51 protein-coding genes and 1 pseudogene (2 of these 52 running past the window's edge) are annotated in these 57,523 nt (G+C 65.2%); 29 read left to right on the forward strand and 23 right to left on the reverse strand.

Annotated features, from left to right (window positions below):
* From AC1AYN_RS02890 to AC1AYN_RS02905, 4 genes are all read right to left on the reverse strand, one after another.
* Positions 1-484: the 5' portion of a hypothetical protein gene (locus AC1AYN_RS02890; RefSeq protein WP_476531937.1), read on the reverse strand. The gene continues 260 nt to the left of window position 1, outside the view; 484 of the gene's 744 nt are visible here — the first part of the coding sequence; the start codon lies at positions 482-484; its stop codon lies off the left edge, out of view.
* A gap of 13 nt (positions 485-497) precedes the next feature.
* The gene (locus AC1AYN_RS02895; protein ID WP_476501827.1) at positions 498-1,169 is read right to left on the reverse strand and encodes an O-methyltransferase; all 672 of its coding nucleotides are present in this window, start codon (positions 1,167-1,169) and stop codon (positions 498-500) included.
* Positions 1,170-1,283: 114 nt separating this feature from the next.
* Positions 1,284-2,234 carry a succinate dehydrogenase/fumarate reductase iron-sulfur subunit gene (locus AC1AYN_RS02900; RefSeq protein ID WP_476531938.1) on the reverse strand — a complete coding sequence of 317 codons (951 nt, stop codon included), beginning with the start codon at positions 2,232-2,234 and terminating at the stop codon, positions 1,284-1,286.
* 72 nt (positions 2,235-2,306) lie between these two features.
* Positions 2,307-4,238: an FAD-binding protein gene (locus AC1AYN_RS02905; protein WP_476531940.1), complete on the reverse strand. Its 1,932-nt coding sequence runs from the start codon at positions 4,236-4,238 to the stop codon at positions 2,307-2,309.
* Positions 4,239-4,438: 200 nt separating this feature from the next.
* On the opposite strand from AC1AYN_RS02905, the gene AC1AYN_RS02910 reads away from it, so the two are divergent.
* The 3 genes from AC1AYN_RS02910 (at position 4,439) to AC1AYN_RS02920 (ending at position 8,001) form a co-directional block, all read left to right on the forward strand.
* Positions 4,439-4,882 (forward strand): YraN family protein, encoded by a 444-nt coding sequence (locus AC1AYN_RS02910; protein WP_476532319.1) that lies wholly within the window; start codon positions 4,439-4,441, stop codon positions 4,880-4,882.
* Complete coding sequence (locus tag AC1AYN_RS02915) at positions 4,882-6,432, forward strand: YifB family Mg chelatase-like AAA ATPase (RefSeq protein WP_476531942.1); 1,551 nt, start codon at positions 4,882-4,884, stop codon at positions 6,430-6,432. Before AC1AYN_RS02910 ends, AC1AYN_RS02915 begins: the two co-directional genes overlap by 1 nt.
* A gap of 108 nt (positions 6,433-6,540) precedes the next feature.
* Positions 6,541-8,001, forward strand: a complete 1,461-nt coding sequence (locus AC1AYN_RS02920) for a DNA-processing protein DprA (protein ID WP_476531944.1) — start codon at positions 6,541-6,543, stop codon at positions 7,999-8,001.
* Between the two features lie 65 nt (positions 8,002-8,066).
* Here the strand turns inward: AC1AYN_RS02920 and AC1AYN_RS02925 are convergent, their stop codons facing one another.
* Entirely contained in the window at positions 8,067-8,408 is a 342-nt protein-coding gene (locus AC1AYN_RS02925; protein WP_476531946.1) for an MGMT family protein, read from the reverse strand.
* A gap of 204 nt (positions 8,409-8,612) precedes the next feature.
* On the opposite strand from AC1AYN_RS02925, the gene AC1AYN_RS02930 reads away from it, so the two are divergent.
* From AC1AYN_RS02930 to AC1AYN_RS02940, 3 genes are read left to right on the forward strand one after another with little or no spacing between them, the layout of a single operon-like run.
* Positions 8,613-9,320 (forward strand): response regulator transcription factor, encoded by a 708-nt coding sequence (locus AC1AYN_RS02930; RefSeq protein ID WP_476501821.1) that lies wholly within the window; start codon positions 8,613-8,615, stop codon positions 9,318-9,320.
* Entirely contained in the window at positions 9,317-10,657 is a 1,341-nt protein-coding gene (locus tag AC1AYN_RS02935) for a hypothetical protein (RefSeq protein ID WP_476531948.1), read from the forward strand. Before AC1AYN_RS02930 ends, AC1AYN_RS02935 begins: the two co-directional genes overlap by 4 nt.
* Positions 10,654-11,238, forward strand: a complete 585-nt coding sequence (locus tag AC1AYN_RS02940) for a hypothetical protein (RefSeq protein WP_476531950.1) — start codon at positions 10,654-10,656, stop codon at positions 11,236-11,238. The genes AC1AYN_RS02935 and AC1AYN_RS02940 overlap by 4 nt, the downstream gene beginning before the upstream one ends.
* A 40-nt stretch (positions 11,239-11,278) precedes the next feature.
* On the opposite strand, the gene AC1AYN_RS02945 is transcribed toward AC1AYN_RS02940, so the two are convergent.
* The gene (locus AC1AYN_RS02945) at positions 11,279-11,956 is read right to left on the reverse strand and encodes a hypothetical protein (RefSeq protein WP_476501818.1); all 678 of its coding nucleotides are present in this window, start codon (positions 11,954-11,956) and stop codon (positions 11,279-11,281) included.
* Between the two features lie 251 nt (positions 11,957-12,207).
* On the opposite strand from AC1AYN_RS02945, the gene AC1AYN_RS02950 reads away from it, so the two are divergent.
* Positions 12,208-12,933: a hypothetical protein gene (locus tag AC1AYN_RS02950; RefSeq protein WP_476531952.1), complete on the forward strand. Its 726-nt coding sequence runs from the start codon at positions 12,208-12,210 to the stop codon at positions 12,931-12,933.
* An 89-nt stretch (positions 12,934-13,022) separates the two neighbouring features.
* Here AC1AYN_RS02950 and AC1AYN_RS02955 read toward each other — a convergent pair whose 3' ends face one another.
* Positions 13,023-13,895 carry a pyridoxamine kinase gene (locus AC1AYN_RS02955; protein WP_476501816.1) on the reverse strand — a complete coding sequence of 291 codons (873 nt, stop codon included), beginning with the start codon at positions 13,893-13,895 and terminating at the stop codon, positions 13,023-13,025.
* A gap of 368 nt (positions 13,896-14,263) precedes the next feature.
* On the opposite strand from AC1AYN_RS02955, the gene AC1AYN_RS02960 reads away from it, so the two are divergent.
* From AC1AYN_RS02960 to AC1AYN_RS02970, 3 genes are all read left to right on the forward strand, one after another.
* Positions 14,264-15,577 (forward strand): O-acetylhomoserine aminocarboxypropyltransferase/cysteine synthase family protein, encoded by a 1,314-nt coding sequence (locus AC1AYN_RS02960; RefSeq protein WP_476531953.1) that lies wholly within the window; start codon positions 14,264-14,266, stop codon positions 15,575-15,577.
* Positions 15,578-15,830: 253 nt separating this feature from the next.
* A complete protein-coding gene (locus AC1AYN_RS02965) occupies positions 15,831-16,703 on the forward strand; it encodes an ABC transporter ATP-binding protein (RefSeq protein ID WP_476531955.1) in 873 nt (290 codons plus the stop codon).
* 31 nt (positions 16,704-16,734) lie between these two features.
* On the forward strand, positions 16,735-19,398 hold the full coding sequence (locus AC1AYN_RS02970; protein ID WP_476531957.1) for an ABC transporter permease: 2,664 nt from the start codon (positions 16,735-16,737) through the stop codon (positions 19,396-19,398).
* A 92-nt stretch (positions 19,399-19,490) separates the two neighbouring features.
* Here the strand turns inward: AC1AYN_RS02970 and AC1AYN_RS02975 are convergent, their stop codons facing one another.
* The gene (locus tag AC1AYN_RS02975; protein ID WP_476531959.1) at positions 19,491-20,282 is read right to left on the reverse strand and encodes a response regulator; all 792 of its coding nucleotides are present in this window, start codon (positions 20,280-20,282) and stop codon (positions 19,491-19,493) included.
* A 74-nt stretch (positions 20,283-20,356) separates the two neighbouring features.
* The gene (locus AC1AYN_RS02980) at positions 20,357-22,789 is read right to left on the reverse strand and encodes a sensor histidine kinase (RefSeq protein ID WP_476531961.1); all 2,433 of its coding nucleotides are present in this window, start codon (positions 22,787-22,789) and stop codon (positions 20,357-20,359) included.
* A 637-nt stretch (positions 22,790-23,426) separates the two neighbouring features.
* On the opposite strand from AC1AYN_RS02980, the gene AC1AYN_RS02985 reads away from it, so the two are divergent.
* Both AC1AYN_RS02985 and proC read left to right on the forward strand, forming a co-directional pair.
* Positions 23,427-24,923: an alpha/beta fold hydrolase gene (locus tag AC1AYN_RS02985; protein WP_476531963.1), complete on the forward strand. Its 1,497-nt coding sequence runs from the start codon at positions 23,427-23,429 to the stop codon at positions 24,921-24,923.
* 73 nt (positions 24,924-24,996) lie between these two features.
* Positions 24,997-25,821, forward strand: coding sequence for a pyrroline-5-carboxylate reductase (gene proC, locus AC1AYN_RS02990; RefSeq protein ID WP_476531965.1), 825 nt, complete (start codon positions 24,997-24,999; stop codon positions 25,819-25,821).
* 28 nt (positions 25,822-25,849) lie between these two features.
* Here proC and AC1AYN_RS02995 read toward each other — a convergent pair whose 3' ends face one another.
* Together AC1AYN_RS02995 and AC1AYN_RS03000 are read right to left on the reverse strand one after the other, a co-directional pair.
* Positions 25,850-26,221 carry a hypothetical protein gene (locus AC1AYN_RS02995; protein ID WP_476531967.1) on the reverse strand — a complete coding sequence of 124 codons (372 nt, stop codon included), beginning with the start codon at positions 26,219-26,221 and terminating at the stop codon, positions 25,850-25,852.
* A 64-nt stretch (positions 26,222-26,285) separates the two neighbouring features.
* A complete protein-coding gene (locus AC1AYN_RS03000; protein ID WP_476531969.1) occupies positions 26,286-26,903 on the reverse strand; it encodes a helix-turn-helix domain-containing protein in 618 nt (205 codons plus the stop codon).
* A 148-nt stretch (positions 26,904-27,051) separates the two neighbouring features.
* Here AC1AYN_RS03000 and AC1AYN_RS03005 point away from each other — a divergent pair, with 148 nt between their 5' ends.
* Together AC1AYN_RS03005 and AC1AYN_RS03010 are read left to right on the forward strand one after the other, a co-directional pair.
* Positions 27,052-28,566 carry an MFS transporter gene (locus AC1AYN_RS03005; RefSeq protein WP_476531971.1) on the forward strand — a complete coding sequence of 505 codons (1,515 nt, stop codon included), beginning with the start codon at positions 27,052-27,054 and terminating at the stop codon, positions 28,564-28,566.
* A 592-nt stretch (positions 28,567-29,158) separates the two neighbouring features.
* Positions 29,159-29,947, forward strand: coding sequence for an Ltp family lipoprotein (locus AC1AYN_RS03010; protein WP_476531973.1), 789 nt, complete (start codon positions 29,159-29,161; stop codon positions 29,945-29,947).
* A 61-nt stretch (positions 29,948-30,008) separates the two neighbouring features.
* On the opposite strand, the gene AC1AYN_RS03015 is transcribed toward AC1AYN_RS03010, so the two are convergent.
* From AC1AYN_RS03015 to AC1AYN_RS03025, 3 genes and pseudogenes are all read right to left on the reverse strand, one after another.
* Entirely contained in the window at positions 30,009-30,182 is a 174-nt protein-coding gene (locus AC1AYN_RS03015; RefSeq protein ID WP_476531974.1) for a hypothetical protein, read from the reverse strand.
* A gap of 337 nt (positions 30,183-30,519) precedes the next feature.
* Positions 30,520-31,050 (reverse strand): flavodoxin, encoded by a 531-nt coding sequence (locus tag AC1AYN_RS03020; RefSeq protein ID WP_476531976.1) that lies wholly within the window; start codon positions 31,048-31,050, stop codon positions 30,520-30,522.
* 14 nt (positions 31,051-31,064) lie between these two features.
* Positions 31,065-32,121 (reverse strand): annotated as a pseudogene (locus tag AC1AYN_RS03025) (zinc-dependent alcohol dehydrogenase family protein).
* A gap of 93 nt (positions 32,122-32,214) precedes the next feature.
* Between AC1AYN_RS03025 and AC1AYN_RS03030 the strand changes: the two are divergent.
* The gene (locus AC1AYN_RS03030) at positions 32,215-32,535 is read left to right on the forward strand and encodes a hypothetical protein (RefSeq protein WP_476531978.1); all 321 of its coding nucleotides are present in this window, start codon (positions 32,215-32,217) and stop codon (positions 32,533-32,535) included.
* Between the two features lie 182 nt (positions 32,536-32,717).
* Here AC1AYN_RS03030 and AC1AYN_RS03035 read toward each other — a convergent pair whose 3' ends face one another.
* From AC1AYN_RS03035 to ychF, 4 genes are all read right to left on the reverse strand, one after another.
* The gene (locus AC1AYN_RS03035; protein WP_476501805.1) at positions 32,718-33,029 is read right to left on the reverse strand and encodes a DUF2442 domain-containing protein; all 312 of its coding nucleotides are present in this window, start codon (positions 33,027-33,029) and stop codon (positions 32,718-32,720) included.
* A gap of 15 nt (positions 33,030-33,044) precedes the next feature.
* Entirely contained in the window at positions 33,045-33,311 is a 267-nt protein-coding gene (locus tag AC1AYN_RS03040) for a DUF4160 domain-containing protein (RefSeq protein ID WP_476531980.1), read from the reverse strand.
* Positions 33,312-33,925: 614 nt separating this feature from the next.
* On the reverse strand, positions 33,926-34,585 hold the full coding sequence (locus AC1AYN_RS03045) for a GNAT family N-acetyltransferase (RefSeq protein WP_476531982.1): 660 nt from the start codon (positions 34,583-34,585) through the stop codon (positions 33,926-33,928).
* Positions 34,586-34,791: 206 nt separating this feature from the next.
* Positions 34,792-35,889, reverse strand: coding sequence for a redox-regulated ATPase YchF (gene ychF, locus AC1AYN_RS03050; RefSeq protein ID WP_476531984.1), 1,098 nt, complete (start codon positions 35,887-35,889; stop codon positions 34,792-34,794).
* Between the two features lie 452 nt (positions 35,890-36,341).
* Here ychF and AC1AYN_RS03055 point away from each other — a divergent pair, with 452 nt between their 5' ends.
* From AC1AYN_RS03055 to AC1AYN_RS03120, 14 genes are all read left to right on the forward strand, one after another.
* Positions 36,342-37,004, forward strand: coding sequence for an amino acid ABC transporter permease (locus tag AC1AYN_RS03055; RefSeq protein WP_476531986.1), 663 nt, complete (start codon positions 36,342-36,344; stop codon positions 37,002-37,004).
* Entirely contained in the window at positions 36,991-37,716 is a 726-nt protein-coding gene (locus AC1AYN_RS03060) for an amino acid ABC transporter permease (protein ID WP_476531988.1), read from the forward strand. The genes AC1AYN_RS03055 and AC1AYN_RS03060 overlap by 14 nt, the downstream gene beginning before the upstream one ends.
* Complete coding sequence (locus AC1AYN_RS03065; protein WP_476531990.1) at positions 37,709-38,494, forward strand: amino acid ABC transporter ATP-binding protein; 786 nt, start codon at positions 37,709-37,711, stop codon at positions 38,492-38,494. The genes AC1AYN_RS03060 and AC1AYN_RS03065 overlap by 8 nt, the downstream gene beginning before the upstream one ends.
* A 61-nt stretch (positions 38,495-38,555) precedes the next feature.
* Entirely contained in the window at positions 38,556-39,410 is an 855-nt protein-coding gene (locus AC1AYN_RS03070; RefSeq protein ID WP_476501792.1) for a transporter substrate-binding domain-containing protein, read from the forward strand.
* A gap of 166 nt (positions 39,411-39,576) precedes the next feature.
* Positions 39,577-40,062, forward strand: coding sequence for a D-aminoacyl-tRNA deacylase (gene dtd / locus AC1AYN_RS03075; RefSeq protein ID WP_476531992.1), 486 nt, complete (start codon positions 39,577-39,579; stop codon positions 40,060-40,062).
* Positions 40,063-40,124: 62 nt separating this feature from the next.
* On the forward strand, positions 40,125-40,427 hold the full coding sequence (locus AC1AYN_RS03080; protein WP_476531994.1) for a hypothetical protein: 303 nt from the start codon (positions 40,125-40,127) through the stop codon (positions 40,425-40,427).
* Between the two features lie 15 nt (positions 40,428-40,442).
* Positions 40,443-41,126, forward strand: coding sequence for an HAD family hydrolase (locus AC1AYN_RS03085; RefSeq protein WP_476531996.1), 684 nt, complete (start codon positions 40,443-40,445; stop codon positions 41,124-41,126).
* A gap of 140 nt (positions 41,127-41,266) precedes the next feature.
* Positions 41,267-42,310, forward strand: a complete 1,044-nt coding sequence (locus tag AC1AYN_RS03090; RefSeq protein WP_476531998.1) for a zinc-dependent alcohol dehydrogenase family protein — start codon at positions 41,267-41,269, stop codon at positions 42,308-42,310.
* Between the two features lie 142 nt (positions 42,311-42,452).
* The gene (locus AC1AYN_RS03095; RefSeq protein ID WP_476531999.1) at positions 42,453-43,022 is read left to right on the forward strand and encodes a helix-turn-helix transcriptional regulator; all 570 of its coding nucleotides are present in this window, start codon (positions 42,453-42,455) and stop codon (positions 43,020-43,022) included.
* A 538-nt stretch (positions 43,023-43,560) separates the two neighbouring features.
* Complete coding sequence (locus tag AC1AYN_RS03100) at positions 43,561-44,709, forward strand: hypothetical protein (protein WP_476532001.1); 1,149 nt, start codon at positions 43,561-43,563, stop codon at positions 44,707-44,709.
* A complete protein-coding gene (locus AC1AYN_RS03105) occupies positions 44,702-46,201 on the forward strand; it encodes a hypothetical protein (RefSeq protein WP_476532002.1) in 1,500 nt (499 codons plus the stop codon). Before AC1AYN_RS03100 ends, AC1AYN_RS03105 begins: the two co-directional genes overlap by 8 nt.
* 37 nt (positions 46,202-46,238) lie before the next feature.
* Positions 46,239-46,688 carry a helix-turn-helix domain-containing protein gene (locus tag AC1AYN_RS03110; protein ID WP_476532003.1) on the forward strand — a complete coding sequence of 150 codons (450 nt, stop codon included), beginning with the start codon at positions 46,239-46,241 and terminating at the stop codon, positions 46,686-46,688.
* Between the two features lie 29 nt (positions 46,689-46,717).
* On the forward strand, positions 46,718-48,436 hold the full coding sequence (locus AC1AYN_RS03115; RefSeq protein ID WP_476532005.1) for a serine/threonine protein kinase: 1,719 nt from the start codon (positions 46,718-46,720) through the stop codon (positions 48,434-48,436).
* Positions 48,437-48,496: 60 nt separating this feature from the next.
* Positions 48,497-51,058 carry an excinuclease ABC subunit UvrA gene (locus tag AC1AYN_RS03120; RefSeq protein WP_476532007.1) on the forward strand — a complete coding sequence of 854 codons (2,562 nt, stop codon included), beginning with the start codon at positions 48,497-48,499 and terminating at the stop codon, positions 51,056-51,058.
* Between the two features lie 27 nt (positions 51,059-51,085).
* Here AC1AYN_RS03120 and AC1AYN_RS03125 read toward each other — a convergent pair whose 3' ends face one another.
* The 5 genes from AC1AYN_RS03125 to AC1AYN_RS03145 all read right to left on the reverse strand — a co-directional run.
* Entirely contained in the window at positions 51,086-51,358 is a 273-nt protein-coding gene (locus AC1AYN_RS03125) for a DUF4160 domain-containing protein (RefSeq protein ID WP_214314902.1), read from the reverse strand.
* Positions 51,351-51,584 (reverse strand): hypothetical protein, encoded by a 234-nt coding sequence (locus tag AC1AYN_RS03130; RefSeq protein WP_476532010.1) that lies wholly within the window; start codon positions 51,582-51,584, stop codon positions 51,351-51,353. Before AC1AYN_RS03130 ends, AC1AYN_RS03125 begins: the two co-directional genes overlap by 8 nt.
* 187 nt (positions 51,585-51,771) lie before the next feature.
* Entirely contained in the window at positions 51,772-52,932 is a 1,161-nt protein-coding gene (locus AC1AYN_RS03135) for a restriction endonuclease subunit S (protein ID WP_476532012.1), read from the reverse strand.
* On the reverse strand, positions 52,925-54,550 hold the full coding sequence (locus tag AC1AYN_RS03140) for an HsdM family class I SAM-dependent methyltransferase (RefSeq protein ID WP_476532014.1): 1,626 nt from the start codon (positions 54,548-54,550) through the stop codon (positions 52,925-52,927). Before AC1AYN_RS03140 ends, AC1AYN_RS03135 begins: the two co-directional genes overlap by 8 nt.
* Positions 54,547-57,523, reverse strand: partial view of a type I restriction endonuclease subunit R gene (locus AC1AYN_RS03145; protein WP_476532016.1) — the 3' portion only. It continues 77 nt past the right edge of the window; the window shows 2,977 of its 3,054 coding nt (coding positions 78-3,054); the start codon falls outside the window, past its right edge; the stop codon is at positions 54,547-54,549. Before AC1AYN_RS03145 ends, AC1AYN_RS03140 begins: the two co-directional genes overlap by 4 nt.

A 57,523-nucleotide genomic window follows, 5' to 3' on the forward strand; every position in this document is an offset into this window, starting at 1 on the left:
CGATTCTCGTCATGACGATGTCGGCGGGCCGGCCGGGGTCGATGCCGCTTCGGCAGCAGGCCGAGAAGATCAGGATGCCGGCCGCGAAACACGATATGGTCACGGGGATGACGATGTACCAGTGTTCGCCGATCCACGGGAGCGCGGTCAGATACGCGAGGTTGAAGCGTGCCGGTGCCGACCATAGGTACAAGAGCAGCAGCATCGTCAGCCATCTGACGACACCGGCCGACAGACCGATCGATGTGGGCGACGATCCGACCGGCTCGCCATGCCTCGTCCGGATGCTCTCCGGCAGGTTCTCCCAATCCCAGATTCGATGCCGGTTGGCCGCATCGGGGAACAGGTCCGGCATATACAGGCGCAGATCACGCGGATCCGAATAATCCATCAGCCAGTCCCTGCCATGCATGCGGATCCTGTACCAGCGGACGTCGAGCCGTTCGGCCGAGTCCACGGGCCAATGATCGTATCCGTCTGTCATGGGACGTGCCGCGTCACAGCTTCGAGGCGATGAGCAGGCCGGTGCCGGTGGGGGTGAGGACGGTGCGGAAGCGTTCGTCGGATTCGACCGTGTCGAGCATGGCGCGCATCGCCGTCGCCTTCTCGCTGCGATCGGCAGGGTCGAGCACGCCGCCCGAGTTCATGCCGTCGTAGAAGGCGAGCATGTCGGTGAACACGATGACGCCGTGGGCGCGCAGCAGTCGCGGCGCCTGCTCGAACGACGCCGCGTAGTTGACGGCGTCGCCGGCCACGACGATCATGTCGTAGTCGCCCGCGTTGAGACGGGGCAGGAACACGCCCGCCTGCGCGTTCACCGCGCGCAGCTTCGTCGCCGTGGAATCCTGCACCACGTCGAACGCCTTGCGGATCACGCCGATGCCCTTCGCCGAGGAATCGACGGCGGTGAGCTGGCCCGTGCCGTCGAGGCCGCGCACCAGCTCCAACGTCTCCATCACCGAACCGGTGCCCACCACGATCACGGATTTCGCGCCGGTCAGATGGGCCAGCATGGACAGGGCCTCCGACTGGGCGGCCGAGCCCTGCGGCATGCCCGCCTTCTCGGTGGCGGCCCGGATCTGGGCCATCGCCGGCGTCTGTCGGGAAAGCGCGTGATCCTCCACGAACCCCCACGCCTGCGCGAGATTCGTGTACTGCGTCCTATCCATGAACCTGTCCTTTATCGTCCTCTGAAGTCATCGTGTGGAATCGCCGTCATGAACCATCATGGACCATGACGGGCCGGCCGGCGGCCGCCTTCCACGGGGCCGTACCGCTCGGGGTCAGCGCTCGCGCACCTTGGCGACGATCTGCCACATCTCCTCGCCGACGTCGATGCCGCGCGGGCATTGGCGCGTGCAGGCACGCACCGACTGGCACGCGGCCACGCCGTCCGCCGTGTCGATCGCGTCGAGACGATCCATCGTGATCGTGTCGCGCGAATCGTTGACGAAACGACTCGCCCAGATGAGCGCCGCCGGGCCGATGAACGCGTCGCCGCCGGCGAACACGGGGCAGGAGCCCTCGCACACGCCGCAGGCGATGCAGTTGCTCAGCTGCTCGTACTTCGCGAGCTCGTCCGGGTGCTGCAGGTATTCGAACACGTCCACCTTGCCCTCATGCGTGGTGGCGAGCACGCCGTCCGCCTCGAGATACGGCTTGAGCTTCCTGATCTGGTCGAGCATCGGATCGATGTCGGCGATGAGGTCGCGTTCGACGGGGAAACCGGGCAGCGGGCCGAGTTCGATGACGCCGAGGTTGCCGGATTCGGGAAGAACCGTTCCGTCCGTCACGGCCGTATCCATCGCGTCGTCGCCGGTGCGGCGGAATCCGTCGTCGTCCGTCACGGCCACGCCGTTCGCCGGCCTCACCCAATCCTTGAGCGTGGCCGTGCACAGCAGGTTCGGCGTGCCGTTGATCGCCACCGCGTCCGAACCGCACATGCCGTGGCCGCACGAGTAGCGGAAGGCGAGCGTCGGGTCGACGGTGCGTTTGATGGCCAGCAGGCAGTCGAGCACCGTGTCCTCGGGGCGGGCGGGGATCGTGTACTCCTGCACCCACTGGCGGCCACGGGGGCGACGCCGTGCCGGGGCCGCCGACCCGCCGCCGAACGGCGAGCTCTTGCGCGTGCGCGCGAACGGGCTGCCGCCGCGCGCACGGTCGCGTTCGCGTTCGGGGCGCGGCGTGAAACGGTTCACCTTCAACGTCACCGTCGTCACGTTCGAATTCGTCATGCGCGCGCCTCCTCAATCGGTCTCAAAACAACTCTCCATTGTGACATAAGCCGTGGCCGGACAGGCCGTGACTCAGTATTCACGTTTCTTCGGCGGCACGTCGACGATGTGCACCGGCTGCCATGAGACACGGCCCGAGACGTCGGTCATCGAATGGGCGAGGAAGCGTTCGTCGTCGCGTTCGGGGAAATCATTGCGCTTGAGCGAGCCACGCGACTCGTGGCGGGCGTCGGATGCGGCGAGCACGACGCGCGCCAGTCCGATGAGATGACGCACCTCCCAGATGGCGGTGACCTCCTGGTTGAACGCGGCCGTCTTGTCGTGCGCGGCGAGCGCCCCGGCGCGCGGGGCGAGCTCGCCGTCGATCGCGCGCAGCGCGGCTTCGAGACCCGCGGCGTCGCAGCGCACGGCGGCGGCGCGTTCCATCACCTGGCCGAGGTCGGCCATGAGACGGTACGGGTTGTCGTCGGCGTCGCCCGAGGCGTCCGTGCCGTCTCCGGTGCCGGCTTCGTCCGTGCGCGGCGTGAGCAGGTCCTTCAGCTCGCCTTCGCGCGCGGCCGAGGCGGCGTCCACGGCGGCGGCGATCGTGTCGTCCGTCTCCTGCACGTCCGGGTCGTCCGCGGCCATCGGATCGTCGACCGGATGTTCGGCGATGCGCGCGGCCAGCGTGCGGCCGGCGCGCGTGCCGAACAGGCAGGCGTCGAGCAGCGAGTTGCCGCCGAGACGGTTCGCGCCGTGCACGGACACGCACGAGCATTCGCCGGCCGCGAACAGGCCGTCGACCACGGCGCGCGCGCCGGCCGTGCCGTCGGAGCCGTCGGCGTCGCCCGCGTTCCAGCGATACACTTCGCCGTCCACGGTGATCGGGATGCCGCCCATCGTGTAGTGGGCGGTCGGCTTGATCGGCACGAACGACTTCGACGGGTCGATGTCCGCGTACTTCTCGATGGTCTCGACCACCTGCGGCAGCACGGCGCGCATATGCTCCGGGTCGATGCCCGTCATGTCCAGCCAGACGCAGTCCTTCGGACCGTCCGGATCCTTCGGGTCGGCGACGCCGCGGCCCGCGTCGATCTCCGCCATGATGGAACGGGAGACCACGTCGCGCGCGGCCAGATCGGCGTGGCCGGGCGCATAGCGTTCCATGAACGCCTCGCCGTCCGCGTTGCGCAGCACGCCGCCTTCGGCGCGCGCCGCCTCGGACAGGAGGATGCCCGTATGCGCGAGGCCGGTCGGATGGAACTGCACGAACTCGACGTCCTCCAGCTGCAGGCCGGCGGCGAGCGCCAGCGCCATGCCGTCGCCGGTCAGGTCCCATGAGTTCGACGTGGTGTGGAACAGGCGTCCCGCGCCGCCGGTCGCGAACAGCACGTTGTGCGCCTTGACCGCGTGGATTTTGCCCGTATGCGTGTCGAGGGCGACGACGCCGGCCGCCTTCGCGCCGTCATCGGCCAGCACGAGGTCGGTCACGTACCATTCCTCGGCGAACGTGACGCCGGCGGCCACGCACTGCTGCCACAAGGCGTGCAGGATCTGGTGGCCGATGCGGTCGGCCGCGTAGGCGGCGCGCTTGACCGGGGCGCCGCCGAATTCGCGCGTGTGCCCGCCGAAGCGGCGCTGCGCGATGTGGCCGTCTTCGGTGCGGGAGAAGGCGACGCCGCCGCGTTCCAGGTTGATGACCGTCTCGGGCGCGTATTCGGCGAGCAGGCGCGCCGCGTCCTGGTCGACCAGCCAGTCGCCGCCCTTGATGGTGTCGTAGTAGTGCCAATGCCAGTCGTCGGCCTCGATGTTGCCGAGCGAGGCGGCGATGCCGCCTTCGGCGGATCCGGTGTGCGAGCGCAACGGCTGAAGCTTCGAGACCACCAGGATCTTCGGGTCGACGCCGTCCTCCCTCATCCGCGCGATCTCGGGGGAGCGGAGCGCTCCCAACGCGGCGGACAGGCCGGCCGCGCCCGCGCCGACGATCACCGCATCGTACATTTCTTCCAACTGCTTCGGACTCATATCACACCATTGTTCCATAAGGGCGGACTTAGACGGCCTTTTTTGTCAAGGCTCCTGCCGAATGGTGGATAACCCGTCCGCCATCCACACGCCGTCCACAACACGCCCGGCGGTGGGGGCTCTTTCCACAATTCCCGGCGGGACGGCCGCGGAACCGCATGGACGGGCACAGTGGACGCATGGATACCACAGCATTGCAGATGGCGCCGCCGGAGGCCCTGACGTCCGGTATTCCCGTCCTCGAACCGCTTGACCGGATCGCCGAACGGCTCAAGGACGGCACACTCGCCACGCGCGCGTTGGGCGCGCTCGGCGAGGACTACGCCGCGGCATGGCTCGCGGAACGCGGATGGACGGTCGTCGACCGCAACTGGCGATGCCGTTACGGCGAGCTCGACATCGTCGCCCTGTCGCCGGAACGGCGGGTCGTGTTCGTCGAGGTGAAGACGCGGCGCAACATGAAGCATGGGCTGCCGCAGGAGGCGGTCACCTATACGAAGCAGGCGAACCTGCGCCGGGCGGGCGTGCAGTGGCTGCTCGAGCCGGGGCATCGGATCGGCCACACGGGCGTGCGCTTCGACGTGGTCACCGTGGTCGTGCGCGGCGGCCGTCCGCTCGTCCACCATATCCCGGGGGCGTTCTGATGGCGATCGGCAACGCGCTGTCGGTTGGGCTGATCGGATTGAAGGCGTTCATCATCACCATGCAGGCGTTCATCAGCCCGGGCCTGCCGTACTTCTCGATCATCGGACTGCCGGACGCATCGCTGTCCGAAGCGCGGGAACGCGTCAAATCCGCCTGCCAGGCGACCGGATTCCATTGGCCGGAGACGCGCGTGACCGTGAACCTGAGCCCGGCGAGCATGCCGAAACGCGGCTCGTCGCACGATCTGGCCATCGCGGCCGCCGTGCTCGGCGCCGCCGGCGCGATCCCGCACGAATGCCTCATCGACTCGGTCGTCATGGGCGAGGTGAACCTCGACGGCACGGTGCTGCCAATCAACGGCGTGCTGCCGATCCTCCTGCACGCGCGCGAGCGCGGCGTCAGGCAGGTGATCCTGCCCGTCGGCAACCTCGAGGAGGCGCATCTGATCGACGGGGTGGACGTGCTCGGCGTGCGTCACGTGGGCGAGCTCATCGAACTCATGGGCGGCACCGCGCGTTACCGGCTGCCGGACGAGACCGCGGTCGGCGGCGGAGCCGGGGAGACGGGCTCGTCGCAGGACGGCGAGCCGGCGTGGACGAGGATCGGCGACATGGCCGACGTGGTCGGGCAGGAGCAGGCGAAATGGGCGTTGGAGGTGGCGGCAGCCGGCGGACACCACATGATCATGGTCGGGCCGCCCGGGTCGGGCAAGACGATGCTCGCCTCACGCATGCCCGGCATCATGTGCCCGCTGACCGACGCCGAACAGTTGGAGGTGGCGTCCATCCGCTCCCTGTGCGGCACGCTCAACGCCTATGGCATCAGCGACGTGCCGCCGTTCGAGGCTCCGCACCATACGTCCTCCACGGCGGCGCTGGTGGGCGGCGGCAGCGGATTGGCCGAACCCGGGGCGATCACGCGCGCCCACCGCGGCGTCCTGTTCATGGACGAGGCGCCCGAATTCTCGGCGCGCGCGTTGCAGACGTTGAGGGAGCCGTTGGAATCCGGGTACGTGGCGTTGTCCCGTTCCAAAGGCACCGCCTACTATCCCGCCGCGTTCCAGCTCGTCATGGCGGCGAACGGCTGCCCGTGCGGCATGAGCTACGGCACGGGGGAGCGCTGCGTGTGCACGCACAAGGAACGGCAACGCTACTTCGGCAGGCTCTCCGGGCCGATCCTCGACCGCATCGACATCCAGGTGGAGGTGCCGCCCGTGCCGCGCATCATCGGCGGGGAACGCTACGAGACCGGGCCGACCAGCGCGCGGATACGGCGTCGCGTCGTCCAGGCGCGTCGCGTCGCCGCCGAACGCTACCGGGCTCACGGGTGGACCTGCAACGCGCAGGCGTCCGGCACGTGGATGCGCGAGCACGTCTCCCCGCAGGCGCTCGAACCGGTCAACCGCGCGCTGGAGACGCAACGGCTGAGCCTGAGGGGCGCGGACCGGGCGCTGCGCCTCGCCTGGACGCTCGCCGACCTGGCCGGACGGACGTCCCCCGGCCGCGAGGAGACCCTGCAGGGCATCGCGCTGCGCACGCGGCTGATATGAGCGTTCCCGCGCGGGGCGCATACGGAAAGGAGCCGGCAATGGACGGCATCGCAACGCAACCGACGGATTACACGGATTCCATGGAAACCATGGGATCAATGGAAGGACATGGCCATGGAGACATCACATTCCTTGACGACACGGCGCTATCCGCCGCCCGACCGGGAAACGCTGGCGCGTGCCACGCTCACCTACTGCCTCGACGGGGCGGACGCGATCATGTACGCCACCATCAAAGGGGCGGGCAGCGGGACGGAGGCGCTGAGGCTCATCATCGGGTCGAGACCCGGCAACGCCGGCGCGGCGGCGGGGATGGCGAGGAGCGGACTCGACCACGTGTTCGCCGTCGGCCTGGCCAGATGGGGCGGTAGGGTCACGCCGCAGGGCATGCGCGCGTTCCACAAGGCGCTCGCCGGATGGCATGCGCGCCTCGACACCCTGCCCACCCTTGACTGGGAGCATCTCGCCGGTTGGTTCACGATGGACGGCGCGCAATGGGTCATCGGCCCGGCCAGCCCGTACTGGCCGCAGCAGCTGCAGGATCTGTCCACACGCCGCGACTGGGCGTCGCCCCTCTGCCTGTGGGGCGTCGGCGACGTGCGCGCGCTCACCAGCTGCGCGAAACCGGTCGCCGTCGTCGGTTCGCGCGGCGCCACCGACTACGGGCGCACCGTGGCGCGCGAGACTGCGACACGCGTCGCGGCGGCCGGCCATCTCATCGTCTCCGGTGGGGCGCTCGGCACCGACGCGGCCGCCCATTGGGGTGCGCTCGCCGCCATGGACGGCGTCGGCGACGCGAGCGGCGTCGGACGCACCGTCGCCGTGTTCGCGGGCGGGCTCAACCACATTGGCCCCTCCACGAACCTGCCGCTGTTCGAACGGATGGTCGGACAGGGTGGTGCGCTCATCAGCGAACTCTGCCCGGGCACCATCCCCGAAGCACGGCGGTTCCTGCTGCGCAACCGGATCATCGCGGCGCTCGCCTCCACCGTCGTCGTCGCGCAGGCGAGACTGAGATCGGGGGCGCTCAGCACCGCCAACTGGGCGAACGACCTCAACCGGGAGGTGATCGCCGTGCCCGGCCCCATCACCATGCCGCACAACGCCGGATGCAACCGTATCATCGCCGACCATCAGGCCATGCTGCTCGCCTCCGTCGAGGAGATCGACGAGCTCGTCCACCCGGCGCACAAGCCCGAGCTGGGGGAGGAGCCGTGGCGGATATCGGGAACGACAGGGGACGACGGCACGGACGGAGACGGGAACGACGACAGGACGCCCGGACCCGCGGGCGATGCGGGAGAGGAAACCGCAGCCGACGGCGACACGGCCGCGGAACGGGAGGATGCGCTCGCCGCATCGCAACAGGCCGTACTGACGGCCATCCGCTCATGCCGGCGACGGCACGCGCCCGTCACGTGCGACGCGCTGCTGGCGCGTCTTCGTGAGGATGATCCGGACACCGGCATGCCGCGGCTGCTCGCCGACCTGGGCGAACTGGAGGCGCGCGGCCTCATCCGCCGCGAACAGGGGGAGGTGCGACTGGTCCGAGGAACGGCGGGAACGTGACGGGCATGGCCTCGGCGTGAGGTGTTGAAAGACCGCAGGCAGTGCCGGACGACCTGTCCCGGCGTCTACTCCCGCCACTGGCATCGGTCGAGGTCGACCCGCCAGCCCGGGTCGCCCGCCGGCTTCGCCGCCGGCGGGACGAACACGACGCCCTCCTCCTCGAGCAGGGCGCGCTGCTCGTCCGGGCCGCCGAACGCGAAGCCGGGCGCGAGCGAACCGTCGCGGAACACGACGCGATGGCAGGGAATCACGCCCGGCTCCGGATTGACATGCAGCGCATAGCCGACCATGCGCGCGTTGCGAGGCGCGCCCGCCAACGCCGCCACCTGCCCGTACGTGGCGACCATGCCGCGCGGGATGCGGCGCACCACCGCGTACACGCGCTCATTGAACGAAACGGAACCCATGCCCTCCAGTCTACGGCCGGTGAGGCATCGCCGCCGGTGAAGCATCGCAGAGGTCGGGCCGCGACAGGACGAAACACGACCAGCCGTCATCCGACGGACGACGACAATGCCGTCGCCGCGGCGCGTCCGGTGCTACCGTGAAAACAAGGGCCGGAACGTCGCGCACCGACGCGCGACCGGAAGAAGCCCGGGGAGGGAAGCACCATGAACGCCGACGACCGGGCGACAGCCGCACCCGCGCACGACGCGCGTCCCATCGTCACCATCGGACTGCTCGACAACGACCCGTTCGCGCTCGCCTTCCTTGAACGCACGATCACCGAACTCATGGGCGAGGCGCGCGTCATCTGGAAGACCACATCCGGACGCGACGCGCTCGCCCGATGCCTCGCCCCGGACACCGCGCCGAACGTGCTCCTGACGGACATGAGCATGGACGAACTGTCCGGTCCCGCCGTCTGCCGCGCCATCCGCGTGAAGACCGCGCGCGTCGCCATCCTCGCCGTCACCTCGTTCTCGCTCGCCGTCTACGCGTCCAAAGCCGCCGAAGCCGGCGCGCAGGGCATCGTGCCCAAAGCCGTCGAAACGCCGATCGTCGAGGCGATCCGCACGCTCGCCGCCGGCGGCACATGGCCGTCCGGCGCGACGGACGCCACGTTCGAGACGGCCGCCGCCGCGCACGCTCGCCTCGCCGGAAGCCGCATGCCACGCCGCTTCCTCCTGTCGGACCGGGAGGCCGAAGCCATGAACCTGTGCTCGCGCGGCCTCGACACGATCCGGATCGCCGCCGACATGCAGGTGGGCGTCTCCACCGCCAAAACCTACCTGACGCGCGCCATCCACAAGCTCGGCGTCTCCACACGCGGCCAGGCCGTCGCCCTGTGGACCGGCTCGGCGGAAGACGAACGATGAACGCCGTGCCGGAGAGGGACGCGGACCCCGGCGGCGTGCCGTCCCGTCCGTTCCATTGGCTGCGCGCGCATTGGTTCCGCATCGCCATCGCCGCGTTCACCCTCGCCGCCACGCTGATCGAATGGGCGGCGATCCCGCCGGTCTACCCGTTGAACTTCCTGTTCTCCGGGATCTCCGTCGTCGCCATCGTGCTCTCGCCGTTCCTCCCGCGGATCTCGGGTTGGCTCATCATCGCGACCGTGGTGGCGCGGCTGTTCGTCCTCGACCTGTCCGGGCCGAACCCGCTGTGGGCCGCGTATCTGGCGCTCGCGGTCATCGGATACGACAGCGCCATCCCCGTGGCCGTCGGCGCGCTGCTCACGGTGACCATCGCCGAATGCGTGCCGGTCGCCTTGAACACGTTCAACGCGCTGTCCGCCACATGGATCGGCATGGTCAACTACATCGGCATGTTCACGCTCGCCGCGATGGGCGGCATGTCGTTCCGATGGCGCCGGCAGCGCGACGAGATGCGCGAACGGGCCGTGGCCCTGGAACGCCGGCAATGGGAGCTCGACACGTTGCAGCGCAACACGCGGCTCGCCTCGCGCATCCACGATTCGGCGTCCGGCGGGCTCTCCTACATCGCGTTGACCGCGCAACGCGAGCTGCGGCGCATCGGTGATGACGGGGCGCATGCGGGCGAACGCGCCGACTGGCGGTTCGTCAACGACCAGGCGCTGTCCGTGCTCGACGAGATCCACCATGTGATCGACCTGCTCGAGCGGCCGTCATCCTCCGATGGCGATGGGCGGCAGGTTCCGGCGGCATCGGAGGCGCCGGAACGTCACGCTTCGCCGGACGGCGGGATCCCTCCAGCGCCTCGCGCCGTCTCCCGCCGGCGGGAGGACGTATCGACCGCCGCGCAGGCGGCCGAAGCCAGACTCGCGCGTCTCGGCTTCCATGGCCGGTTCGACCTGCGCGGCGAAACGGACGACGATTGCTCCGCGGAGTCGCTGACGGCCGCGGCCGACCTCATCGGCGAGATCGCGGCGAACATCACCCGGCACATGAGTCCGGATGCAGGCGAATACCGCTGCGTCATCACCTTCGGCGGAAACGCCGTCGAGATCATGGAGACCAATCCGATCACCCCGCAAAACGATGCCGCACGGAACGCCGGTGACGGCATGCCGGACGCCCTCAGACCGCATGGCAGCGGACTCGCCCTGCACCGGCGCATCATCCGGGGGATGGGAGGCGAACTCAACACCACGGCCGAAGACGGCGACTGGATACTGTACGCCCGCATCCCCATGCGCCCAGGTCCGGCACGCCACCAGGAGCGTGCATCATGACCGGGCCCCACGGCGACGACCGACCACGCAGGCGCGCCCATCGGACACGGCTTCACAGCCTCGTCGCCGGCCTCGATCATCCGCATCGTCGCATGCTGACGGCCGTCACGTTCCTCGTCGCATGCATCGCCATAGCCGTGCCGCTGGCCGCATCGCTTCCGCAGCCGTGGAGCGGCGTGGCGGCCGACGCGCGCGACGGAACCAGCCGCACGTTGGCCACGGGCAGCGACCACCCCGAATTCACCGGTCCACACAAGTACGAGACGCTGGACGCATGGAACAACCTGCACACCGAACTCGGGCGAAGCATACTCGAAGACGGCGTGGTGACGCCGGACGAACTCGCCGAAGTGCGCAAGGCCTACAACGCGTGCCTGTCCGTCTATGGGATGCAGGCCAAGACGATCACGGACGACGACGGCGAACCCATCGGCGAGAGCGTCGTACCGGTCCGGGGTTCGATGGACGGCCTGCGGCGATCGGCCGTCATCGACCAATGCCGCACCGAATCCGACTACCGATGGCTGGAACCGTTGGCCGGCATCCGAGCCTCCGGACAGCCGGCGAAGGAACCGCGATGAACGAGCGCGATGTCGGCGTTCCAGCCGCAATCGCGCCGGCCTACCTGCGTGGATCGTCGTTGCATTGGATCCAGATCTCGGAGTTCCGCTCGCTGTAGTATCTGCCGCCGGGATTGGTGAACTGTTCGCCCAGCAGACGGTACTCCTCGCCGTCCTCGTCGACGATCGGGACGTCGTCCGCGGTGAACTCCGGGCCGACCGCGCCCTTGCGCACGAGGCACGCCGCCAGATCACGTCGTATCTCCTCCGGTGTACGGTTGCGCAGTTCGCCGTCCGGATCCTGGACCAACGCGTTATACAGGGGTGTGATGAAATCCTGGCCCGACTGTCTGCCGCAGACGACGCTGCGCTCATGGAGCCGCCGCTGATCGTCGTCGCCCATGTCGCCGACCTGCATTTGGGCGGAGCCATCCGGGTTCACATAGTCGTATACGAATCCGGCATCCGCCATGCATGATCGGAATCGGTTCGCCGTCTCCGTGGCCTCCGCCTCGGTGATCCGCTCGTCGCGCAGCACGTCCTGCGCGAACGTATTGCCGGATTCGCGGGCCTGATTGTAGCTCCGGCTGAAATCCTCGGCCCAAGGGCCCGAAAACGTGGGCTCGCCTTCCGGCTGGGCGATGGTGTCCGAAGACGGTCCGTCGCATGCGGCGGAGAAGCATAGCATGGCGGCGGTCAATGCCAATACGGTTATACGATGTGCCAGTACGCGCTTCATGGTGATGCTCCTTATCGTTCGAGCGGATGCCTCCGTCATGTATGGCCTCGGCGCCATTACCGGCCTGGCCATCGCATAAGCAGAGCATCATCGCCTGCCGATGGTTCCACGGTACGTCCGCCGCTTCGATTCCGCATTGTTGGCTGTAATCCCTGCGACTACGGCAATGCGATGGTTTCCGGGCGCCCATGCCTATGCTGGAAACGAACGAGGAGGTCATCATGGTCGGTCGGGGAATAGACAAAGGGCATATGCAACACGATGTCCGTCATGCGCTTGCACTGCTGGTATCCGTATCCCTGCTTGCGTCCTGCGCGGCTTGCGGTTCGCAGTCGGGCACCGCGTCGAACGGCGACGCCGCACAATCCACCGCCGTCGCCTGCAAGGCTCCGGATTTCTCCGGTCCATACGCCGACGAGTTCAAACGGGAATACGGGAACGCGAAGACGGAACTCGCCAAACGCATTCTGAAGGACTGCCAGGTCACCGACGCCGAATGGAACGAGATCCTCACCGCTCAACAGCAGTGTCTTGCGCCTTATGGTCTGGTCGCCACCGAAACCGAGGTGCGGCAGATGCGCGGCAGCCTCTCCGATCAGGAGATTCTGGACGTGCAGGAGGACTGCGCGAAGAAGACCGATTTCTGGAACGTGCAGTCCATCTACCAGCAGATGCGCGACAATCCCGACAACCTCGACGCCGAGGCCCTGGCCCGGGCCAGCTACCGGTGCTACGTCAAGCACGATCTGCTGCCGGGGCCGTTGGGCGAGGACGAGTACATCGATACGATGACCGTGAGCGCCGTCGCGCAACCCAGCGACGAGCAGACCATGGAGGCCAACCGACGGTACCAGGAGTTCTTCGGCGAATACTTCGAACAGATCGACGACAAGCCGAACCCGGATTTCAAATACGGTCAGAACACGCAGAAAGGGCACCAGTTCTACCTGTGCGAGACCGACCCATTGCACCAGTGACGATGCGATATGCGCGGGACGCGCATGAAACGGAGGAGGGGCGTGGAGCCGCGACGCCCCACGCCCCTCCCGCCGTCACGGACGGAACGTCACTTCACCAGACCGGTGAGCTCGCCGAGGTTCAGCTCGAAGCTCACGCCGCGTTCCTCGAAGTTCGGCTGGTGGCGGGTGCTCTCCATCGCATGGCGCACGAACTCGCCGGCGATCCTCGCCGACTCGGCGAGACCGCGGCCAGCCAGCACCGCGCCGCACAGTGCGGAGGCGAACGCGTCGCCCGTGCCGTGGATCATGTACGGCAGCTTCTCGTGCGCGAGCTCGATCTTGTTCTCCGCGCCGGTCTCCGCGCTCGCCACGTAGTTGACGATCCTGCCGTCGCCATGGTCGATGCCCTTCAGCACCACGTTCTTCGCGCCGAGCTTCAGCAGCGCGTCCAGCAGGTCGGTGACGGCCGCGTCATCCAGATCCTGGCCGGGGTAGTCGCGCTTCGTGAGGATCGACGCCTCCGTCAGGTTCGGCATGAGCACGTCGGCGCCGTCCGCCAGCGCGCCCATCGCCTCGCACAGCTCCGGCGTGTACGTCGGGTACATCTGGCCCGCGTCGCCCATCACCGGATCGACCAGGCGCAGCGCCTTCGGGTACTCGCGGTACAGGCGCTGGATCAGCGCCACCTGCTCGGCGGAGCCGAGGAAACCGGAGTACACGCCGTCCAGGTCCACGTTCTCCTTGCGCCACGCGTCAAGGTAGCCGGGCAGGATCTCCGTCGTGTCATGGAAGGTGAACACCTCGTAGCGCGTGTGCGCGGAGAACAACGCGGTCGGCACCGGGCACACGTCGCATCCAGCGGCGGACAGGATCGGGATGGCGGCGGTCAGCGAGCACTTGCCGTAACCGCACATGTCGTGCACGGCGGCCACGCGCGGGATGTACAGGGGGTCGCGGTCGTAGAGGGTGACGTCGGTCATGGGTCTTTCACTCCAATCATCGGAACGTGCGGCGCCGACGCATGCGCGCGGCGCCGCGACAATCATCACCGCCGAGCGTAGTCCGATTCACGAACCGGTTCACGTCCCCGCGCCGCGCACGGCCGCATAGCGAGACGTGCCGGGGTGCGCGGCTCCGGCGCGAGGACGCGGCGCGCGGCGGCCATCCGGCGTGTCGCGGGGGTTTCCGACGGCGGATCCGCCCCGGCCCATCCCCGGCGACGCCAATGATGCCAACGGATGATAAGCCCCTATAGGCAACCCCGATAACGTCGGGCTTGCGGCGCGCGGGGCGGGGGTCGTACCGTCATAACCAACACCTCGAGACCAACCGACAAGGAGCACACATCATGGCCGAGAACAAGAACTACCACTTCGAGACGCTGCAGCTGCACGCGGGTCAGGAGAACGCCGATCCGGCCACCGACGCCCGCGCCGTGCCGATCTACGCGACCGCCTCCTACGTCTTCCACAACTTCGACCACGCCGAGGCGCGCTTCGGCCTCGCCGACCCGGGCAACATCTACGCCCGACTGACCAACACCACCGAGGCCGTGTTCACCGAGCGCATCACCGCCCTCGAGGGCGGCACCTCCGGCATCGCCGTCGCCTCCGGCGCCGCGGCCGTCGAATACGCGGTGCGCAACATCACGCAGACCGGCGACCACATCGTCTCCTCCAAGAACATCTACGGCGGCACCTTCAACCTGCTCAAGCACACGCTGCCGCGCGACGGCATCACCACCACCTTCGTCGACCCGGAGGACCCGCAGAACTTCGAGGACGCCATCCAGGAGAACACGAAGCTCGTCTACTTCGAGACCTTCGGCAACCCGAACGCCGACCTGCCGAACTTCGAGGCCATCTCGGAGATCGCCCACAAGCACCATCTGCCGGTGTTCGTCGACAACACCTTCGCCACCCCGTTCCTGTTCCGCCCGCTCGAGCACGGCGCCGACGTGGTCATCGAGTCCGCGACCAAGTTCATCAACGGCCACGGCACCGCACTGGGCGGCACCGTCGTCGAGGGCGGCAAGTTCGACTGGGCCGAGGTCCCGGGCAAGTTCCCGACTCTCACCGAGCCGGACCCGTCCTACCACGGCCTGAACTTCTTCGAGGCCCTCGGACCGGCCGCGTTCACCACCCGCATCCGCGCCATCCTGCTGCGCGACACCGGCGCGCTGCTGTCCCCGTTCGCCGCGTTCCTGCTGCTGCAGGGCACCGAATCCCTGTCGCTGCGCGTCGAACGCCACGTCGAGAACGCGCTCAAGGTCGTCGAGTACCTGCAGACCGTGCCCGAGGTCGAGTCCGTCTCGCATCCGTCCATCGAGGGCCGCCGCGACCACGAGCTGTACAAGAAGTACTTCCCGAACGGCGCCGGCTCCATCTTCACCTTCGACATCAAGGGCGGCAAGGACGCGGCGCGCGTTTTCATCGACAACCTGCACCTGTTCAGCCTGCTGGCCAACGTCGGCGACTCCAAGTCCCTCGTCATCCACCCGGCCTCCACCACGCACTCCCAGGAGACCGTGGAGGAGCTCGAGGACCAGGGCATCCACCAGGGCACCATCCGCCTGTCCGTCGGCCTGGAGAACATCGAGGACATCCTCGATGACCTCAAGGGCGGCTTCGAGGCGCTGCGCGCCTCCGGTCTCGCCAAGTGAGCCCGGTGGGATCCCCACGTCGAAGGGGCGTCGCCGTGGGTCATGACGCGGCGGCGTGACGGCGGGATCCCGGAATAGGGGAAGGCTCCCGGGCGATCGGTCCGCCGCCCCCGTTCGTTTTCGGCATCATCCTCGAGGATGATGCCGGCTATCGCGAATCACTCCCGCGCACGATGGGGCGCGCGGGGGAACGCCCATATCGTGGGGACCATACGCCGGACGACGGGTCCGGCCCGACTATGGGAGCAACGACATGGACGAGACCACGACCCCCGCCATCCAGGCGATTCGACTGACCAAGGACTACGGCGAAGGCGACAACGTCGTGCACGCGCTGCGCGGCGTGGACGTGAGCTTCGGGAAGGGGCGGTTCACCGCGATTATGGGGCCGTCCGGCTCCGGCAAATCCACGCTCATGCACACGCTCGCCGGACTCGACTCGGCGACCTCCGGCCACGTCATCTTCGAAGGCCGCGATCTGACCCGCATGAACGACCGGCAGCTCACCCTGCTGCGCCGCGACCGCATCGGATTCATCTTCCAAAGCTTCAACCTGCTGCCGATGTTCACCGCCGAACAGAACATCCTCATGCCGTTGACGCTCGCCGGCGCCAAACCGGACCGCGCATGGTTCGATCTGCTCGTCGGGACGCTGGGGCTCGGACGACGCCTGGACCATCGGCCGAATGAACTGTCCGGAGGCCAGCGGCAGCGCGTCGCCATCGCCCGCGCGCTCATCACCAAACCATCCCTCGTGTTCGCCGACGAACCCACCGGCAACCTCGACTCCGTGTCGAGCGCCGAAACGCTCGCATTCCTCAGGCGATCCGTCGACGAACTCGGACAGACCATCGTCATGGTCACGCACGACGCCGTCGCCGCCTCATACGCCGACCGCGCCATCGTGTTCGCCGACGGTCGCATCGTCGCCGACGAAACCCATCCCACCGCCGACCGCATGAACCAGCTGCTCATGACGGAACGGCGGGCCGCGCTCGCCGCCGAAGAACGGTCGGCGTCCACCGAACCGCCGGCACCGCCGCGGCGGTCCCATGCGGTCCGGGACACCCATGCCGCCGCCCACGCCGGCGCGCACCGTGCCGGCTCCTACCGTCACGCCCACTGACCGAACCGACCCACGCAAGCAAGGACGACCCATGTTCCGCATCACCGTGAACCTCATGCGCAAAACCGCCCGTATGCTCATCCCCGCAGGCGTCGCCGTGCTCATCGGCACCGCGTTCATCGCCTCCACGTTCCTGTTCGGCAACGCCATGAACGACTCCCTCATCCGCCAGCAGACCGCCATCTACGCCGGAGCGGACGCGATGGTCCTGACCGACCTGCCCGAACATCCCACCGACAAACAGACCGACGAGGCGTATTCGCGCACCGTGGCCGACTACCATCTCGACCACATGTGCGCCGTCGCAGGCGTCGAAGGCGCGCGCGCCGTCACCGCCGCCGACATCGGGCTGTCCAACGGCGCCCGCCATGCCACCAGCCATGCCATCAACACGGGCGAGACGAGCCTGCTGCCCGTGACCGTCACACGCGGCGAGCGGCCCGTCGGCGGCCACGGGATCGCCCTGCCGGAACGCGTCGCCGGACAACTCGGTCTGCACGTGGGCGACACGGTGCGGGTCGTCCCCCGTGCGAACGCCGCCGGAAACAACGTCGGAAACACCGACGAAAGCCGGGACCTCGCCAATGGCGTCGAAGCGCGCGTGACGGGGCTGACCGACGACCCCAATGGCGCCTACGCGTACGACGGCGGCGCCTCCATCCTCTCCGACGACCTCATGGCCTATGCCAACGGCGTCACCGACTTCGATCAGGTCGCCGCCACATCCGTCTACCTCGACCTCGACTCCCAAGCGGACACGGCCGCCATCAGGCGTCTCCTGCCCCGATACAGCCGGCTCGTGGACCGCGACGAAGCCGACCGGCTCGCCGTGGAATCCCTCAGCGCCAACGGCACCAGCGTCGTCACCACGTTCCTCATGAGCTTCGGCGTACTCGCCCTGCTCGTCGCCGCGCTCGTCATCGCCAACACGTTCCAGGTGCTCGTCGCCCAGCGCCGGCGCATCCTCGCCCTGCTGCGCACCATCGGCGCCGACCGCCGCCAACTGTACGCTTCCGTCCTCTGCGAAGCCGGAATCCTCGGCCTCATCGCCTCGCTGCTCGGCGTCGCGCTCGGCATCGGACTCATGGCACTGCTGTGCGCCACCGGCGTCATGAAGACCACCGGCGCGCCCATGCGCCTCATCGTCACCTGGCCCGTCATCGCCGTACCCGTCGCCTTCGGCATGGTCATGACCGTCATCGCGTCCCTCGGCCCCGCACGCGCCGCCACCGCCGTCACGCCGCTCGAGGCGCTGCGTCCCATCGAACTGACCGAAACCGCACATCGCGGGCACGCGCGCACCGTCCTCTCCATCCTCATGCTCGCCGTCGGCATAGCATCATGCGCGTTCGGCGTCTGGCAGACGCACCTGTCCGTCATCGGACACGAATCCCTCGCCACCGACCATTATCCCGCCGTCCTGCTCGCCGCCATGGGAGGATGCGCGCTCACGTTCATCGCGCTCGTCGTCTCCGCCGTCCGCTGGATGCCCGCCCTCATGCGCGGCGCCGGCGCCCTCGCCGCCACGACCGGTCCCAGCGCCGCCATCGCCCACGCCAACATCCAGAAGAACCCGCGCAGGGTCGCCTCCACCGGCGCCGCCCTCCTCATCGGCGTCACCCTCGTCTCCGCCATCGCCACCGGTGCCGCCAGCGCCAAGACCACCATGGCCGACGCGCTCGCCACCCGCTACAGCGTCGACATGATCGCCACGGGCACCGGCATGACCGAGGAGCAGAGCCGGCAGGTGCGCCGCGTCGAGGGCGTCGGACGAGTCCTCGACGCGCCGACCGCCCTGCGTCACGTCACCGACGACCAGGGACACGGCATCGACGTCCTCATCGTCGGCATCCCCGACCTCGACGATCTCGCGAAGGTCATGCACGCCGACCTGACCGGCGTCACCCTGAACGACCATGACGCCCTCATGCCGCGTCACGCCTTGAGCGGCGCCGATATCGACTTCGGCCGCACCCACACGGCCGATTTCGCCACCGATGCCGGTTCCGCCGGCGCCGCGGGCGCGTCCGGACTCGATCTCACCGTCGTCCAGGCCGATTATCGGCGCGTCTCCTCCGACCACGACGCCGTCGCCTTCGTCGCCGCCAGCCACTTCGCCGACGGCGACCTGACCGAACAGGGGCGCATCCTCCTCATGACCGTCGACCCCGACGCCAACCACAACGGCGTCGCCGGCGTCATCGACGGCGTGCGCGAAGCCCTGGGCTCCATCCCCGACGCCAGCGTCGCCGGCCCCATCGCCGAACGCGATATGTGGGACACCAGCATCGACGCCATGATGGCCCTGCTCGTCGGACTCATCGCCGTCGCCGTGCTCATCGCCCTCATCGGCGTGGCCAACACGCTCAGCCTGTCCGTCATCGAACGCACCCGCGAATCCGCCACTTTGCGCGCCATCGGCATGACCCGCGGCCAACTGCGCCGGTCCCTCGCCGTCGAAGCGCTCCTGCTGTCGCTCGTCTCCGGCGTGGCCGGCGTGGCGCTCGGCACCCTGTTCGGCTGGCTCGGCTCAACCATGGTGTTCAGTCTCTACGGCACCGTCGCCATGCCCTTCGAATGGAAGACCAACGGCGCAGTCCTCGCCGTCTCCGCGCTCGCCGCCCTCCTGGCCAGTCTCCTGCCCGCGCGCCGCGCCGCGAGCACCCCGCCCGTCGAGGCGCTCGCCGAAGCCTAACGGAAAACCGGAACCGCCGGACGGCATGGTCCATGGCCATGGACCATGCCGTCCGGCGGTCCGTCGTTCTTTCCGTTCCGTCGCCGATCCGCTCACACCAGCCGGTTGTCATAGGCGAACACCACCGCCTGCACGCGGTCGCGCGCGTTGATCTTGGCGAGGATGTGCGCCACATGCGTCTTCACGGTCGGCAGGCTGATGAACAGCTTGTCGGCGATCTCCTGATTGCTCAGACCGTGCGCGACCTCGACGAGGACCTCGCGTTCACGGTCGGTGAGCAGTTCCAGCTCCGGATCGGTGTAGACGGGGCGTGCATCGGCGTCGCAGCCGTCGGAGGTGTCGGGCGTCGGGGAGCCGGTCGCCGCGGAGCCGTCCGCCGGCCGGGACGCGTGCCCGTCCGCGAACATCCTCTCGATGAGCCGCTTCGTCGCGGACGGCGCGATGACCGCATCGCCGCGGTACACGGTGCGGATCGAATTGAGCAGCATCTCCGGCTCCGCGTCCTTCAGCAGGAAGCCGGAGGCGCCGGCGTCGATCGCCGCCATCACGTATTCGTCCAGGTCGAACGTCGTGAGGATGACCACATGTGTCGCATGTTCTCGTGGGGCCGCGTCGTCGGCGCCCGGCGTACCGGCGGCCGCTGCAGCGGTGTCGGCGCCGATGATGCGGCGTGTGGCCTCGATACCGTCCATGCCGGGCATGCGCACGTCCATCAGCACCACATCGGGGTGCAGCCGTTCGGCCAATGCCACGGCCCGGCCGCCGTCGCCGGCCTGCCCGACCACGTCCATGTCCGGTTGCGAGCCGATGACCATGGCGAACCCGGCCCTCACCAGCTCCTGATCGTCGGCGATGACCACTCGAATCCTGTCGTTCCCACTCATACCGAACCACCCTACCCGGTGTCCGGAATCCGGCGGGCGGTTTCGGTCCCTGATTCTTCCCTGAATCAGTGGAATCAATCGGGCCGATTCCGGACGCGATCGTCAGCCCGCTTGCCCAATTGGTCGTCCAACGGCGCCATCGGGGTGAGCAGCATACCCGTTTCGGCATGCTCGTGCGTCGCATCGCTGAACCCGGTCTCGCGCAGCACGGCGAGCAGCCCGCGCATGTGCGCCAACGCCTCACGCCCCTGCGCGCCGATGCCGGAGAACGATGCGGCGATGCGTTCCGGCGAGGGTGCGGGCGTCCCATCGAGCATCGCCAATCCTTCGTCGGCGCGGCCGATGACCGTGCCGAGCGTCGCCGCGACCTCGGAACGCATGGCGGCGCCGATGCGCTCGCGTTCCATATTCGCCGCAAGCACCTTCCGACGATCCTCCTCGGCGCGCAGCGCCTCCTCGCGCTGACGCAGCACCAACACGTCGGATCCGCTCGAACGACGCCACGTGGCCATCGCCATGCTCGCCAGGCACAGCAGCAGCATCACACCGCCGGCCAGCAGCCCGCCGAACGCCACCTCCCATGCCGGTTCGCCGCCGTCGCCCCGCAGCAGCACATGAACAAGCGAATCATAGCCGGCCCGTCCGGCCACGACCCGCGCCCCGAACAGCCACGAATCGAACGCCGCGCAACACAACACCCAGCGCCAGGCCTTGTCGCGCCCATACAACACCGCCGAATACACCGACGCCAATGCGAACACGTTCACGGCGAGCATCGAGGGGGCGAACAGCAATTCCACGGCGGACATGACGGCCATCGCCAGAGCGGCCGACTCCGGGAACCGGCGACGGAACGCGTACGGTGCGAGCAGGGCGGCCGTCACGGCCACGGCGACCGCGCGCCTCGCCGGCAGCGAGGCGAACGTGGCGGAGGCCAGTCCCGAATCGTTGAACGTCGCGGTGTGGAACATGAGCGTCAGCAGCGCCGCGGTCAGCGTGTCCATGAACAGGTAGTGCCGTTCGGTCCACCACGCCACCCGTCCGATGCGCGTCATGCCCGCCGCGCCGCCGGATACGGCGCCATCGGCGTCCACGTCGATGCCGGACAGGCGGGAGCGCAACGACGCCAGATCGGCGTGCAGCTTCGACAGGATCGCCGGCACGGCGTCGTCGATCCGTGCGGAGTCGTCGGAATCCACGCGGACGGGCCGACGGTCGGGCAGCAGCGGAACCGTCGCGGCGACCGTGAACCCGCCTGCGGGCGACGGTCCTGCTTCGACGTTGCCTCCCGTCGCGACGATGCGCTCGCGCATGCCGACCAGACCATATCCGGGCGCATGCCCGTCGACGGCGGAGGACGCTCCCATACCGTCATCATGGATGACGATTTCCAACGCGTCCGAACCCCAGGTCTCGTCCATCGTCACACGGGCGCCGTCACCCGCATGCTTGCGCACGTTGGACAGCGATTCCTGTACGAGACGGAACACGGCGGTATCCGCATCGGGGGAGAGACGATCGGGGCGCGCGTCGCCGTCCACATGACGCGCGACCGGCGGATGGCCGTCGAACAGGTCGGGGATATCCGCGTATCCGGTGCCCGCCCGTCCGCCGAACACGTCGAACAGCCGGTGCATGTCGCGCTGGGCGTGCGCCGCCTCGCGGCGAATCGTCGTCATCGTACGTTTCGCCACGGCGAGATCGTGTGCGCCGGCGTACCGTCCCCCATCCGACTGGACGATGATCGTCGACAGGGTATGCGCCACCACGTCGTGCATGTCGCGGGCGATGCGCGCACGTTCCGCCAACCGCGCGATGCGCGTCTCCTCGACCTCGCGCGCGGCGATCGACGCGTTGCGCTCGCGAATGGCCCTGAGCGTGGCCGCCCGCGCGCGTTGCCAGAACGCCATGATGATCACGCTGACCAGACATATCGAAACGAGCAGGAACAGGAGCCCCACGTCAATCGCGATCCTTCCGGCGCAGCTCGCCGATTGTGCGCCGAACACGCCACTGGTCGACGAACGGCACGTCGGTATGGCCGGGCCTTTCGACCGCCAAGCGGCCCAATCGCCGGTCCCGTCAAGCAACGGCCCCAGATTGAACGCAAACGCCCAGACGCCGGAGACGAGCGCGCCCATCGAGAACGCGGCGATGACGAAACGCGGCGTATGGCGCGGATCGCCGTACAGCAGCGCCGAATACAGCATCAGCAGGGAAACTAGATCGGCGTACGTGACCGCGGGGCCGAACACGAGATGGGCCACGCACAGCGCGACGAACAGCCAAGAGGCCATCTCGGGCCGCCACCGTCGCATCGCCGCCGGTATGAGGATGATGATCGACCATAGACGCATGGCGCGCATGGTCGTGGGGAACAACAGCGCCGGGACGGTGCCCGGATCGGTGTCGCTCGCCAGCAGCAGGCAGAATGCCGCCATCGCCAACATGAGCAACGCATCCACGACCAGCACATGCGAGCGGTCCCATGCCACGATCCGTCCCATCACAACACCCATACGCCCAAGGCTATCGCGGAGATGGTTCCCCCGCCATCATGCCTGAGGATGAGCCGGGGCGGGAGGTGCACGATGGGATACATAGGATGCATGGTCGTCGAGGCGTGATCTGCATGGTTCAGGGGCGAACCTGCACGGTCCGGGAGACTACCTGTATGGTGTGGCAATGGTTGTGTACGGTTCGAGGACGAACCTGTAGGTTTTTCGGCCGAACCTGCATGGTGTGGTGCCGAAAAGATAGGTTGCAACGGGGGCGACGATCATGCGGAGCCGCGGAAAATGGCCGATATGGCATCGAGCGGCATCGGAGAATCCGGCCGTCTACCCGAGGGAGGCGCACAGGTAGGGGCTCCGGCTCTACAGTAATGGCGGCAAACCATGCAGGTTGCGCTCCGAACCATGCACAAGTGACCGGAAACCATGCAGGAACGGTGTCGAACCATACACGAACGATACCGGCAGTGCAGAGGACACCAGACGTCGCATGATGCCGCAAGCGGGAAGCGCGCCGCCGGAATGCCGTCTGAATGACGTCAGAATATTGTCCGCCCACACACGTGGAATGGGTGGAGGAATTCCGCCGGGCCGTTCCGACCATGGTGGACATCGGAAAGGACGCTCGCGCATGACGCTGCTCAACGAATACTACGTGCCCGGACTGTACATCGAAGACCATGCCATCGACGTACCGCTCGACTGGACCGGCCACGAACCCGGCAAAGGCTTCGACGGGGAGAGCATCAGACTCTTCTACCGCGTCGTCACCACGCCCGAGCACATCCACGACGACCTGCCGTTGCTCGTCTTCCTGCAAGGCGGCCCCGGCGGCGCCGGCCCGCGCCTGCTGAACCCGACCAGCGACGGCTGGATCGAAGAGGCCACGAAGCATTTCCGCGTCATCCTGCCAGACCAGCGCGGCACCGGCCGCTCCAACCGCGTCGACACGCACACGATGGCACGCATCGCCGCCGCGCATGACGGCGACGGCGCCGGATCCGCGGCCGCCGCCGCACGCGAACAGGCCGACTACCTCAAGAAGTTCCTCGCCGACTCCATCGTGCGTGACTTCGAACATCTGCGCCGCACCGAATTCGGCGGACGCGCATGGGCGACGCTGGGGCAAAGCTACGGCGGATTCCTCACCCTCACGTACCTGTCCCTGTACCCGCAGGGCGTGACCGTGAGCTTCACCACCGGCGGCATCCCGCACGTGCCCGCCGACGCCACCGAAGTCTACGAACACACGTTCCCGCGCATGGCGCGTAAGACCCGGCAATTCTACGAACGCTACCCGCAGGACCGCGAACGCGTCGCCGCGCTCGCCGACATGCTGCCCACCGTCGACGACGTGCGGGACTTCACCGCGCATCTCGCCGACACCGTGCCGGAGACGCTGGCGGCCGACGGGCTCGGGCGCCGACTCGGCGTGATCGCCGGCATGGCCGCGCATGGATTCCCGCTGCTGCCCAACGGCGACCCGCTCACCGTCGAACGGCTGCAATGCCTCGGCTCCGATTTCGGCATGAAGCCGAGCTCCGAACGCGTCCACTGGATTCTCGACGACGCGTTCGCCGATGGTGACGGCTCCACGCCGGCAGACGGCGGCGCGACGTTGTCCGACGAGTTCCTCACCAAGGTGATGAACGCCACCTCGTCGCGCCCGCTCTACTGGCCGTTGCAGGAGTTCATCTACGCGAACGGCGAATTGGAGCGGCCGATCCACTGGGCGGCGCAGCGCGTACGTGATGCGCATCCCGAGTTCGACGCGGGGGAGCGGCCGCTCACGTTCACCGGCGAGGCGATGTTCCCGTGGATGTTCGAGCAGGAGGCGGCGCTGCGCCCGTTCAAGGCGGCGATGGACGTGCTCATGGAGGACACGCGCTTCGGCCGTATCTACGACGAGGCGCAGCTCGCCCGCAACGAGGTGCCGCTCCAAGCCGCCGTCTACTTCGATGACATGTACGTCGATTCCGGACTCCAGCTCGACACGTTGTCGCGCGTCGGCAACAGCCACTACTGGACGACGAACGAGTTCGAACATGACGGTCTGCATGGTCCGATCGTGTTCCGCCGCCTGTGGGACGAGGCGCTGAACAGGGGAGACCTCGCGGAGCTGTTCTGATTTCCCCGAAACATCGGCGGCGTTATGATGGCGTGCGGATAGCACGACACCCAGGGAAAGGCTACGAACGGACATGACCGATCTGAACGGCATCACCATCGGATTCATCGGCTACGGCAACATGGCGCAGGCCATCGCACGGGGACTCGTCGACGCTGGCGTCGTGCGCGGCGGCCAGATCGTCGCCTGCGCCGCCCACTGGGACAAGCTGGAGCGGACCGCGGCCGAACTGGGCGCACGCCCGCTGCACAACGCGCTCGAGGTCGCCGTCGCGGCCGACGTGGTCGTCGTCGCCGTCAAGCCGTACCAGATCGAGGAGGTCGTGGGGCCGCTCGCCAAGGAGCTCGCCAAGCCCGGCAGGATTGTCGTGTCCATCGCCGCCGGCTGGGATCTGGAGAAGTACCGGAACCTGTTCGCCGGCGGTGCCGATGGCGAGAGCGGCGCGGACGTGCACGTCCAGTGCACGATCCCGAACACTCCGATGGCCGTCGGCAAGGGCGTGCTCGTCACCGAGACCGCGAACACGCTGACCGAGGATGAGACGGCGACGTTCGAGGCGCTGTTCTCGCCGATCAGCCTCATCGAACGCGTCGACACCGCGCACATGACCATCGCGATGGTCGTCGCCGGCTGCGCCCCCGCGTTCACCGACATGTACATCGAGGCGCTCGGCGACGCCGGCGTCACCTACGGTCTGCAACGCGCCACCGCCTACCGGCTCGCCGCGAAGATGGTCGAAGGCATGGGAGCGCTTTACATGGCCACCGGCGATCATCCGGGCGTGATGAAGGACGCGGTCTGCTCGCCCGGCGGCACCACGATCCGTGGCGTCGCAAAGCTGGAGAAGGACGGGTTCCGCGGCGCCGTCATCGACGGCGTCGACGCGATCATGGCGTAGGGGAGCGGCCGGACCGTTCGTCGATCGGCTATTCCCCGAACAGCGGCGACATGCCTTCGGGCGTTGCCGTCCTGCGCCGTTTCGGGATGAGGCGCGCCTCGACGATCCACGCCCCGTCGACCAGCCGGGCGCGCGCCTCGAACTCGCCCGATTCGAAACCGCGGCGGTCGCCCCGGTTGATCTTGTACGCGGCCTTCAACGCCGCCGCGCGGTTCGCCGGCGTGGCGACGCGATGCCACCCCGGATTCGCGGTCAGCCACTTGGCCAGCTGCGGGCCGTTGCGTTTCGTGCCCGTCACGGTGGCGCCGTCGATCAGGGGAGTCGGCGTCCCCGATCCGAGCAGCGCGAGCGCGTCGAGCCACGCATGTGCCGCCTCCTCATCGGGAAATTCGAAGATCACACGTACCGTATCCGCCATACCGTGCCACTGTAGTCGCGTGACGCGCCGGATGCCTGCCGATGCGTCACCTGCCGGCGGCTCGTGCCTGACGCTCGTAATGGTCGACGAGCGGAAGGAACAGTTCGTCGACCGTGGCGATGATGTCCGCCTCGGATAGGGGGCGCATGTCACGCAGGATGATCGCGCGACCGAGCTCCCCGGGCATGCGCAACAGCGATTCCGGCAGCTCGCAGGTGATGTCGCCGCGTGCGCGCGCGTTCTCGATGGCCATCATGATGCTGGGCCGGTCGCTCATCATCGTGCACTCGTAGAGTTCGTGCGCGCTCACTCCGAGCCAGTCGGCGTAGACGCCGAACTTGGCTAGCACCATCACCGCGTCGGATTGTTTGCGATTGAGCTGCAGGAGGATGGAGATGACGTCACCTCTGAGTGTGCCGGTGTTCGGACGTTCGATGGCGGCATGACCGCGGTGCTGTCTCATGGCGGCCACGAACAGTTCCGTACGGTTCGGCCATCGGCGGTACAGCACCGGTTTGCTGGTGTGCGCCCTGGTGGCCACGTTGTCGAAGGTGAACTCCTCGGCGCCGCGTGTGGTCAGTTGCTCCCACGCGGCCTCCAGGATGGCTGTTTCCAGGGCCTTGCCCCGGCGTCGTGTCCGCTTCGGTCCGGCGTTCGTTTCCATGAGCTTGTCTCTCCATGTGTGGCATGGTGCTGTGTTCGGTGATTGTTCATACCGTTGACTGCAAGATACCACGGCGTTTCTTATTCGTGGATATCTATAATCATATGCTGTTTATAAGAAACTTATCAGTATCTTATAGGGGGGTCGGATGATGAACGATGCGAAGGACGGGAATCAGAGTCGTTCCCTGATCTGCCTGTGCTCGGCCGAACTGGTGATGATGATCAACACCACCGCGTTCAACGTGGCGCTGCCGGACATTGCGGAATCCCTCGGGGCGGGCATGGCGGAACAGCAGTGGATCATCTCCGGCTACAATCTCGTGTTCGCCGCCGTGGTGCTGCTGGCCGGATTCCTCGGCGACCGACTCGGCCACCTGAAGACCATGCTCGCAGGACTGATGATGTTCGTCGTCGCGTCCGCGATCGGCCTCATGGCCGGAAACGTGCCGGTGCTGCTCGTCTCGCGATCGATCATGGGCGCCGGCGCGGGCGTGGTCATCCCGATGGGGCAGGCGCTACTCGGCATCCTGTTCCGAGGGGCCGAGCTGTCCCGCGCCATGACCGCATGGGCGATAGCCGGCACCTTGGGCGTCCCGTTCGGCCCGCTCGTCGGGGGAGCGCTCACCGCGACGCTGGGATGGCGCGGCATCTTCGGATTCGACGGCGTGGTGTTCCTCGCCGTGATCGCGGTCATCCGCATGAACGTGCCGCAGGCCGGCGGATCACGCAGGTCCCGGTCGCTGCATATGCCTTGGGCGTCGGTGGCGATGATGTTCGCCGGGTTCACCCTGTTCTCCGCCGGCCTCGTCGATGCGCAGCACGGTGTTTTGGCTGCGGACGCCTGGATTCCGATGACGATCGGCGTCATGCTGATAACGGGGTTCGTGCTGCATGATCGCGCATCCCGCAACCCGCTGATGGAACTCGGACTGATGGAGGACCCGTCGTTCGCAGCCTGTGCGCCGGCGTTGATGATGCTGAACTTCTCGATGTACGGCATCATCTTCATCATGCCGGCCTATCTGGAGACGGTGTTGCGTCACGGTGCGCTGGTTGGAGGAATGCTGTTGATGCCGCTGGTCGTCACGTCCATCGTGGGGGCGCGGATGGATGACTGGATCGTCTCCCGGATCGGTTCGCGCGGCACGAGCCTGATGGCCTTGGGGTGTCTGGCCGCCGGCATGCTGACAATCGGCGCCGCCATGTGGTGGCCCGGAGAAATGATGAGGCAATCGACGGCGATGATCGGTCAGATCATGGCGGGATTCGGATTGGGCGCCGGCCAGCCGGCGATGCTGACCTGGGCCATGGGGCGGGTGCCGATCGAGCGATCCGGCGCCGGCTCCAGTCTGCTGACCGTGTTCCGCCAATTCGGATCCGTCATCGGCGTGGGAATCTTCGGCAGCATACAGAGCGGACTGTATGCGGCGGGGTTCCGTGATCTCGCACGATTCGCCGGACTGGACCCGCGGTCCGCCGGTTCCGTGACATTGGATTTCCAGCAGGCGGCTGGATTCGCAGGCGTGACGGGTGAGATGGTACGGCAGGCGGCTTCGCGCGCCTACGAGTCCGCGATGACCGGCAGCTTCGTCGCGGCCGCCGCGGTCATCGTCATCACACTCGGAGTTGTTGCATGTATATCCCGTAGAACGGCGCTCTAACAGCTTCACTCGACGACATATCCGGAGCGCCCCCGATGCGTCTCGTCGTCTACGAAGCCCCTGCCAAGCATGACGAGGGACAAAGGCGAACCGGTCGCACGGACAGAACCGGATAATGGTTCCATATGCTTCACGCTGGCAACGTGCTCGTCCTACGGGAGAGGACTCCTCGCCTTCACGGTATCTGGTATGCGTGAGGTCATTCGCAGGGTGGCCCACTCGACGATCGACCTACGATGGCCTTGAACCATGACCTGCGTTGCCGGCGTCATCCTGTCCAGCGATTTTGCCGGACGCTACCGCACCGCCACTGACACTTTCCTCATCGATCGGCACATGACTTACAGTCGCAAACGGTGCGCGTTCGCCCACGAACTCGTGCACCGTGCATACGGGGACGCCGGGCATGTCTACGAGCGGCGATGCCGTATGATGACTGCACGTCTCCTCATCGACGAGGAGACATACCGAACCGCGGAAACCATGTACGACGGCGACATCTGGCAGACCGCGGACGAGCTCAACATCACCGTCGAGATCGTCCGGGACTATCGCGCATGCTCGCCGACGCACCACATCAAAGGAGAGAACCATGACCACGCCGACCGGAGACCCCACACCGCAGACGCCATCGACGCGGGGAGAACAACCGCCGGCCGCGCCTCCCACGCCACAGGTGAAACCCAAGAAACCGATTTGGAAGAAATGGTGGTTCTGGGTCATCATCGTGATCGTCATCCTGGGCGTCATCGGTGGAGGGGGAGGCGACAAGAGCTCTTCAACGACGGGCAGCTCGACCACGAACAATGCCTCGCCATCGCGGACCACGACACCGAAGCAGACCGCCAAGCTCACCGGTCTCGCCGCATCCTACAGCGGGAGCATCAAGGATGGCGAGCAGGTGACAGACCAAACCTCCGGAATCACGGTGACAGCGAAGTACGACGACGGAACGACCAAGACCATCAGCGGATGGAAACTGCAGAACCCCGGGCCCGTCAATATGAACACTCCGACCGAGTTCACCGTGGAATATGAGGGACAGACAGCTACGGTCAGTATTCAGGCGCAGCCGCCGGTTGAATACCAGAACGCGCTCAGCAAGGCGAAGTCGTATTCCACCCTCATGCACATGAGCAAGCAGGGTATCTACGACCAGCTTACCAGCGAATACGGCGAAAAGTTCCCGGCCGAGGCCGCACAATGGGCTGTGGACCACCTTGAGGCCGACTACAATGCCAACGCACTGGCCAAAGCCAAGTCGTATCAGGAGCAGATGTCCATGTCTTCGGCTGCCATATACGACCAGCTCGTCTCCGTGTATGGGGAGAAATTCACGCCCGAAGAAGCCCAATACGCCATTGACAATCTCAACAAATAAGCAGGCAAGTGGTCCCGGCACTCATATCGGTGAGCGCCGGGACCGCTTGCGTCCGTCTCGTCTACGCGGCTTCTTCGATGACTTCGGCATCGATTACGTCGTCCCCGTCGTCGTGCAGGTCGGGTATCGCCCGGCCCAGCAGGGTGGCGAGCGGCGCGGCGTCGCGATGCGTGTGCTGGTTGGTCATCGTGATGCTCGTATGCCCCATGACGGCGGTGCGCGTGTCGTTCGGCATGTTCGCGCGCGGTCATCGACGCGGTCCAATGGTGGACGCTGTGGACGTTGACCATTGGACCGCCCGGCCGCCCTCAACGCCTTGCGCCAGGCGTGGCGCTCCGCCGAACTGCGCACCGGATTGCCGTGCGAGCTCGTGAGCACCAATTTGCGGTTTTCCGTAAATCGAAAACGATTCGATTCCAACGCTCCGACACGCCGGAATCCTTGGAATCGCGCCGTTTTCTAGGGGCTGAAGATCCTGCTTGGAGACGTTGAACCTGAGCTCGACCGATTGTCCTTCCTCCGGCAGTTTGTCGTTGTGGATGCAAGTCGGTGGCACGATTCGGCAATCATCGTCAGACGATTGTTCTCAGCCATGTTCCGACGGCCCGTTCGACCGAGGCCGTATCATGCTGGGCCATCTCGCCGCGTAATTCCAAACCGTCACGCACCCCTGCCCCGGTGATATGCGCCAAGGTCTCTTCGGTGCCGGACAACCCGCTGCCCTCGTGCGTACAGAACGGAACGATAACCCTGCCCGCCCAGTCACGGCTTTCGAGAAACGTGTACACCGGCATCGGCATGTCGGACCACCAGATCGGATAGCCAAGGAAGACCACCTCCGCCGCATCCAGCGCCGCCGTGTCACCGTCCAACGCGAACGCCGGACGCGCATGACTCCTGCGTTCCTCGGTCGCCTGCGCCACTGTCTGATCGTATGCGTCCGGATACGGTTCAATCGGCACGATCTCCACGCCCGCCGCGCCCGTTTGCCGCATGATTTCAGCCGCGACCTTGGCGGTACTGCCTACGGTGGTCTTTCCTACCGCATAGTTCTCGCCGGCGCGCGAGAAGTACACAACCACCTTGTTGCCATTGTTGTTCATTGCGATGCTTCCCTTCAGATCTCGCTGACGTTGATGAGTGACTTGACGACGCGGCGCTCATCCATCGCCTCGTAGGCGTCTTGGATGTGATCAAGGTCGAACGCGCCGGTGAACATGCGACCGGGTTCGATTATGCCGGACAGCACGGCGGGCATCAGCACCTCGCGATCATATGTGGCTACCGATGCGGGACCGCCCTTCAGCCCGATGTTGCGCCAGAACAGGGCGTCCACGTCGATGTGCGCGTCGTGCGGCACACCCACGCGTCCGACCGTGGAGCCGGGGCCGCCCCACACGCACGGCGGTTTCGACGGACTGGGCCGAGCCGACGCATTCGAGCACCGCGTCCGCACCGTCGCCGTCGGTCAGCTCCATCACGCGCGCCACGGCGGCGTCGCCCCGTTCGGACACGATGTCGGTCGCGCCGAACTGGCGGGCAATGGTCGCGCGGTCCTCATGCCGGCTCATCGCGATGATGCGCGAGGCCCCACGCATGCGGGCGGACAGCACGCCGGACAGGCCCACGGCGCCGTCTCCGAACACCACGGCCGTATCTCCGGGCCTGACCTCGGCCGAGACCGCCGCATGATAGCCGGTGGCCATCACGTCGGCCAGGATGAGCAGCGAATTGAGCGTCGCATCATCGTACGATTTCGGGTTGCCGGGAACCTTCACCAGTGCGGTGTCGGCCTTGGCGGCACGCAGGTATTCGGCCTGATAGCCGGCATTGCCACCCGGTTCGGCGTTCATGCAGTTCGCCTCGAACCCGGCGCGGCAGGCGGCGCAATGCCCGCAGCCATGCGTGAACGGCACGACCACGAGGGCGCCGGGCCTGAGCGTGCGTACGTCGCCGCCGATCTCGTCGACGATGCCGATGGCCTTATGCCCAGTGAGGGAACCGTGCCGGCGCTGCGAAATGCCACGGAACCACCACAGGTCAGAGCCGCATACGCAGGCCTTGACCACGCGGATAATCGCGTCGTCCGGCTTTTCGATCGTCGGCCTGGTGACTTCCCGCACCTCCATCCGTCCGGGTTCGGCGAATACCGCGGCCTTCATGCTGTTTGTCATGATGTTCTCCTTTGGATTGGAACCGATGCAATGAGTTGACGAACAAGTTCATTGTCTCCGTCGGACGCTGACGCCACGATATGCCCATGCGCAATGCATTACAAATATGATTTTTCTATCTCAATAGATAGAATTAATGCATATATTTTCGTTTTCAAAACCGGGAAGCGCTCGCATGGGACTCGCATAGAACTCAAAACGTTGCGTCATTTCATCACGGTCATGCAGGAAAGCTATGCCTGCGTAATCGGCCACGCCAAACCGGTCGACACGTCATGGGAATCGGGGCTGACATTCCGCCTACTCGACCCGCCGGTGCATACGAGACCGGCCGGTGCATGGAGAAACAAGCAGCCCCTCACCCCGGCGGCCACCGCGTTCCTGGATGAGCTACGTGCTGTGACGGCGGCATAGCACGCCATCGTCTGCCAGCTCACGTCGAATTTCCTGCGACGCGACCCCACACGATGGCGGTTGGTCGCAATAAATGAGACGAGGGCTTGGAATCGCCGGAATCCCAAGGCCCTCGACGCTATGAAGCAATCACTTCTTAAACGTTGGAAAGAACTTGAACTCGACGAAGTCGCTATACGGCATCAGGCCGAAACCAGTTCGCCGTGAATGGCGTATTCATATGAGTGCTCGTACAAATATGTGGGAGAGATGTCGATGTCTCCATCACACCACGTCAGGATGCCACGATCGATTCGGAAGTCCTCGAACGTCTTTTCATCCCGCAGCGGGGCGAAAACGGGAACATCTTCATACATCTCAGTAAAATCGCATAGACGCGTCTCACCCGTGGAGAACGTCACCAACATGACATGGTCATCCGTGACGCGTGCCGACCGGACCTCCAGTTCCCGAGCGGGTTCATCCGCATACAAAATGCCGTTCACTTCAAACATGACGGGCTCCTCTCCTCACGAAAGCGGCTTGATACGGTCGAACGGACGTCCGGACACAGCCTCGTTCCAAGCCTTGTACAGCTCATCCTCATGTAACACGAGCCATGCCACCACTAGTTTGTATTGCTTGGTGGGAAGAGAACCAGCCAACAGTTCGCCATCGATGGCGATGGACGCCTTAAAGTCGCCGTAGTACACATGGACGTGCGGCTTGTGATGCTCGCTCTCATCCTGATACATCATGCGAACGATGATCCCGAAGAACCGACTCAACTCCGGCATACCGCACCTCCAATCCAACATCTCACATGAAGAAAGGGTCTGGCTCGAGTATATTCCCACAATAAGGCCATTGTCATCATCCCCGGTCAGGACCAGATGGTTGACTCATTGTTAACAGCAGCCTTCCACGCCTCCTTACAGCGCGCAATCCGGAAGGCTCTTCCATTTTCGGAGGCGCCGATGAAGTCTGCGAAAGCCTTAGAGCAGTGGAGCCCTATACAGACATAATACGTAACCTGTCATATCCGCCCCCAATCAGGTATGCAATGCACCGAGTCCATCACGACGCGATCCCCCCCCATACGACAATAGCTATCTGCAGTACAGTCGAGGGCCTTGGAATCACTGGGATTCCAAGGCCCTCGACACTATGAAACACTCACTTCTTAGCCGCTGGGGAGAACTTGAACTCAAGCCATGTCGCTATACGGCATCAGGCTGTTTCCTAGTGGCAGTGTGGCTTCGCAGTGCACAAACCCATGATTGTCTCACGATGTATTAGCGCAGTGGTTTTCCGATTTCGCACCGCCAGCCAGTTCAGTGTCGAGTGCTTGGCTGGTTGCCAACAGCAGCCTTCCATGCCTCCTTACAGTGCACAATCCGGAGGGCTCTGTTTATTCCGCTTCTTCCGACATCTTCAGCGCAAGGCCGCTCGCATACTTGATGGCCTCATGTTCCGATTCCCGGTTGTCGGCGGTGATGATGCGGAAGACGTCATCATGGTATTCGTCAATGAGCCCGAAGTAGTCATGCTTCGATTCACAGACCGGGTTCATGCCGCATTTGGCCATCACACGACCGGATTGGGCGTTCTCCTTGTAATGCCCGCCCCACACGGCGTCCTTATGCAACGCACCGAAAGCGTATCCGAGTACGGCGTTCAAGGCTTCGGGCATATAGCCCCTGCCCCAGAACGGGCGTCCGATCCAGTAGCCAAGCTCCATTGCATTGTCACCGAGATACTTGCCATAGCGCTCCCTAAGTGCATCATCGGCCTCGACCGGGTCAATGGTGTAGTGGCTGACCGGCTTGAGCGCGATACTGCCGACCGGCTCGTCACCGTCGTCTTTGATGGTGATGGCCCAGTTATTCTCCACCGCAAGAATGTTCCTGATATCGCTCATGCTGCCTTCAGCGCTCTTGTGCGGCGGCCATCCGCACAGCAATCCGATTTCAGGATCGGAAGCGTACCTGAACAATGACTCCGCCTCGGCTGCGTCATCAACCTTCCACGGGCGCAGCAGCAGACGTTCGGTTTCGATGGTTCCGCTCATATTGTTCCTTTCGCTGGTCGGAATCAATAAAGCCTGCATGCTATCACTGAACCGCAGAAACAGAAGGACCCGCCCCCATATTTAGGGAGCGGGTCCTGTGTTCGTCCATGTCAGACTAGGCGACGTAGTGTGGCACAATTCGTGTGCCAGCCCGGCGTGTCTTGACTTATTAACACTGGATTTGTGCCAACAGGATTGGCGTTATTTCAGTGTTTGCTGACATTGAACTTGAACTCGACGATGTCGCCGTCCTGCATGACGTAGTCGCGGCCTTCCTGGCGGAGCTTGCCCTCCTCCTTGATGACGGCCATCGAGCCGTCGGCGGCGACGAAGTCGTCGTAGGAGACGATGTCGGCCTTGATGAAGCCCTTTTCGAAGTCGGTGTGGATCACGCCGGCGGCCTGCGGGGCGGTGAAGCCCTTGTGGATCTGCCAGGCGCGCACCTCCTTGACGCCCGCGGTCAGGAAGGTCTGCAGGCCGAGCACGTCGAAGCCGACGCGGGCCAGCTGGTCGAGACCGGACTCCTTGAGGCCCGCGTCCTCGAGCATCTCGCGGGCGTCCGCCTCGTCGAGCTCGGTCAGATCGGCCTCGAACTGGGCGTTGAGGAACACGGCGGGCGCGGGGGCGACGGACGCGGCGAGCTTCGCCTTGAGCTCGTCGTTGGCGAGCTCGTTGTCGTCCACGTTGAACACGTAGATGAACGGTTTGGCGGTCATCAGGTGCAGGTCGTAGACGGAGTCCTTGTCGAAGCGGCCTTCGCGCGCCGCCTTGTCGAGCGTCTCGCCGCCTTCGAGGATGGTCTTGGCCTGCTTGACGGCCTCCATGTATTCGGGCTCGATCTTCTTGCCCCTGAGGTCCTTCTCCAGCTTGGGCAGCGCGTTCTCGATGGTCTGCAGGTCGGCGAGGATCAGCTCGGTGTTGATGGTGTCGATGTCGTCGGCCGGATCCACCTTGCCGTTGACGTGGACGATGTCGTCGTCCTCGAAGGCGCGCACGACCTCGCAGATCGCGTCGGCCTCGCGGATGTTCGCGAGGAACTTGTTGCCGAGGCCCTCGCCTTCGGAGGCGCCCTTGACGATGCCGGCGATGTCGACGAACGTCACGGTGGCGGGCACGATCTTCTCCGTGTGCACCAGCTTGGCGAGCACCGGCAGGCGGTCGTCCGGCAGCGGCACGACGCCCGTGTTCGGCTCGATGGTGGCGAACGGGTAGTTCTCGGCGAGCACGTTGTTGCGGGTCAGTGCGTTGAACATGGTGGACTTGCCGACGTTCGGCAGTCCGACGATTCCGATAGTTAGAGACATGCCCTCCAGTCTAAGGGCGAAAGCGACAACGCCGGGAGGTCTGAGACGCCGCCCGTGCCGCCGTGTCCATGATTCACTTCGGACTATCCGATAGCGGGGTATAAGCAGACTTCATAACGACGGTCGAGTGCGTCATGTCCGTCGTCGGCCGCGATGTTCGGTTCGTCGTCCGGTTTTCGTTGGAAACATTGCTTTTCCTGAGGTTGTGCTAGCTTGTCGTGATTGTTCCGACAGTATGTGGGACAGTTTTGATTGTGAGATAATGATTGAAAATGTTTCATATTTGGTAGAATCGGCGCGTTCGTTCCCCATTATTCTTATGGGTAACGAATGAATCGGCCCTGCGGAACCGAGACAAGAGAAGAAACGAACCGCAAGAGAGAATCGCACACCAGCGAACCACACATGACCATGACATCCATGCAAACCAAAACCAGGGAAGGAGGGCGGCAGTGAGCTGGGAAGTCATCCAACAGGCGCTTCCATTGTTCGAGAAGGCGTTCGTCCTGACGCTCAGGCTCTCCGCCGTCAGCGTCGTGCTCGCCACGCTGCTCGGGCTCATGCTCGCCCTGCTGCGCGAATACCGCGTGCCCGTCCTCGCCCAGATCAGCACCGTGTTCCAGGAGCTGTTCCGCAACACCCCGCTGCTCATCCAGCTGTTCTTCCTGTACTACGGACTGCCGTCCATCGGCGTCAAGTGGAGCGCCGAGACCTGCGCGGTCGTCGGCATGTCCATCCTGGGATCCGCCTACATGTGCGGCGCGTTCGAAGGCGGCTTCACCGGCATTCCGCGCGTGCAGAACGAATCGGCGCGCGCCCTCGGCCTGTCGCCGCTGCAGATGATCCGCCACGTCACCCTCCCGCAGGGACTGACGCGCAGCGTGCCCGCCGTCGCCGCGAACGTGATTTTCATGGTCAAGGAGACGTCCGTGTTCACGGTGATCGCCGTGCCGGAGCTCACCAACACGGCTCGCGACCTGATCGGCATGTACTACCGCAGCGACGAGTGCCTGTTCATGCTGGTCGTCGCCTACGCGATCATCCTGATTCCGCTGTCCGTCATCCTCACGCTCATCGAAAGGAGGGTCCGCCGTGGAACCTTTGGCGATAACTGACGCCGCGGGCGCCGCATACGTCACCGCGGCCTCCGGTGCGAGCGTCATCTTCGCGGGGGACAACCTCACGCGACTGCTGTCCGGCCTCGGCACGTCCGTGACCGTCGCCGGCCTCGCGCTGATTGTAGGCATCCCGCTGGGCATCGTGCTCGGCGCGCTGCGCATCCTGCACAACCCGGTCCTGCGCGCCGTCCTGCGCCTCTACCTCGAGTTCTTCCGCATCGTGCCCACGCTGGTCATCCTGTTCCTGTCCTACTACATCCTGCCGCGCGAACTCGGCGTGCAGGTGGACGGCGTGACCGTCGCCGTGGTCGCCTTCGGCCTGTGGGTGGCGGCGGAGATCAGCGACATCGTGCGCGGCGCCCTCATCTCCGTGTCCGGCCACCAGGTCGACGCGGGCAAGGCGCTCGGCATGAACGGGCTGCAGATCCTGTGGTACGTGCGCATCCCGCAGTCCATCAACCTCATGGTGCCCGCCACCATCAACCTGGCCGCCCGCGTCATCATGACCACGTCGCTGCTGCTGCTCATCAGCGTCATCGACGTGATCACCGTCGGCCAGCAGATCATGGAGGCGAACCGCATGACCCATCCGGACGCCGCCTTCTGGGTGTACGGATTCATCTTCTTCCTGTATTTCATCATCTGCTGGCCGCTGGCGATGATCGCCAAGGTCCTGGAGAAGCGAGCCAAGGAGCGTAACAATGGCTGAAGCCGACAACGAAACCACCGCCACGGGCGAGGAGCCGCTGCTGTCCGTGCGCCATCTGCGCAAATCCTACGGCGACCATGAGGTGCTCAAGGACGTGAGCTTCGACGTGAAGCGCGGCCAGGTGCTCGTCCTGCTCGGCCCGTCCGGTTCCGGCAAGTCCACGCTGATCCGCTGCCTCAACGGTCTGGAGACCATCCAGGGCGGCGAGATCCGCTTCAAGGGCGAGGTCGTGCCGAACAACAACGAGAAGGCGTGGCGTCGCCTGCGCAACGAGATCGGCATGGTGTTCCAGAGCTACGACCTGTTCCCGAACCTCACGGTCGCGAAGAACATCGAGCTCGGCCCCACCAAGGTGCAGAAGCGCCCCAAGGCCGAGGTCGACGAGCAGATGGACAGGCTCCTCGCGGACGTGCAGCTGTCCGAATACAAGAACGCGTACCCGCGCGAACTGTCCGGAGGCCAGAAGCAGCGCATCGCCATCGTGCGCGCGCTCGCCATGAACCCGGAGCTCATGCTCTTCGACGAGGTCACCGCCTCGCTTGACCCGGAGATGGTGCGCGAGGTGCTCGAGCTCATGCTTCGCCTCGCCAAGCGCCACATGACGATGATCGTCGTCACGCACGAGATGGAGTTCGCCCGCCGCGTGGCGGACACCGTCATGTTCCTCGAGAACGGCGTGATCCTCGAACGCCAGTCCGGTGCCGACTTCTTCACCAACCCGGAGACCGACCGCGCGAGGAACTTCCTCGACAGCATGTCGCCCGTCGGCGACGAGTGACGAGCGCCGACACCCCCGATACTTCCAACCTGTCACCAATCCAAGAGAGAGGAAAACCACCATGTTCAACCTGAAGAAGATCGCCGCCGGCGTGCTCGCCGCGGCCACGCTGATCTCCGTCGCCGCGTGCGGCAACGGCCCCGACCCGGCGGCCGGCGGTTCGTCCGCGTCCGGCCAGCAGGGCCAGACCGTCGAGCAGATCAAGAAGGCCGGCAAGATCCGCATCGCCACGTTCGGCGACCTGCCGCCGTACGGCTACGTGAAGAACGACGGCACCCGCGCCGGCTACGACGTGGCGCTCGGCAACCAGGTCGCCAAGGACCTGGGCGTGAAGGTCGAGTGGGTGCAGGTCAACGCGGACGGCCGCGTCGACTCCCTGAAGTCCGACAAGGTCGACCTCGTGCTCGCCAACTTCACCGTCACCGACGAGCGCAAGCAGGTCGTCGACTTCGCCAGCCCGTACATGAAGGTCTCCATCGGCGTCGTCTCCCCGACGAGTGCGAAGATCACCAGCGCCGACGACCTCAAGGGCAAGGACCTGGCCGTGACCAAGGGCACGACCGCCGAGACCTACTTCACCCAGAACTACCCGGACGTGAACCTGCAGAAGTTCGACTCCAAGACCCAGCAGTTCCAGGCGTTCAAGGACGGCCGCGTCGCCGCCCTCGCCGACGACAACACGTACCTGTATGCGTGGGCCAAGGACAACCCGGGCTACACCGTCGGCATCAAGACCCTGGGCGACGAGTCCACGATCGCGCCGGCCGTGAAGAAGGGCAACAAGAGCCTGCTCGACTGGACCAACAAGGAGATCAAGACCCTCACCGACGACGGCTTCTTCGAGAAGGCGTACGAGAGCGAGCTCGCCCCGAGCTTCACCTCCGACATCAAGCCCGAGGACGTCATCATCAAGTGACGCGATTGAGTGACGCATCGGCGTCGAAGATCGCATGAACAAGGCGGAAGGCTCCGGTCCGAGACCGGCCCTTCCGCCTTTCGCATATCCGCAAGGCCGTCCACGCCGACCGGCTCCCAGCCCGTCGCAAGGTTCCGGCGAACAAACACGTGGCATAATCGGGGGCATGCGAATCGTCATCCAGAAAGTCTCCCAGGCGAGCGTCGACGTGGTCAACGAGCTCGGGACCGTCGACCCCACGTTCGAGCCGCAGCAGATCGGCCACGGCTACATGATCCTCGTCGGCGTGTCCGACGCGGACGGCGACGCCGAGATCGCCTGGCTCGCCCACAAGGTATTGAACCTGCGCGTCTTCGAGGACGAGCATGGCAAGATGAACCGCTCCATCCAGGACGTCGGCGGCGAGATTCTGTCCATCTCCCAGTTCACGTTGTACGCGGACGTGCACAAGGGCAACCGTCCCAGCTTCGTCAAGGCCGGCAGGCCCGAACACGCGGACCTCATGTGGATCCGCTTCAACGAGGCGCTGCGTTCCGGCGGCGTTCCGGTGCGCGAGGGGCGTTTCGGCGCGCACATGCGCGTCGGCCTCGTCAACGACGGGCCGGTCACCATCGTCATCGACACCGAGACGGACATGCCGCACAAGGCATGACCGGCCGCGTCCGGACCGCCCGGTCCGTTCGTGCCATCCATCAGACATTCGAAAGGAAACCCATGTTCCCAGCCATCGATCTGACCGACGTCGACCTCAACGGTCTCGACCTGTCCGTCTTCGACCGCATCGCCGTGTGGTACGGGAGCCTGCCCGCCGAGGTGCGGACGTGCCTGACCGTCGCCATCGGCGCGGCCATCGCCTACGTGGTGTTCAAGATCGTCGTCAGGCTCATCAAAGGCATCATCGCGTCGGTCATCGCCGCCGTGCTCGCGTTCCTGCTGACCACCGTGCCCGGCAACATGCTGCTCTCCCAGGCGTACGACCGCGTCGAGCAGCAGGTGACGACCGGTCTCGGCCGGTGAGGTGAGGGGAAGCGCATGCGGGTCTTCGATTTCGATGGGACCATCTACGACGGGGAGAGCCTGTTCGACCTCTACCTGTTCAGCGCACGCTACGACGTGAAGGTGTTCCGCCATCTCGCCCCCGTGCTGCGCTACGCCGCCAAATACAAGCTGGGGCGTGCCACGCTCGAGCAGATGGAACGTGGCGTGGGCGATGTGGCGCGCAAGTACCTCCACGACCTGTCCACGTCGAAGGGCGTCGACGCGTTGCGCGTGAGCGCCCTGAACGACGCGGCGAAGGCCGGGCTCGGCGACGACATCCTCGCCGCCGACGCCTCGGTGGTCGGCGCCGACGACCTGACCGGCGGACTGAGGTCGCTGGTCAGCGCGTTCTGGGACCGCAACATGCGCAAGATCAAGCCGTGGTACGAGCCGCGGCCCGATGACGTGATCCTCACCGCCTCGTTCGACGTGACCGTGGGGGAGGCGTGCCGCAGACTCGGCGTCAGGCGTCTCATCGCCTCCACCATCGACCCCGAGACCTTCGAGGTCACGTACCTCAACTTCAACACGAACAAGCCGAAGCGTCTGCGCGAGGTGCTGGGCGCGGACGCCGTCACCGACGAGTTCTACACGGACAGCGCGTTCGACCAGCCGATGATCGACATGGCGCGCAAGGGGTTCATGGTCAAGGGGAACGCCATCACGCGGGTGAAATGATCGGCCGATCCGGCCGATCCGGCGAGGAGCCCGCGACGGCGTGTCGCGGCTTGCCCCTCAAGCGCTTCAGGTGCGTACGGTGGAAGCCGTCGACGCGATGTGAAGTCGCGAATCGAACGACGACGATGAAGGAGACGATCATGAGCGAGACGATGAAGGCCGCGATCTTCGTGAAGCCCGGCGAGATGGCCGTGCGCGAGGTGGCGAAGGCGCGCGTCGAACAGGACACGGACGCCCTGGTGCGCGTGGTGCGCGCCTGCGTGTGCGGCTCCGACCTGTGGTATTTCCGCGGGCTCTCCCCGCATCCCGAAAACAGCCAGATCGGCCATGAGGCGATCGGCGTGGTCGAACAGGTGGGCGCATCCGTCACGACCGTCGCGCCCGGCGACTTCGTCGTGCTGCCGTTCCCGTACAGCTGCGGCAAATGCCCGGTGTGCGAGGCCGGCTTCGAGTCCGTGTGCCCGCACGGCGGCTACTTCGGCGCCAGCCAGGCCGAATACGTGCGCGTGCCCGAAGCGGACGGCACGTGCGTCAAGGTCCCCGGCTCCCCGGAGGACTATGACGACGAGACGCTCGCCTCGCTCCTGACCATCGCCGACGTGATGTCCACCGGCTATCATGCCGCCGTCTCCGCCGAGGTCAAGCCCGGCGACGCGGCCGTCGTCATGGGCGACGGTGCTGTCGGCCTGTGCGGCGTCCTCTCCGCGAGGATGCTCGGCGCGACGCGCATCATCGCGATGAGCCGCCACGAGGACCGCGCCGCCCTCGCCCGCGAATTCGGCGCGACCGACGTCGTCGCCGAACGCGACCAGGCCGCCGTCGACAAGGTGCTTGCGATGACCGGCGGCTACGGCGCGGACGCGGTGCTCGAATGCGTCGGCTCCAAGCAGTCGTTCGACACGGCCATCGGCCTCGCCCGCCGCGGCGCCGTCATCGGCCGCGTCGGTCTCCCGCACGACGTCGAGATCAGCGCCGAAGGCACGTTCTACGGCAACATCGGCATCAAGGGCGGCCCTGCGCCCGTGCGCCACTACGACCTCGAGTCCGGTCTGCTCGACGCGGTCGTGAACCACGGGATCGACCCCGGCCGCGTGTTCACCGGCGTCTACGACCTCGACCACATCCAGGAGGCGTACGAGGCGATGGACCAGCGCAAGGTCATCAAGTCGCTCATCCGCTTCTGACGCGTCAAAGTCCCGTCCGACCCGAACGCCGCGCCCGGAGCCGACCGAAACGCGAATGGCCGCGTGCCGCCCCACCGCACCGGGGGGGGGCGGCACGCGGCCATTGCGTATGATGGGTGGCAGCGCGGAAGGAGAACACGTCATGGCGGTACCCGAAATCGAACGCCGATGGATCGGCAAGTTCCAGGAGAACCTGTCGATCATACGCAAGGTCGCCGGATGGACCACGCAGGAGCTCGCCGACGAACTCGGCGTGGCCAGACAGACCGTCTCCAACCTCGAGACCGGCAAAACGCCGATGAGCAAACTCCAATACCTCGCCCTGCGCACCGTGTTCAACGCGGAGATCGCCGAACACGACAACCGCGACCTCGCCCGCGTCATCACCACGCTCGTCGACGAGCCGCTGCGAAGCGAGACGGATGGCGGCGACGTGACGGACGGCAATGCGACAGTCACGGATACCGTCGGCGATGCGTCCGACGACGACATTCCGGACAATGCCGGACGTGCGCCGTCGCCGGATGCGGCGCGCTCGCGCATCGCATCCGGCGACGCGACGACGTCACGTGCCGCGGCGAAGAACGTGCACGTGACGCCCGGTGCCGCCATGCGCATCCTCACCGTCGTGACCGGCGCGCTCGCCAGCGGCGCCGCGGCGGGCGCGCTCACGTTCCTCATGTTCCCCGACGGCGGTCTCGGCAAACGCTGAAACGCCGTCTCCTCGTATTTCCTCAATAAGCCGAGGTACGTTCGCGATTACTGGCCGTCCTGCCGGTGCGTCATCACTTGGAGATGGGCGATGAGCCGGTCCGACGGGTCGTGCCGTGCCGTCAGGCCCGGTGATTCCGCTCCAGCAACAGCATGGTGATGACGGATGCGGTGAGCCCGGCGACCGTCACTGTCAAACCGACCGTGATGGCGGTTCTCCAACGTTCGCTCATGGTTGCCTTTCCTTCCCGTGCGCATGACATGCCATTGTGCGCCCTTTTCAATGTAATCCAATGTGGAAATGTAATCAAATTAGCGTTATGTCATTAAAATGGCCTTTTATGGGAGGTGTGGATTCCGCCGGGAAGACGGGACCACGCCGCTCATCCATCATTACGACCGGATGCGCGGCGCCCCTCAGTCGTCGACTGAATCGGCGGCGAAAAGATTCGGGACATGTCGTGGCGGTTCTACGGGCGGCCGACCCGGCCGATAGGATGGAAGACACGGCAACGACGACGAGGAAAGGAAACCAGACGATGGCCAATCTATTCGGCAATCTCGGCAAAGGGATCGGCGATCTCGCCGGCAAAGCGGGGAAGATCGCACAGGATGCGGGAAATCAGGTAGGCCATGCGGCGAAGTCCGTCGGCGACGGGGTCGGCAAGGCGGCCGGCGATGCGATGAAGGTCGCGGCGAATCTCGGCGATGGCGTCGGCAAGGTAGCCGGCGCGGCGGGGAAGGCCATCGGCGAGACCGCCGGAAAGGCCTCCCAGGACACGCAGAAACTCACCCAAGGCGTCAAAGGCGGCATCGACAGCGTCGATTTGTTCAACTCGCGTCTGAGGCAGCAGGCCGTGGACGACTACAACCATACAGTGGAACGCTACGAGAAGACCGCGGAGAAGTTGTCCGACAACACCAAGGCCCTGTACGACCTGCGCAGACTCGCGATCGTGCACGTCAAATACGTCGAGCAGCACATCAACCAGCTGGCGAACACGCCGAAGGAGTTCGCCGTCGACCTGAAGAAGATCGCCGTCGAAGTGGAGACCTTCGAAAACAAGGAACAGGAGATCAGACAGGCCGAGCACCAGGCCAAGGCCGCCGAGGGCGGTGCGGGAGCCGGCGCCACACTCGGCGCCCTGGGACTGGCGGTGGCGACGATGGGCCCGACCGCCGCGATGGGCGTGGCCACCACGTTCGGCGTCGCCTCGACCGGGACCGCGATCTCCGCGCTGTCCGGCGCGGCGGCGAACAGCGCCGCATTGGCCTGGCTCGGCGGTGGCGCGTTGGCCGCGGGAGGCGGCGGCATGTCCGCCGGCACGGCCCTCCTGGCTCTTGCAGGTCCCGTGGGCTGGACCATCGCCGGCGTGGCCGGCGCCGCGGCGGTGGGTTCGGGCATCTTCGCGAGCCAGAAGAACAAGGAAGCGGCGGACAAGCTGGTCGGCGAGCGTCAAGGCGTGGAGAAGATGATTCGCCGGTTCGACGGGATGAACGCCGAGGTCAAGGTCCTGGCCGATACGACACGGACCCAGATCGACGGGGTGGAACAGGCCAACAAGGCAGTGACCGGCACCGACTACAGCCGGTTCACCAAGGACGAGAAGATGCGGGCCGGATTGCTCGTCAACGCGACGCTGACCCTCGCGCAGCTCATCAACAAGGAGCTGAAGCTCGATGACTGACCGCAGGATCATCGACCTCAACGTCGGACAGGGCATCGCGGCATACGTCGACTGGCTGAACCGGATGCGCCTGTCCGAGCTGGCGGCGTCGTTGGGGGAGATCCTGGCGCAGGAGAACGATTCGCTCAAGGTCATGGACGGCCGGCTCGCCGAGGCGCTGCGCCATATCGATGCCGCCAAGGCGGACGTGGCGGAACAGGTCATCGACGCGAACCGCGGCGGCGACAGAGGGTTGCACGGGTTCATCGCCGAATTCGCCGAGACCGGCATCACCAACGCCCGACGGGCACTCGACGGATTGACCGAGTCGACGGTCCTGCTGAACGACAACGGCCCGGCCGATCTACTGGTCGACGGTCGCGCCGTGCAGATGAAGTTCTATGCGAACCTGCGTCATGAGATCGAGGCCGCCGCACGCTACCCGCAGATGGACATGATGTTCTCCAAGGACCATGTGGCGGCGTATCGGGCCATCATGAACGGAGACAAGGAGGTGCTCCTCGACGGCCAGCGGCTGAGCGACCGCACGGTCGAGGGCATCCGCAGACTGATCGAAGACGAGAGCGAACGTCGCGGCGTGCCGTGGGACGAGTGGATGCGTCCGTCGAAACTCGACTACGGCCAGGTGCAGAAAGGCGCGATCGACCGGACGTTCGCGCAGGAGGCCGAGAACCTCGACCGAAGGGCCGCGGAACGCAAGGAGCGGATCCGGGAGGACGCCGACGAACGACGCGCGACCGCCCAAGACAAGGCCCGCCCGAACCTCGGCGAGGCCCATAAGGCCGCCGGCATGGCAGCCGCCATGCAGGGCGGCGTGAACCTCGGCATGTTCATCTACGAACGTCACAGGGAAGGCAGGGAGATCTGGCAGTTCACCGCCGACGACTGGAAGGCGTGCGGGCTCACGACCGCCGAAGGCGCGCTCAAGGGAGGCGTCTCCGGCTACGCGGTGTACGGCCTGACCAACGTGTGCCGGCTGTCCGCCCCCAGCGCCGGCGCCATCGCGGCGGGGACCTTCGGACTGATCGACGCGGTCATCAGATTCAGATCCGGGGAGATCGACGACGACGGATTCCTCAACCTCGTGACGATGAACGCCATCGACGCGACCGGTGCCGCCGTCGGCGCGGCGGTCGGGCAGGCGGTCATCCCCGTTCCGGTCGTAGGCGCCCTGATCGGATCGATCGCGGTCTCGACCGCGCTTCGGCTCGGCAAGGACGTGCTGAACAGACGCGAGCGCGCGCTGCTGGACGACTATCAGGCGCGGATGGACTCGTTCATCGCCGACCTCGACGAGCGTCACGCCCGCGCTCTGCGACGACTGATGGCCGAATACCGAAAGCTCGGCGGCCTGCAGCGCTACGCGTTCGACCTTGACGTGAACGTGCGGCTGCGGTTCGAGGGATCAATCGAGCTGGCGAGGGCCACGGGCGTATCCGAGGAGGAGATCCTGCACGACGAATCGGAGATCGACGACTTCTTCCTGATGTGATGTCAGGGAAGAGCGATGCGGAACGATACAAGGAGACATGGCAATGAACGCAACGGGAGGGGAGCGGCGGCTCACCGAGGAACTGCTGGACCGTCTGCTCGCCAGCGGCAGCATCGACGCGTACCTCGACGAGGAACGCCCACGCGACTACCGGCTCGTCGACTACCTGAGGTTCCTCTTGGACCGTCACGGCCGCAAACGCGCCGACGTGGCGCGCGCCTCCGGCATCAACCCCACCGTCGTCTACGACGTGTTCTCCGGCAAAAGCCGCCCCGGTCGCGACCACGCGATCCGGCTCGCGTTCGGCCTCGGCTGCGACCTGCGCGAGACGCAACGTCTGCTGCGTCTCGCCGGCGTATCGGAACTGTGGTGTCGGCAACGCCGCGACGCAATCGTCATCTGGTGCATCACGAACGGACTCGGCCTCGCCGCCACCGACGACGAGCTCTACCGGTTCGACGAGCCGACGCTCACGCCGCGGGACTGAGCGGGAACGGGAGCGACTGGAGCGATCATATGGACGACACGCAGACCCTGCACGCCATGGGACTGGACGACGCCTACCACGTCGAACGCACGCTCGCCGACGGGCCGTCCGGCGTCACCGAACTCGTGACGTTGGACGGCGCCGGCCCGTTCGTACGCAAGAAGATCCCGCTGCGTCTCGCCCGCCGACGCCTCTGGTCCACGCTCGCCGACTGCACATCGCCGCGCCTGCCCCGCGTCGAGGCGACCTACGAGCTGCCCGACCGGTTCGTGGTCGTCTACGACTACGTGCCCGGCGTCACGCTCGAACGGCACGTCACCAGGAAAGGACGGCTCGCCGCGCCCGAGGCGACGCGCATCGCCGTCCAACTGTGCGAGGCGGTCGGCGAACTCCACGCGCACGGCATCATCCACCGCGACGTGACTCCCGCGAACATCATCATCGCCACGGACGGCGCGCACCTCATCGACTTCGGCATCGCCCGCGAGCACGCCGGTGCCGCCACAGGCGACGCGACGGCGCGCGCACGCGACACGACCACGCTCGGCACATGGGGGTACGCCGCTCCCGAACAATACGGGTTCGCGCCCACCGACGCCCGCACCGACGTGTACGCGATCGGGCGCGTGCTCGGCTTCATGCTCACCGGCGTGAGCCCGTCCGACGCGACGGCGTACGGGCGCGCGCTCGCCGACGCCACGGCGGCGTCGCCCGCGTCGCGCGCCGTCGTCGCCAAGGCGTGCGCGTTCGAGCCAAGCGCGCGCATGCAGTCCGTGCAGGAGTTGCGTGACGCTTTGGAATCAGCGGAACACGGCACGGAAGGCAAGGCGCCTTCCGCAGCGGCGTCGCCCGCGGTCTCCACGTCGGCGCTCGCCGGCGACGGCACCGTTGGCGCGTCCGCGCCGACCGGTGCCATGCGCCGCGCATCCACCTCCCGCCGCATCGTCGCGTGGACGGCGGCCGGTCTCGTCACGCTCCTGCTCGCCGCCGGCGTCGGATACGCGGCGCTGCGCCTCGCCGACACCGGGAACGCCGCGTCATCCGCGTCATCGACGACGTCGCGGCCTTTGACGGGCGGTGACGGGACATCCTCCGGCAACGGCGCGGATGGCGCGAACGGTTCCCACGATTCGACCGGTGACACGGCCGGCGGCACGGACGCCGTGGCACACAATCCGCTCGAACTGGTCGAATCCGGCTGGTCGGCCGAAAACGGATACGTGGAATACGCGCTCGCCCTGCGTGACACGGATACGACGCACGCCGTCCAATTCCCGAGAGTCACCGTCACCGGTCGCGCCGCCGACGGCTCCGTCATGTTCTCCGATACTTCGGTCTTCCCGCTCGTCTTCGCCGGCGAGACCGCGTACTTCAGCGGGCAGAGCGGCGACGGGGAGAAACCCGCGACCGTCGAGTTCACCGTCGAGACGCCATCCTCCGACGATCTGCTCGACACGGGAGGAACCGAATCGTACAGCGTGCACGACGTGCAGGAACGCAAGACCGATTTCGACGGCGTCACGTTCGGCGGCGAGGTGACGACCGACCGCGACGACGACAACGGCAAAGGCGTGTACACGGACGACATCATCGTGACGCTCGTCCTGCGCGACAAGACCGGAACGATCATCTTCGGGCGCAACGAGTACATCGCCAAACCGGCGACGGGGAAGAGCCGCGCGTTCTCCATCGAGACCTACGACCTGCCCGCATACGCGTCATACGAGATCCACGCGCACACCGCATGACGCATGCGATACGAACCGGCGCACGACGGCAACAGACGTACGGCATCTACAATGGGCCGCATGACGGATGAGCATGATCTGGAGCGTACGGAAGAACGGGGCAAAAGGCCGGAAGACGCGGGGAAGCGCCGCACGCCGACCGCGATCGAAGTGCGCGGCGCGCACGTGCACAACCTCAAGGACATCGACGTGGACGTGCCGTTGGACGCGCTCACCGGCGTGGCCGGCGTCTCCGGATCGGGCAAAAGCTCGCTCGCATTGGGCGTGCTCTACGCGGAAGGCTCACGCCGCTACCTGGAAGCCCTGTCCACATACACGCGCCGGCGGCTCACCCAGGCGACGCGCGCGCAGGTCGACGACGTGCGCCACGTACCCGCCGCGCTCGCCCTCCACCAGCGGCCCGCCGTACCGGGAGTGCGCTCCACGTTCGGCACGATGAGTGAACTGCTCAACAGCCTGCGCCTCCTGTTCTCCCGCTGCGGCGCGCACGTATGCCCGCACTGCGGGGCACGCCACGAGCCCACGCTCGACGTGGCCGCCGAACTGCCCATCCGCTGCGAGAACTGCGGCGAGACGTTCTTCGGACCTGGTGCCGAATCCCTCGCCTTCAACTCGGCGGGCGCATGCCCCACCTGCTCCGGCACCGGCGTCATGCGCGAAGTGAACCTCGCCTCGCTCGTGCCCGACGAGTCGAAGACCATCGACGAAGGCGCCGTCGCCCCATGGGGATCGCTCATGTGGGACCTGATGAAGGACGTATGCCGGGCAATGGGCGTGCGCACCGACGTGCCATTCCGCGAACTCACCGACAAGGAACGCGACATCGTATACCACGGGCCCGCCGTCAAGAAGCACATCCTCTACCGGTCGAAGAAAAGCGACGACTTCGCCGAACTCGACTTCACCTACTACAACGCCGTGTACACGGTCGAGAACGCGCTCGCCAAGGCCAAGGACGAGAAAGGACTGAAACGCGTCGCGCGGTTCCTCGAGGAGAAGCCGTGCCGGGACTGCGGCGGCACGCGATTGAGTGAGGCCGCCCGTGCGCCGCGCGTGCGCGGGCTGGATCTCGCCCAGGCGAGCGCCATGACCTTGGACGAGGCGGTCGCCTGGGTGCGCGGCGTGCCCGGCACGCTGCCCGAGGCGATGCGTCCGATGGCGACGAACATCGCCGAATCGTTCCTCGACGTGGCCAGACGCCTGCTGGAGCTCGGCCTCGGCTATCTCGCGCTCGACCGTGCAGGTTCCACCTTGTCCACCGGCGAACGGCAGCGCGTCCAACTGGCGCGCGCCGTACGCAACCGGACCACCGGCGTGCTGTACGTGCTCGATGAGCCTTCGATCGGCCTGCACCCGGCGAACGTGGACGGGTTGATCGGCGTGATGCGCGACCTCGTGGCGGACGGCAACACCGTGGTCGTCGTCGACCATGACGTGCGCGTGCTCAAGGCGTGCGACCATCTCATCGAGATGGGCCCGGTCGCGGGCGCGGCCGGCGGCCACGTGATCGCGCAGGGCACGGTCGCCGACGTGGCGGCCATGGGGGAGCGGGGCAGCCGCATCGCGCCGTTTCTCGCCGAGACCGGGCCGGAACGGGTGCGTGCGCAGGTCGACGCGGGCCGGATGTTCGAGGCGGGCGCGATCCACATGGAGACCGGGCCGCTGCACACGGTGAAGCCGCTGACGGTGGACGTGCCGCGCGGGCGTCTCACCGTGGTGACGGGCGTATCCGGTTCCGGCAAGACGACAATGGTGCTCGAATCGTTGATCCCCGCGTTGCGGGCGAACGCGGAAGACACCGCGATGCCCGCGCACGTGCGTGCGATCGCGGCGAACGGCATCCGGCGCGCGAACCTCATCGACGCGACGCCGATCGGCGCGAACGTGCGCTCCACCGTCGCCACGTACGCGGGGATCCACGACGACCTGCGCCGCGCGTTCGCCCGCACCGACGAGGCGAAACAGGGCGGCTGGAAGGCCGGCGACTTCTCCTACAACACGGGACGATTGCGTTGCCCCACCTGCGACGGCACCGGGTCGATCTCGCTCGACGTGCAGTTCCTGCCCGACGTGAGCGTCGACTGCCCCGACTGCCGCGGCTCGCGCTACGCGCCCGCCGCCGGCGCGATCCACCGCGTGTCGAAGGACGGGCGCGCGCTCACCCTGCCGCAATTGATGGCGATGAGCGTCGACGAGGCGCTGGGCGCGACCGGAGACATGCGCAAGGTGCATGCGCGGTTGGAGACGCTGCATGATCTAGGACTCGGCTATCTCACGCTGGGGGAGCCGACGCCCGCCCTGTCCGGGGGCGAGGCGCAGCGGTTGAAGCTCGCCGGCGAGATGGGGCGCGCCCAATCGGACGCCGTGTTCGTGTTCGACGAGCCGACCATCGGCCTGCACCCGTTGGACGTGCGCGTGCTGCTCGACGTGTTCGACCGGCTCGTCAAGGGCGGGGCGACCGTCATCGTCATCGAACACGATCTCGACATGATCGCCAACGCCGACTGGATCATCGACATGGGACCCGGCGGCGGCGAAGCCGGTGGCCGCATCGTCGCCACCGGCACGCCGGAAGCCGTCGCCGCGAACCCGGACAGCGTGACGGGCCGGTACCTGCGGTAGGGGAGCACGCGGAAGGATGAGACGATTTCAGCGGTCGAAGTGATAATCCTGACCGAAGAACATGCTCCACGCGAGCAGGATGTCCTCGTAATTCGCGGTCAGGAAGAACTGGAGACGACGGATGTCCTTCGAGGACAACCCGCCCTTGTTGTGGGCCAAGGACACCGAACCGTCGGAACCGAGCACGAATCGTGCCAGATCGTGGCGAGAACCCTGTGCGACATGCACATGCACGCCATGGTCACGGTCAAGCGCGGTGAAATAGATGGAATAGCCGGCGAAACTGAAGATCTCAGGCATCGGCATATTCCCGGTCGATGGCGCGCAATCCCTCCACGGTGGGCCTGACGCGATCGAACCAGTGGTGGAGGAACGATTCGCCCTGTGGACCGAACGTGGAGGATAGAATCCTGCCGCTATTGCTCAATGTGGCCGTGCGTGGATATCCGACCTCCGTGATGGTGATGGTGTCGTCATCCCATTGCGTGGTGATGCCCATCATCGTGAACGAGTTCTCCGGGCTCATGGTGCACCTCCCATATCGTTTCGGTTGCCACGATAATGCGTCGAATCCGTACGGGCAAGCGATGCCCTCAGAGGTTCCGGAAGTCTATCGGTCCATGCGGCGCGCCATGCCCCGGCATCCGGTGCGGGCACGAGGATGAGGCGACCTGTCTCATCCTCGTGAAGAACGCTGCCGACAATTAGATGTATCAGTCGATGACGGCCTGACCACTCATGAGGAGGGGGAGGAGACGGTCGCGCAGCGCGGTGAGACGGGCGGACTCCTTCCTGTATTGAGCAATACTTTTATGCATGGGAGAAATCAACTTGGAGTAGGCTGTCAACACTTCCTCTGACGGAATGGCCAGTGAGTAATTCTTCATGTGCTCTTTATCGCCACGAGGCATTTTAGAGCCTTTGGAACCTGCGGAGACATAAGCGAAGAACCGGTCGTCAGCCATTGTCTGATAGAGCCAAGCCTCATATTCTGGTTTATCGGAACGGAATACAAGGACATCGGCGCAACAGCCACCGTTTCGGTCGGATAGCCAAATCTTCTTGAAGTACGGTCGTATATTGGAAAGAAGGATGTCGTTCTTGCTAAAAGCCGTGACATTGCCTTCTGCAGGAAGGTAATCCGAAGGCATAATGCCACCGCGCTCTTTCAGCATGTTGTCAGTGCTGACGTAGTTCTCTTCAGACAGTTCGGAACAAGAGCGCTTGTCTACAACAAGACCAGCCACTTCACCGAGGCGGCCGACTTGCCAACCTTCGGGAATGTCGCGATTGAGGGTGGGGGCGTGGACCATGCGGCCGCCGGAGGAACGGTAGGGATTGCCGTGCTCGTCGGGGAAGTCGAACTGGGTGAACCAGTAGTCGTAGACGGTGCGCGCCAGCGCCTCCAGTTCCGCGATGATCCTCCCGTTCGTCTCGATCTTCGCGTCAATATTGCTGAGCGTTCCCGCAATCATCTTTTGGCGTTCAGAATCCGGTTCAAAAGGAACTCGAAGCATGTGGAGAACATTGCGATCTACTCCCGGCACGGTACTTTTGTCGCTTCCGTCTCCGAACATCAGCTCTTTGAGAGCGTACTTCAGCAGGTAGTACACATATTTTGGGTCGTTACCTTTGAAATCGCTGACGTACAGAGTCGTGTTCAGCGGCCAACACGATCCATCGTGATAATAGACCTCACCAATGGTTCCATATCGGCCTGTAATGACATTGGGGCCAGTACATTTTGCGGCATTATGAGAGCCGGAAATTCCAGATGAGCTGATAACCGGAACGGTCCCACTGACACGTTTGGCATAAGGCAAGTCATAGCCTCTATGCAGTTGGAGAACCTTACCTAGTTCGACCTTACGCAAGGTGCACCGCCTTCATCTGCTCCTCGATTTCCTGCTGGAGGCGTTCGCCTTCGGCCCACAGGTCGCGCAGCGTGCCCATGCGTTCCGTCACCTCCGCTTGGAACTGTTCGGGGGTGATGTCCTCGTATTCAATCTTCACTTCGAAATACTGGCCGGCGCTGAACGAGTAGCGTTTCGCCTTGATGTCGTCATAGTCGGCGAGCACCGAGAAATCATCCTGCTCCTCCACGCGGTTGAACACGTCGATGATGCGCGCGATCTCGTCGTCGGCAAGTACGGTGCGCTGATTCTTGCCGACCTTCTCCTTCGAACCGAGCTTCGAGGCGTCCATGAGCAGCGCCTTATCGTACTGCTTCGATTGGTCGAGGAAGATGATCGACACGTTCGTGCCCGTGTTCGCGAAGATGTTGCTCGGCATGGAGACCACGCCGCGCAGCATGCCGCTGTCCACCATGTTCTCCCGAATCTCCGTCTCGATGCGGCCCTTCGCCGTGAGGAAGCCGGTCGGCACGACGATCGCCGCCCGGCCGCCCGGCTTCATCGAATCGATGATGTGCTGGAGGAACATGAGATAGATCGCCATCTTGTCCGGGTTCTTCGCCGGCACTTTCGGCACGCCCGCCCAGAACCGTTTCCCGTATTTCTCCGAGGCGAGCAGGTTGCGGCTCGACGAGAAATTCGCCTTGAACGGCGGGTTCGACACGATGTAGTCGAATGTCTTCAGCGCCTTGCCGTCCTTCGTCAGGTGACGGGGTGAGACGAGCGTGTCGTCGTGCACGACGTTTGCGAGCGAGGCGACCTGACCGTTCAGGATGAGGTTCAGACGCATGAACTCGTTGGCCTTCTGCGAACGGTCCTGCGTGTACACGGTGCAGTTGCCCTCGCCCAGTTGGTGCGCCAAGGCGAGCACCAGCGTGCCCGAGCCCGCGGCCGGATCGTATACGGTCACGTCGCTGTCGCCGTCGGGGGCGAGGATGCGCGCCATGATGCTCGCGATCGCGTGCGGGGTGAAATACTCGCCGTAGCTGCCCGAATCCTTGTTGTAGTCCTTGATGAGGTATTCGAACACCTGCGAGAAGAAGTCGTAGCCCTGCGAGAACGCGTCCGCGAAACTGAAATCCGCGAGCACGTTGATTAGCGCCGAGCAGAACCCGTCGCGCTTGTACTCCTCCACGATGAACCGGGAGACCCCTTGGAACAGGGTGATCGACTCGGCGCCCGCCTTCACCGCGTACACGTCGATGTTGTCGGAGGCGATGCCGAGCAGCGCCTCGTCGAGCGTCTTCGCGAACCCATCCTCGTGCTGTCGGCGATATAACGCGGGAATCATCCATTCCGGACGGATGAAGGCGGTGTTGCCCAGCATGAGCCTGACCAGGTCCAGGTCGTCGCCCTGCAACGACGCGTAGCGCTCCACCACCTGCGCGATGCTGGTGCAATCCTTGAACGGCGCCAATTCACTGAGCTGGAACAACAGGCGGTCATTGAGATACTTGTACAGGAACGATTCGGTGATGATCTTGTATTCGCTGCTGTCGTTCGCCAGTCCCTTATCCGCGCACACGGTCTTCAGCTTGTCGATCATGGCAAGCGTACTGCGAAGAATCTGCGTGTTCATCGTTGGGATTCGTTCCTTTCGTTGATGTATTCACCGGTGATGCGGCTGATGATCGATTTGTACTGCGCCGGCGAACAGTGTACCCCGCCTTTGTCGAAGGCGTTGATGATGCGTGGGGCGGCATCCCCCTGGAACGAGTTCACGTGGTCCAAGGCGGCTGTATTGCGCGCGACCACCTTGTCCATCACGGTCTTCACCTCAAGCAGGACCTTCATCAGTTGGCTGTTGCTGTCGGTCACAGGTTGCTCGTCCCTCATCAGCTCCTTATGCAGCCGCATGAACTTGACGTCGCCGTCGTAGTGGTTCGCGATCCGTTCGTTCTTTCGATTGATATCCTCGGCGTGACGGTTGTACTCGTCCAGCATCTCGATGAGGTCCTTGGCCTCCTCATTGGTCAGCTCCTCCATATTGACGCTGATTAGCTTCTTGCGGACGTTCTCGAGCAGTTCGATGTATTTCGGGTCCTTCGGGTCCTGGTTGCCGTTGAACGTGCCGCCGATGCGTTTGATGGCATGCTTCAGCCTGTCGGCGACGATGAGCTCCTCCTTACCCTCGCGTTTGAAGCTGAATTCCATGTGTTTGAGCAGCACGTTCATGCCTCCGGACTTCATGTCTTCGAGAGCGAGCGCCTTCCTTGTGTTGATCGTGTCGATGCGCAGGTTGACCTCATTGAGCAGTCGACTGAAACCATCGAGATCGAAACGGTCGTTCAGCTCCTCATACCCGTACATCGTGGTCAGGTTGCGCAGTTCCTTGTACCGGTTGAGTGCGGCCCGGATCTCATACAGCTGCTTTTCGTCCTGAATCGTGCTGATCTCGTTGGCGAAGGCCACTGGATTCTCGGTACTGTATTCCCACAGCAGATCCTTGATCTTCTCCAGATCGGAGGCGATTTGCTCGGGGTCGTCGAACAGGCTCCGGTACTGTTCGGCATCGGAACCGTATTCGTTGTTCAGCTCCTCGAAATACTCGTGGTTTGCCTTGTCGTACTCTTTGGTGATGTCCACGAAATCAACGATGAACCCATGGGACATGTCCTTGTAGGGGCGGTTCACGCGGGTCAACGCCTGCAACAGGTTATGTGCTTCCAATGGCTTGCACAGGTACATCTTCTTCAATCGGGGTGCGTCAAAGCCCGTGAGCAGCATATCAAAGACGACGAGGATGTCGATTTCGCCACGCTTGAACTCAAGCTGCGTGTTCCTCCGATCCGCCTTGGAACCTTCGTCATACATCACCAGTTTTGACGAGACATCGGTATCGTACTGCTGCAACGCTGCTTGGATACGCCTCGCCTGTTTCGGGGTGCGTGCCACCACCATGGCGCCGATGTTGTCGCATTCCGACCCCTGTGCGATACGGGATTGCGCCAGGTCGGTCACGATGTAGCCAGCCAGCGATTCCAAGAAGCGTTGGCTCTCAAACACATCATTGATGTTGATCAGTTTGTCGACCTCTTGCAACTCCTTCATGAGTTTTTCCATCTGCACGCGGAACTGGGGCTTTATATCCTCGCGCAGCAGCTTCAACGTGTAGCCGTCGGCGATGGAGCGATCGTAGAAATACGTGTGGATGTAATCGCCGAATACCTGCCGCGTGTTGGCTCCGCCCTTCTGCCGGATGAGTGGTGTTCCTGTAAGCGCGATGCGGATGGCGTCGTGGTCCGCGTTGAACAGGCTGGCGAGGAAGCTTTTGCCTGGCTTGTAGTCACGGTGCGCCTCGTCGATGAAGAACAGTCGCTGGTCGTTCAGACCATAGGCCTGCTCAAGGGCGCCGCCATCATCCTGGAACTTCTGGATGTTCACGACCGCGATGACGGATTCCGCAGGAGAATCGTTGTGGCCCTTATTGTCCGTCCATTTGGAAGTCTCGTTCATCAGTTCGGTGAATTCTTTGCGGGAGTCGACGTGGATGACATGGGAGCCGCGGGCCGAGAATTCATCGGCCGCCTGATTGGCGAGAGCCAATCGATCCACGATGAAGAACACGCGCAGGACCCGGCCCTTGTCCTGATAGTAGTCGGTCAGGTATCGCGACAGGAAGAACGCCAAGGCCGTTTTGCCGCTGCCTTGCGTATGCCAGATGACGCCCTGCTTCACGTTCTCGTCGAGCTTGCGTTCCACGGCTTGGGTGGCGAAGAACTGCGGGTACCGCATGATGTGCTTCTCGAGTATGCGGATGCCGTCGTCGTTCACATAGTCCTTGTAGCACAGGCCGTAATGCAGCAGGAACAGCAGGCGGTCGCGGGAGAACAACGAGGTGATGATGCTGTTCGCCGGAGTGGTCGGTGGCATGGAAGACTCCCAAGCCGGGGACCCGAACACGGAGATGAGGTTGTTGTCAGCGAGAATCTGCTTCTCCTCATCCGGATCTCTGGGAGAGACGAGAGACAGCAGCCGTTCCGAGTCCTCTTCGCGGAAATGGTTCATCTTCACGGCGCCGTAGGCGCTCGCGGCGTAGAACGAACCTTGGATGGGGCCACGATCCTCATCGTCGTAGGGCATGTCGTTGCTGAACGCCATGATCTGCGTGATGTTCACGAATCGTCGGAAGAACGGCTGCTTGAAACGGGTGTACATGCGGTCGCGTTCCGCGAGGATGCCTTCGCGGTTGTTGCGGCGCTTCACCTCCATGAAGCACAACGGCATGCCGTTGACGAGGAACACGATGTCCGGGCGGAAATTATCCTCGTCATGCGCATAGGTCAGTTCGGTGACCACCGTGAAATCGTTCCGTTCGGGATGGACGAAGTCGATGAGACGGTATCCGTCTAGACCATGGAGCAGATGATTGTAGAACGCCCGGCCCAAGTCGTCTCCCGCCAGCGACGCACCGACCTTGGCGACGAGGAACCGCGCCTTCTGCGCGTCCACATCCATGTCGGGATTCATTCGGCGCAGGGAATCCTCGAACAACGAGAAAAAGATGTTCGTGGAGGAATCATAATCCTCATCCGGTTTCATCCCCTTGATG

The organism is Bifidobacterium sp. LH_413, from assembly GCF_056357015.1.

What these genes read in the sequence shown, in the direction of transcription:
- AC1AYN_RS02950 (WP_476531952.1), top strand. Translation starts at nt 12,208, where the DNA reads ATGCAACACGATGTCCGTCATGCGCTTGCACTGCTGGTATCCGTATCC.
- AC1AYN_RS03115 (WP_476532005.1), top strand. Translation starts at nt 46,718, where the DNA reads ATGGACGACACGCAGACCCTGCACGCCATGGGACTGGACGACGCCTAC.
- AC1AYN_RS02980 (WP_476531961.1), bottom strand. Translation starts at nt 22,789, where the DNA reads ATGGGACGGATCGTGGCATGGGACCGCTCGCATGTGCTGGTCGTGGAT.
- AC1AYN_RS03030 (WP_476531978.1), top strand. Translation starts at nt 32,215, where the DNA reads ATGCATTACAAATATGATTTTTCTATCTCAATAGATAGAATTAATGCA.
- AC1AYN_RS03110 (WP_476532003.1), top strand. Translation starts at nt 46,239, where the DNA reads ATGGCAATGAACGCAACGGGAGGGGAGCGGCGGCTCACCGAGGAACTG.
- AC1AYN_RS03090 (WP_476531998.1), top strand. Translation starts at nt 41,267, where the DNA reads ATGAGCGAGACGATGAAGGCCGCGATCTTCGTGAAGCCCGGCGAGATG.
- AC1AYN_RS02955 (WP_476501816.1), bottom strand. Translation starts at nt 13,895, where the DNA reads ATGACCGACGTCACCCTCTACGACCGCGACCCCCTGTACATCCCGCGC.
- ychF (WP_476531984.1), bottom strand. Translation starts at nt 35,889, where the DNA reads ATGTCTCTAACTATCGGAATCGTCGGACTGCCGAACGTCGGCAAGTCC.
- AC1AYN_RS03120 (WP_476532007.1), top strand. Translation starts at nt 48,497, where the DNA reads ATGACGGATGAGCATGATCTGGAGCGTACGGAAGAACGGGGCAAAAGG.
- AC1AYN_RS03105 (WP_476532002.1), top strand. Translation starts at nt 44,702, where the DNA reads ATGACTGACCGCAGGATCATCGACCTCAACGTCGGACAGGGCATCGCG.
- AC1AYN_RS02920 (WP_476531944.1), top strand. Translation starts at nt 6,541, where the DNA reads ATGGCCATGGAGACATCACATTCCTTGACGACACGGCGCTATCCGCCG.
- AC1AYN_RS02905 (WP_476531940.1), bottom strand. Translation starts at nt 4,238, where the DNA reads ATGAGTCCGAAGCAGTTGGAAGAAATGTACGATGCGGTGATCGTCGGC.
- AC1AYN_RS02970 (WP_476531957.1), top strand. Translation starts at nt 16,735, where the DNA reads ATGTTCCGCATCACCGTGAACCTCATGCGCAAAACCGCCCGTATGCTC.
- AC1AYN_RS03020 (WP_476531976.1), bottom strand. Translation starts at nt 31,050, where the DNA reads ATGAACAACAATGGCAACAAGGTGGTTGTGTACTTCTCGCGCGCCGGC.
- AC1AYN_RS03080 (WP_476531994.1), top strand. Translation starts at nt 40,125, where the DNA reads ATGTTCCCAGCCATCGATCTGACCGACGTCGACCTCAACGGTCTCGAC.
- AC1AYN_RS02900 (WP_476531938.1), bottom strand. Translation starts at nt 2,234, where the DNA reads ATGACGAATTCGAACGTGACGACGGTGACGTTGAAGGTGAACCGTTTC.
- AC1AYN_RS02945 (WP_476501818.1), bottom strand. Translation starts at nt 11,956, where the DNA reads ATGAAGCGCGTACTGGCACATCGTATAACCGTATTGGCATTGACCGCC.
- AC1AYN_RS03070 (WP_476501792.1), top strand. Translation starts at nt 38,556, where the DNA reads ATGTTCAACCTGAAGAAGATCGCCGCCGGCGTGCTCGCCGCGGCCACG.
- AC1AYN_RS02895 (WP_476501827.1), bottom strand. Translation starts at nt 1,169, where the DNA reads ATGGATAGGACGCAGTACACGAATCTCGCGCAGGCGTGGGGGTTCGTG.
- AC1AYN_RS03140 (WP_476532014.1), bottom strand. Translation starts at nt 54,550, where the DNA reads ATGAACACGCAGATTCTTCGCAGTACGCTTGCCATGATCGACAAGCTG.
- AC1AYN_RS03005 (WP_476531971.1), top strand. Translation starts at nt 27,052, where the DNA reads ATGATGAACGATGCGAAGGACGGGAATCAGAGTCGTTCCCTGATCTGC.
- AC1AYN_RS02930 (WP_476501821.1), top strand. Translation starts at nt 8,613, where the DNA reads ATGAACGCCGACGACCGGGCGACAGCCGCACCCGCGCACGACGCGCGT.
- AC1AYN_RS03065 (WP_476531990.1), top strand. Translation starts at nt 37,709, where the DNA reads ATGGCTGAAGCCGACAACGAAACCACCGCCACGGGCGAGGAGCCGCTG.
- AC1AYN_RS02935 (WP_476531948.1), top strand. Translation starts at nt 9,317, where the DNA reads ATGAACGCCGTGCCGGAGAGGGACGCGGACCCCGGCGGCGTGCCGTCC.
- AC1AYN_RS02985 (WP_476531963.1), top strand. Translation starts at nt 23,427, where the DNA reads ATGACGCTGCTCAACGAATACTACGTGCCCGGACTGTACATCGAAGAC.
- AC1AYN_RS03000 (WP_476531969.1), bottom strand. Translation starts at nt 26,903, where the DNA reads ATGGAAACGAACGCCGGACCGAAGCGGACACGACGCCGGGGCAAGGCC.
- AC1AYN_RS03085 (WP_476531996.1), top strand. Translation starts at nt 40,443, where the DNA reads ATGCGGGTCTTCGATTTCGATGGGACCATCTACGACGGGGAGAGCCTG.
- AC1AYN_RS03125 (WP_214314902.1), bottom strand. Translation starts at nt 51,358, where the DNA reads ATGCCTGAGATCTTCAGTTTCGCCGGCTATTCCATCTATTTCACCGCG.
- AC1AYN_RS03035 (WP_476501805.1), bottom strand. Translation starts at nt 33,029, where the DNA reads ATGTTTGAAGTGAACGGCATTTTGTATGCGGATGAACCCGCTCGGGAA.
- AC1AYN_RS02925 (WP_476531946.1), bottom strand. Translation starts at nt 8,408, where the DNA reads ATGGGTTCCGTTTCGTTCAATGAGCGCGTGTACGCGGTGGTGCGCCGC.
- AC1AYN_RS03040 (WP_476531980.1), bottom strand. Translation starts at nt 33,311, where the DNA reads ATGCCGGAGTTGAGTCGGTTCTTCGGGATCATCGTTCGCATGATGTAT.
- AC1AYN_RS03100 (WP_476532001.1), top strand. Translation starts at nt 43,561, where the DNA reads ATGGCCAATCTATTCGGCAATCTCGGCAAAGGGATCGGCGATCTCGCC.
- AC1AYN_RS03130 (WP_476532010.1), bottom strand. Translation starts at nt 51,584, where the DNA reads ATGAGCCCGGAGAACTCGTTCACGATGATGGGCATCACCACGCAATGG.
- AC1AYN_RS02965 (WP_476531955.1), top strand. Translation starts at nt 15,831, where the DNA reads ATGGACGAGACCACGACCCCCGCCATCCAGGCGATTCGACTGACCAAG.
- AC1AYN_RS02910 (WP_476532319.1), top strand. Translation starts at nt 4,439, where the DNA reads ATGGCGCCGCCGGAGGCCCTGACGTCCGGTATTCCCGTCCTCGAACCG.
- AC1AYN_RS02960 (WP_476531953.1), top strand. Translation starts at nt 14,264, where the DNA reads ATGGCCGAGAACAAGAACTACCACTTCGAGACGCTGCAGCTGCACGCG.
- AC1AYN_RS02975 (WP_476531959.1), bottom strand. Translation starts at nt 20,282, where the DNA reads ATGAGTGGGAACGACAGGATTCGAGTGGTCATCGCCGACGATCAGGAG.
- AC1AYN_RS03010 (WP_476531973.1), top strand. Translation starts at nt 29,159, where the DNA reads ATGACCACGCCGACCGGAGACCCCACACCGCAGACGCCATCGACGCGG.
- AC1AYN_RS03015 (WP_476531974.1), bottom strand. Translation starts at nt 30,182, where the DNA reads ATGCCGAACGACACGCGCACCGCCGTCATGGGGCATACGAGCATCACG.
- AC1AYN_RS02915 (WP_476531942.1), top strand. Translation starts at nt 4,882, where the DNA reads ATGGCGATCGGCAACGCGCTGTCGGTTGGGCTGATCGGATTGAAGGCG.
- dtd (WP_476531992.1), top strand. Translation starts at nt 39,577, where the DNA reads ATGCGAATCGTCATCCAGAAAGTCTCCCAGGCGAGCGTCGACGTGGTC.
- AC1AYN_RS02940 (WP_476531950.1), top strand. Translation starts at nt 10,654, where the DNA reads ATGACCGGGCCCCACGGCGACGACCGACCACGCAGGCGCGCCCATCGG.
- AC1AYN_RS03095 (WP_476531999.1), top strand. Translation starts at nt 42,453, where the DNA reads ATGGCGGTACCCGAAATCGAACGCCGATGGATCGGCAAGTTCCAGGAG.
- AC1AYN_RS03045 (WP_476531982.1), bottom strand. Translation starts at nt 34,585, where the DNA reads ATGAGCGGAACCATCGAAACCGAACGTCTGCTGCTGCGCCCGTGGAAG.
- proC (WP_476531965.1), top strand. Translation starts at nt 24,997, where the DNA reads ATGACCGATCTGAACGGCATCACCATCGGATTCATCGGCTACGGCAAC.